Source organism: Stenotrophomonas sp. STEN018 (assembly GCF_056760235.1).
In genome coordinates this window covers 1-57,671 of record NZ_JBRREK010000029.1, presented here as the reverse complement: position 1 = coordinate 57,671, position 57,671 = coordinate 1, and the positions used below count along the sequence as shown (strand labels likewise).

Annotated in this window: 51 protein-coding genes and 2 pseudogenes; 21 read left to right on the top strand and 32 right to left on the bottom strand. The window is 64.2% G+C overall.

Annotation, left to right across the window (positions count from 1 at the left end; all coding sequences use genetic code 11):
• Positions 1–51: 51 nt before the first annotated feature.
• From ACVOMB_RS12560 to grxC, 3 genes are all read right to left on the bottom strand, one after another.
• Entirely contained in the window at positions 52–1,056 is a 1,005-nt protein-coding gene (locus tag ACVOMB_RS12560) for an isocitrate dehydrogenase (protein WP_481531488.1), read from the bottom strand.
• A gap of 131 nt (positions 1,057–1,187) precedes the next feature.
• Entirely contained in the window at positions 1,188–1,580 is a 393-nt protein-coding gene (locus tag ACVOMB_RS12555; protein ID WP_481531487.1) for a carboxymuconolactone decarboxylase family protein, read from the bottom strand.
• On the bottom strand, positions 1,577–1,888 hold the full coding sequence (gene grxC / locus ACVOMB_RS12550; protein ID WP_481531486.1) for a glutaredoxin 3: 312 nt from the start codon (positions 1,886–1,888) through the stop codon (positions 1,577–1,579). Before grxC ends, ACVOMB_RS12555 begins: the two co-directional genes overlap by 4 nt.
• Positions 1,889–2,017: 129 nt before the next feature.
• Here grxC and ACVOMB_RS12545 point away from each other — a divergent pair, with 129 nt between their 5' ends.
• The 9 genes and pseudogenes from ACVOMB_RS12545 (at position 2,018) to lpxH (ending at position 12,560) form a co-directional block, all read left to right on the top strand.
• The gene (locus ACVOMB_RS12545) at positions 2,018–3,673 is read left to right on the top strand and encodes a M48 family metalloprotease (protein WP_481531485.1); all 1,656 of its coding nucleotides are present in this window, start codon (positions 2,018–2,020) and stop codon (positions 3,671–3,673) included.
• Positions 3,674–3,785: 112 nt separating this feature from the next.
• Positions 3,786–4,475, top strand: coding sequence for a phosphate regulon transcriptional regulator PhoB (gene phoB / locus ACVOMB_RS12540; RefSeq protein WP_481531484.1), 690 nt, complete (start codon positions 3,786–3,788; stop codon positions 4,473–4,475).
• A gap of 81 nt (positions 4,476–4,556) precedes the next feature.
• The gene (gene phoR, locus ACVOMB_RS12535; protein ID WP_481531483.1) at positions 4,557–5,897 is read left to right on the top strand and encodes a phosphate regulon sensor histidine kinase PhoR; all 1,341 of its coding nucleotides are present in this window, start codon (positions 4,557–4,559) and stop codon (positions 5,895–5,897) included.
• The gene (gene ppk1 / locus ACVOMB_RS12530) at positions 5,894–7,981 is read left to right on the top strand and encodes a polyphosphate kinase 1 (protein WP_481531482.1); all 2,088 of its coding nucleotides are present in this window, start codon (positions 5,894–5,896) and stop codon (positions 7,979–7,981) included. The genes phoR and ppk1 overlap by 4 nt, the downstream gene beginning before the upstream one ends.
• A gap of 59 nt (positions 7,982–8,040) precedes the next feature.
• Positions 8,041–9,567 carry an exopolyphosphatase gene (ppx, locus tag ACVOMB_RS12525; RefSeq protein ID WP_481531481.1) on the top strand — a complete coding sequence of 509 codons (1,527 nt, stop codon included), beginning with the start codon at positions 8,041–8,043 and terminating at the stop codon, positions 9,565–9,567.
• A gap of 222 nt (positions 9,568–9,789) precedes the next feature.
• A pseudogene (locus ACVOMB_RS12520) lies at positions 9,790–9,990 on the top strand (hypothetical protein); the annotation flags it as partial.
• 146 nt (positions 9,991–10,136) lie between these two features.
• A complete protein-coding gene (locus tag ACVOMB_RS12515) occupies positions 10,137–11,276 on the top strand; it encodes a glycosyltransferase family 4 protein (RefSeq protein WP_481531480.1) in 1,140 nt (379 codons plus the stop codon).
• A complete protein-coding gene (locus tag ACVOMB_RS12510; protein WP_481531479.1) occupies positions 11,257–11,799 on the top strand; it encodes a phosphatase PAP2 family protein in 543 nt (180 codons plus the stop codon). Before ACVOMB_RS12515 ends, ACVOMB_RS12510 begins: the two co-directional genes overlap by 20 nt.
• A 20-nt stretch (positions 11,800–11,819) precedes the next feature.
• The gene (gene lpxH, locus ACVOMB_RS12505) at positions 11,820–12,560 is read left to right on the top strand and encodes a UDP-2,3-diacylglucosamine diphosphatase (protein WP_481531478.1); all 741 of its coding nucleotides are present in this window, start codon (positions 11,820–11,822) and stop codon (positions 12,558–12,560) included.
• Between the two features lie 20 nt (positions 12,561–12,580).
• Here the strand turns inward: lpxH and ACVOMB_RS12500 are convergent, their stop codons facing one another.
• The 8 genes from ACVOMB_RS12500 to ACVOMB_RS12465 form a co-directional block, all read right to left on the bottom strand.
• A complete protein-coding gene (locus ACVOMB_RS12500; protein ID WP_481531477.1) occupies positions 12,581–12,808 on the bottom strand; it encodes a hypothetical protein in 228 nt (75 codons plus the stop codon).
• Positions 12,809–12,848: 40 nt separating this feature from the next.
• Positions 12,849–13,304, bottom strand: a complete 456-nt coding sequence (locus ACVOMB_RS12495; protein ID WP_481531476.1) for a COG3650 family protein — start codon at positions 13,302–13,304, stop codon at positions 12,849–12,851.
• Positions 13,305–13,574: 270 nt separating this feature from the next.
• Positions 13,575–14,345 carry a ferritin-like domain-containing protein gene (locus tag ACVOMB_RS12490; protein ID WP_481531495.1) on the bottom strand — a complete coding sequence of 257 codons (771 nt, stop codon included), beginning with the start codon at positions 14,343–14,345 and terminating at the stop codon, positions 13,575–13,577.
• Between the two features lie 193 nt (positions 14,346–14,538).
• The gene (purF, locus tag ACVOMB_RS12485) at positions 14,539–16,005 is read right to left on the bottom strand and encodes an amidophosphoribosyltransferase (RefSeq protein WP_481531475.1); all 1,467 of its coding nucleotides are present in this window, start codon (positions 16,003–16,005) and stop codon (positions 14,539–14,541) included.
• A gap of 29 nt (positions 16,006–16,034) precedes the next feature.
• Positions 16,035–16,769 carry a CvpA family protein gene (locus tag ACVOMB_RS12480; RefSeq protein WP_481531474.1) on the bottom strand — a complete coding sequence of 245 codons (735 nt, stop codon included), beginning with the start codon at positions 16,767–16,769 and terminating at the stop codon, positions 16,035–16,037.
• Between the two features lie 60 nt (positions 16,770–16,829).
• Complete coding sequence (locus tag ACVOMB_RS12475; RefSeq protein ID WP_481531473.1) at positions 16,830–17,855, bottom strand: SPOR domain-containing protein; 1,026 nt, start codon at positions 17,853–17,855, stop codon at positions 16,830–16,832.
• Positions 17,856–17,921: 66 nt separating this feature from the next.
• Entirely contained in the window at positions 17,922–19,196 is a 1,275-nt protein-coding gene (folC, locus tag ACVOMB_RS12470; RefSeq protein WP_481531472.1) for a bifunctional tetrahydrofolate synthase/dihydrofolate synthase, read from the bottom strand.
• A gap of 403 nt (positions 19,197–19,599) precedes the next feature.
• Positions 19,600–20,244, bottom strand: a complete 645-nt coding sequence (locus ACVOMB_RS12465) for a histidine phosphatase family protein (protein ID WP_481518037.1) — start codon at positions 20,242–20,244, stop codon at positions 19,600–19,602.
• Between the two features lie 298 nt (positions 20,245–20,542).
• On the opposite strand from ACVOMB_RS12465, the gene ACVOMB_RS12460 reads away from it, so the two are divergent.
• Positions 20,543–21,415 carry a type II toxin-antitoxin system RelE/ParE family toxin gene (locus ACVOMB_RS12460; protein WP_481531471.1) on the top strand — a complete coding sequence of 291 codons (873 nt, stop codon included), beginning with the start codon at positions 20,543–20,545 and terminating at the stop codon, positions 21,413–21,415.
• A 348-nt stretch (positions 21,416–21,763) separates the two neighbouring features.
• Here the strand turns inward: ACVOMB_RS12460 and ACVOMB_RS12455 are convergent, their stop codons facing one another.
• The gene (locus ACVOMB_RS12455; protein WP_481531470.1) at positions 21,764–23,929 is read right to left on the bottom strand and encodes a S46 family peptidase; all 2,166 of its coding nucleotides are present in this window, start codon (positions 23,927–23,929) and stop codon (positions 21,764–21,766) included.
• Between the two features lie 135 nt (positions 23,930–24,064).
• Between ACVOMB_RS12455 and tdh the strand changes: the two genes are divergently transcribed.
• The gene (gene tdh / locus ACVOMB_RS12450) at positions 24,065–25,099 is read left to right on the top strand and encodes an L-threonine 3-dehydrogenase (protein WP_481531469.1); all 1,035 of its coding nucleotides are present in this window, start codon (positions 24,065–24,067) and stop codon (positions 25,097–25,099) included.
• A gap of 224 nt (positions 25,100–25,323) precedes the next feature.
• Here the strand turns inward: tdh and ACVOMB_RS12445 are convergent, their stop codons facing one another.
• From ACVOMB_RS12445 to ACVOMB_RS12420, 6 genes and pseudogenes are all read right to left on the bottom strand, one after another.
• Positions 25,324–26,073 carry a TorF family putative porin gene (locus ACVOMB_RS12445; RefSeq protein ID WP_481531468.1) on the bottom strand — a complete coding sequence of 250 codons (750 nt, stop codon included), beginning with the start codon at positions 26,071–26,073 and terminating at the stop codon, positions 25,324–25,326.
• Positions 26,074–26,193: 120 nt separating this feature from the next.
• A complete protein-coding gene (locus tag ACVOMB_RS12440; protein WP_481531467.1) occupies positions 26,194–27,237 on the bottom strand; it encodes a sulfate/molybdate ABC transporter ATP-binding protein in 1,044 nt (347 codons plus the stop codon).
• A 7-nt stretch (positions 27,238–27,244) separates the two neighbouring features.
• Positions 27,245–28,114: pseudogene (gene cysW / locus ACVOMB_RS12435) on the bottom strand (sulfate ABC transporter permease subunit CysW); the annotation flags it as partial.
• A 68-nt stretch (positions 28,115–28,182) separates the two neighbouring features.
• Positions 28,183–29,007 carry a sulfate ABC transporter permease subunit CysT gene (cysT, locus tag ACVOMB_RS12430; protein ID WP_481531466.1) on the bottom strand — a complete coding sequence of 275 codons (825 nt, stop codon included), beginning with the start codon at positions 29,005–29,007 and terminating at the stop codon, positions 28,183–28,185.
• A 36-nt stretch (positions 29,008–29,043) separates the two neighbouring features.
• Positions 29,044–30,066: a sulfate ABC transporter substrate-binding protein gene (locus ACVOMB_RS12425; protein WP_481531465.1), complete on the bottom strand. Its 1,023-nt coding sequence runs from the start codon at positions 30,064–30,066 to the stop codon at positions 29,044–29,046.
• Positions 30,067–30,078: 12 nt separating this feature from the next.
• Positions 30,079–31,506: an OprO/OprP family phosphate-selective porin gene (locus tag ACVOMB_RS12420; RefSeq protein ID WP_481531464.1), complete on the bottom strand. Its 1,428-nt coding sequence runs from the start codon at positions 31,504–31,506 to the stop codon at positions 30,079–30,081.
• A 161-nt stretch (positions 31,507–31,667) separates the two neighbouring features.
• Between ACVOMB_RS12420 and kbl the strand changes: the two genes are divergently transcribed.
• Positions 31,668–32,882 (top strand): glycine C-acetyltransferase, encoded by a 1,215-nt coding sequence (gene kbl, locus ACVOMB_RS12415; RefSeq protein ID WP_481531463.1) that lies wholly within the window; start codon positions 31,668–31,670, stop codon positions 32,880–32,882.
• 350 nt (positions 32,883–33,232) lie between these two features.
• Here kbl and ACVOMB_RS12410 read toward each other — a convergent pair whose 3' ends face one another.
• From ACVOMB_RS12410 to ACVOMB_RS12395, 4 genes are all read right to left on the bottom strand, one after another.
• Complete coding sequence (locus ACVOMB_RS12410; protein ID WP_481531462.1) at positions 33,233–33,529, bottom strand: hypothetical protein; 297 nt, start codon at positions 33,527–33,529, stop codon at positions 33,233–33,235.
• An 80-nt stretch (positions 33,530–33,609) separates the two neighbouring features.
• Positions 33,610–34,470 (bottom strand): pseudouridine synthase, encoded by an 861-nt coding sequence (locus ACVOMB_RS12405; protein WP_481531461.1) that lies wholly within the window; start codon positions 34,468–34,470, stop codon positions 33,610–33,612.
• Positions 34,471–34,496: 26 nt separating this feature from the next.
• Complete coding sequence (locus ACVOMB_RS12400) at positions 34,497–34,994, bottom strand: hypothetical protein (protein WP_481531460.1); 498 nt, start codon at positions 34,992–34,994, stop codon at positions 34,497–34,499.
• A gap of 201 nt (positions 34,995–35,195) precedes the next feature.
• The gene (locus ACVOMB_RS12395; RefSeq protein WP_481531459.1) at positions 35,196–36,299 is read right to left on the bottom strand and encodes an OmpA family protein; all 1,104 of its coding nucleotides are present in this window, start codon (positions 36,297–36,299) and stop codon (positions 35,196–35,198) included.
• Between the two features lie 383 nt (positions 36,300–36,682).
• On the opposite strand from ACVOMB_RS12395, the gene ACVOMB_RS12390 reads away from it, so the two are divergent.
• From ACVOMB_RS12390 to ACVOMB_RS12370, 5 genes are all read left to right on the top strand, one after another.
• The gene (locus ACVOMB_RS12390) at positions 36,683–37,708 is read left to right on the top strand and encodes a zinc-binding alcohol dehydrogenase family protein (protein WP_481531458.1); all 1,026 of its coding nucleotides are present in this window, start codon (positions 36,683–36,685) and stop codon (positions 37,706–37,708) included.
• A 92-nt stretch (positions 37,709–37,800) separates the two neighbouring features.
• Entirely contained in the window at positions 37,801–38,418 is a 618-nt protein-coding gene (gene yczE / locus ACVOMB_RS12385) for a membrane protein YczE (protein WP_481531457.1), read from the top strand.
• Positions 38,419–38,520: 102 nt separating this feature from the next.
• Positions 38,521–40,551 (top strand): 2,4-dienoyl-CoA reductase FMN-binding domain-containing protein, encoded by a 2,031-nt coding sequence (locus tag ACVOMB_RS12380; protein ID WP_481531456.1) that lies wholly within the window; start codon positions 38,521–38,523, stop codon positions 40,549–40,551.
• 492 nt (positions 40,552–41,043) lie between these two features.
• Complete coding sequence (locus ACVOMB_RS12375) at positions 41,044–41,502, top strand: cell wall hydrolase (protein ID WP_057629626.1); 459 nt, start codon at positions 41,044–41,046, stop codon at positions 41,500–41,502.
• 103 nt (positions 41,503–41,605) lie between these two features.
• Positions 41,606–42,223: a glutathione S-transferase N-terminal domain-containing protein gene (locus ACVOMB_RS12370; protein WP_481531455.1), complete on the top strand. Its 618-nt coding sequence runs from the start codon at positions 41,606–41,608 to the stop codon at positions 42,221–42,223.
• A gap of 79 nt (positions 42,224–42,302) precedes the next feature.
• Here ACVOMB_RS12370 and msrA read toward each other — a convergent pair whose 3' ends face one another.
• From msrA to msrB, 3 genes are read right to left on the bottom strand one after another with little or no spacing between them, the layout of a single operon-like run.
• Positions 42,303–43,037 (bottom strand): peptide-methionine (S)-S-oxide reductase MsrA, encoded by a 735-nt coding sequence (gene msrA, locus ACVOMB_RS12365; protein ID WP_481531454.1) that lies wholly within the window; start codon positions 43,035–43,037, stop codon positions 42,303–42,305.
• A gap of 16 nt (positions 43,038–43,053) precedes the next feature.
• Positions 43,054–44,808, bottom strand: coding sequence for a cytochrome c biogenesis protein DipZ (locus ACVOMB_RS12360; RefSeq protein ID WP_481531453.1), 1,755 nt, complete (start codon positions 44,806–44,808; stop codon positions 43,054–43,056).
• 33 nt (positions 44,809–44,841) lie between these two features.
• Complete coding sequence (gene msrB, locus ACVOMB_RS12355; protein WP_481531452.1) at positions 44,842–45,345, bottom strand: peptide-methionine (R)-S-oxide reductase MsrB; 504 nt, start codon at positions 45,343–45,345, stop codon at positions 44,842–44,844.
• 144 nt (positions 45,346–45,489) lie between these two features.
• Between msrB and ACVOMB_RS12350 the strand changes: the two genes are divergently transcribed.
• Positions 45,490–46,206, top strand: a complete 717-nt coding sequence (locus ACVOMB_RS12350) for a response regulator transcription factor (protein WP_481531451.1) — start codon at positions 45,490–45,492, stop codon at positions 46,204–46,206.
• Positions 46,203–47,675: a sensor histidine kinase gene (locus tag ACVOMB_RS12345; protein WP_481531450.1), complete on the top strand. Its 1,473-nt coding sequence runs from the start codon at positions 46,203–46,205 to the stop codon at positions 47,673–47,675. Before ACVOMB_RS12350 ends, ACVOMB_RS12345 begins: the two co-directional genes overlap by 4 nt.
• 36 nt (positions 47,676–47,711) lie before the next feature.
• Here ACVOMB_RS12345 and ACVOMB_RS12340 read toward each other — a convergent pair whose 3' ends face one another.
• The 6 genes from ACVOMB_RS12340 to ACVOMB_RS12315 form a co-directional block, all read right to left on the bottom strand.
• The gene (locus ACVOMB_RS12340; protein ID WP_481531449.1) at positions 47,712–48,773 is read right to left on the bottom strand and encodes a suppressor of fused domain protein; all 1,062 of its coding nucleotides are present in this window, start codon (positions 48,771–48,773) and stop codon (positions 47,712–47,714) included.
• Between the two features lie 101 nt (positions 48,774–48,874).
• Positions 48,875–49,354: a hypothetical protein gene (locus ACVOMB_RS12335; protein ID WP_481531448.1), complete on the bottom strand. Its 480-nt coding sequence runs from the start codon at positions 49,352–49,354 to the stop codon at positions 48,875–48,877.
• 143 nt (positions 49,355–49,497) lie between these two features.
• Positions 49,498–51,450, bottom strand: coding sequence for a propionate--CoA ligase (gene prpE / locus ACVOMB_RS12330; RefSeq protein WP_481531494.1), 1,953 nt, complete (start codon positions 51,448–51,450; stop codon positions 49,498–49,500).
• Between the two features lie 193 nt (positions 51,451–51,643).
• Entirely contained in the window at positions 51,644–52,267 is a 624-nt protein-coding gene (locus ACVOMB_RS12325; protein ID WP_481531447.1) for an RluA family pseudouridine synthase, read from the bottom strand.
• A 470-nt stretch (positions 52,268–52,737) separates the two neighbouring features.
• Entirely contained in the window at positions 52,738–53,721 is a 984-nt protein-coding gene (locus ACVOMB_RS12320; protein ID WP_346500456.1) for a malate dehydrogenase, read from the bottom strand.
• Between the two features lie 112 nt (positions 53,722–53,833).
• Positions 53,834–54,328, bottom strand: coding sequence for a peptidylprolyl isomerase (locus tag ACVOMB_RS12315; RefSeq protein ID WP_057629615.1), 495 nt, complete (start codon positions 54,326–54,328; stop codon positions 53,834–53,836).
• Between the two features lie 212 nt (positions 54,329–54,540).
• Here ACVOMB_RS12315 and typA point away from each other — a divergent pair, with 212 nt between their 5' ends.
• Together typA and ACVOMB_RS12305 are read left to right on the top strand one after the other, a co-directional pair.
• Positions 54,541–56,385, top strand: a complete 1,845-nt coding sequence (typA, locus tag ACVOMB_RS12310) for a translational GTPase TypA (RefSeq protein ID WP_481531446.1) — start codon at positions 54,541–54,543, stop codon at positions 56,383–56,385.
• Between the two features lie 4 nt (positions 56,386–56,389).
• Positions 56,390–56,866: a DUF2127 domain-containing protein gene (locus ACVOMB_RS12305; RefSeq protein ID WP_481531445.1), complete on the top strand. Its 477-nt coding sequence runs from the start codon at positions 56,390–56,392 to the stop codon at positions 56,864–56,866.
• 203 nt (positions 56,867–57,069) lie between these two features.
• Here the strand turns inward: ACVOMB_RS12305 and ACVOMB_RS12300 are convergent, their stop codons facing one another.
• Positions 57,070–57,513, bottom strand: a complete 444-nt coding sequence (locus ACVOMB_RS12300) for an REP-associated tyrosine transposase (protein ID WP_481531444.1) — start codon at positions 57,511–57,513, stop codon at positions 57,070–57,072.
• Positions 57,514–57,671 lie beyond the last annotated feature (158 nt).

Here is a 57,671-nt window from a genome sequence, read left to right as displayed (position 1 = left end):
CGGAGCGCTTTCGCGCTCCGTTTTCTGTACCAGCAACTACCGCAGCTGCAATCAGATGCGGCTGGCGATGGCCTGGGCGAAGCCCATGGTGGTGCCGGTGCCACCCAGGTCGCCGGTCAGCGAATCCTTGGCTTCCATCGTGGCAACGATGGCCTTGCGCAGGCGCTCGGCGTTTTCCGGCTGGCCGACGTGGTCCAGCATCTGTGCAGCGCCCAGCAGCAGCGCGACCGGGTTGGCCTTGCCCTGACCAGCGATGTCCGGCGCGGTGCCGTGCACGGCTTCGAAGATGGCCGCGTCAACGCCGATGTTGGCACCCGGGGCCAGGCCCAGGCCGCCGACCAGACCAGCACACAGGTCGGAGATGATGTCGCCGAACAGGTTGGTGGTGACGATGATGTCGAACTGTTCCGGACGCATCACCAGCTGCATGCAGGCGTTGTCGACGATCATTTCCTGGAACTCGATTTCCGGGTACTTGGCGGCGACTTCGCGCGCCACGTCCAGGAACAGGCCCGAGGTCGACTTGATGATGTTGGCCTTGTGCACGGCGGTGACCTTCTTGCGGCCGGTGCTCTTGGCCAGCTCGAAGGCGTAACGCACGATGCGCTCGGAGCCCTTGCGGGTGATGCGGGTGCCGGAGAACGCGGTCTCGCCGTCGGCTGACACTTCCTGGCCTTCGGCCAGGTAGGCACCTTCGGTGTTCTCGCGCACCGTGATCATGTTGATGTTCTCGTAGCGCGACTTGGTGTTCGGGAACGAGATGGCCGGGCGCACGTTGGCATACAGGTCGAACTGGCGACGCAGGGCAACGTTGATCGAGCTGAAACCGCCACCGACCGGCGTGGTCAGTGGGCTCTTCAGGGCGACCTTGTTCTTCTTGATCGATTCCAGGGTGGAAGCCGGGATCAGCTCACCGTGCTTTTCCAGCGCGGCCAGGCCGGCGTCGGCGAACTCATAGCTCAGGCCAGCGCCCAGCTTGTCCAGCACGAACAGGGTGGCGTCCATGATTTCCGGGCCGATGCCATCGCCGCGGATGACGGTGATTGTCTGCGTCATTTCTAGGTATTCCGAACAGGGAGGAGGAATGCGCCATCCGGCTGCCCGGAACCCGGCGCGATTGAAAAGGTTTCAACTGTCAATTATGCCTGATCAGCCGCGCCAGCCCCAACTGGACGAAGGTCTGGGGTTCAGCTGTGCTCGTGCCCGGCCGGTACGGCGGCCGCCCCGCTCTCCAGCTGGTCGAGGAAATCCACCGCCCGCCGCAGGTGCGGGATGACGATGGAACCGCCCACCACCAGGCCCACCGAGAAGGTTTCGAAGAACTCCTCGCGACTGACCCCGGCGTCCTTGCACTGGGCCACGTGGTAGCTGATGCAGTCATCGCAGCGCAGCACCATCGAGGCCACCAGGCCCAGCAGCTCCTTGGTCTTCACGTCCAGCGCGCCGGCCTGGTAGGTCTGGGTGTCGAGCGCGAAAAAGCGCCGCACCACCTGGTTGGGTTCAGCCAGGATGCGCTGGTTCATGCGCTGGCGGAATTCGGTGAATTCGGCCAGGCGGTCCTTTTCGCTGTCGGCGCTCATGCGCCCTGCCCGGCCAACAGCGGCTCCAGCTTGCCTTCGCGGTGCAGCGCGATCATGTCGTCGTAGCCGCCCACATGGACCTCACCGACGAAAATCTGCGGCACGCTGGTGCGCTTGGTCAGCGTCATCATCTTCTCGCGCGCGGCCGGGTCCAGGTCGATCCGGACCTCGGTCCAGGATTGGTTCTTGCTCTTCAGGAAATTCTTGGCCGCTACGCAGTAGGGGCAGACGGCGGTGGAGTAAATGGTGATCTCCGGTGCACCGGCGCTGGATGAGGTTGTCACAACGAAACTCCTGGGTGGAAACATTGTCTATATATGGTACCGGTCGCGCGGATTTTCGATGCCACCGGCAGAACACAGCGGGTTAACCTGTGCTTCACACCCGCGCCCCGCTTCCCCGTCATCCTCCGCCCTGCCACTACCCGGAGTCACCGCTTGCGCAACCTGCTGCTTGCCACCGCCATAACCCTGGCCCTGGCCACCCCGCTGTCCCATGCCGATGAAAGCAAACTGCCCGACATCGGCTCGTCGGCCGGCGAGCTGCTGACCCCGGCACGGCAGGCGGAGTACGGCGGCATGATGCTGCGCGAACTGCGCAACTATGGCTACCTGCTGGACGACCCGCTGGTGAACGACTGGCTCACCACCATGGGCACCCGGCTCGGCTCCAACAGCGCCCAGCCGCAGCAGAAGTACACGTTCTTCATGATGAAGGACCGGCAGATCAATGCGTTTGCCACATTGGGCGGCTACATCGGCATGAACGCCGGCCTGGTACTCACCGCCGAGCGCGAGGACGAAGTGGCCGCAGTGCTGTCGCATGAGATCTCGCACGTCACCCAGCAGCACGTGCTGCGCGGGGTGGAACGTGCACAGCGCGACCAGATCCCGATCCTGCTCGGCATGCTCGCCGCGGTGATCGCCGCGCAGCAGGCCGGCGGCAACTCCTCCGGCGACGCGACCATGGCCGCGATCACCTCGGGCATGGGGCTGATGCAGCAGCGCCAGATCAACTTCACCCGCTCCAACGAATCGGAGGCCGACCGCCTTGGCATCCGCACCCTGGCCCGCAGCGGCTATGACGTGGATGCGATGGCCGGCTTCTTCGAACGCATGTCGGCGGCGATGCGCGGCAACGAAGGCGGCTATTCCACGCCGGACTTCCTGCGCACCCACCCGGTCAACATCACCCGCATCAGCGAGGCCAAGGCGCGCGCCGAGCAGATGAAAAAGGACACCGTCCTGCTGACCACACAGACGCCGACCGGGGTTCTGCAGGAGCGGGTCAATCCATCAGCACCCGACACCAGCAGCAGCCCGTTGAGCGGCGGCAACCCGCTGCTGCCAGCCGGCCTGCAGCTGTCGCTGCCCGACAACAGCCTGCCACGCGGCCCCAGCGGCCTGTTCGACTGGGCCCGCGAGCGCCTGCGCGTGCTCAGCGCACCTACCCCGTCGGAACTGGTACGCGAGTACGAAGGCCTCAAGCGCAGCCAGAAGAACGGGCTCACCGATGCGCAACGCTACGGCGTGGCCATCGCCCGGCTGCGTGACGGTGGCGCCAGCGGCGTTGCCCAGGCCCTGCCCGAACTGCAGCAGTTGCTGCAGGAATACCCGGACAACCTATGGGTCAACCTGGCCGTGGGCGAGGCCGAATCGCGCAGCGGTCGCCACGATGACGCCAACAAGCGTTTCGACGCCCTGCTCAAGCGCCTGCCACAGAGCCGCCCGGTGGCCCTGACCTATGCGCAGGTGCTGAATGAACAAGGTGGCGTCGCCGCCGGCCAGCGCGCGCAGGCCATGCTACGGCCGCTGCTGGCCCGCTCCAGCGACGACCCGGTGTTCCAGGCCACTTTCGCCCGCGCCAGCGAGCTGGCTGGCGACAGCAGCCGCGCCAGCGAGGCCTATGCCGAAGCCGCGTATTTGAATGGCCGGCCGGAGCAGGCGCTGATCCAGTTCCAGGCCCTGCTCAAGCAACCCGGGCTGGACTACGTGAGCCGCGCACGGGTGGATGCCCGCATCGAGTCGATCATGCCGACCGTACTGGAAATGCGCCGGCTCGGCGTGCACGACCCGGAAATGTCACGAAAGTGAACCTGCCTGCGACAAATTGCCGGGTTTACCCTCCATCCATGTCACAAACCCGTCATCAAACCGTAGTCTACTGAGCACATCCCTTATTGATGGGCATTCCGGTAGGCGCCACGTGCAGAAACGTATCCTGATTGTCGATGACGAACCCGCGATCCGTGACATGGTCGCCTTCGCCCTGCGCAAGGGTGAGTACGACCCGGTCCATGCCGGCGACGCACTCGAAGCGCAGACCGCCATTGCCGACCGGGTACCGGACATGATCCTGCTGGATTGGATGCTGCCGGGTACCAGCGGCCTGGAACTTGCCCGCCGCTGGCGCAAGGAAGTCCTCACCCGCGATGTGCCGATCATCATGCTCACCGCGCGCGGCGAAGAGAACGACCGCGTCGGCGGCCTGGAAGCCGGCGTCGACGACTACGTGGTCAAGCCGTTCTCGGCGCGCGAATTGCTGGCACGTATCCGCGCCGTGATGCGCCGCACCCGCGACGATGACGAAGACGGCAGCGTCGGCGTTGGCAACATCCGCATCGATGGTGCCGCCCACCGCGTATTTGCTGGCGATGTGCCGGTGCCGATCGGACCCACCGAATACCGTCTGCTGCACTTCTTCATGACCCATCCGGAGCGCGTCTACACCCGCTCGCAGTTGTTGGACCATGTATGGGGCGGCAGCGTGTATGTGGAGGAGCGCACCATCGACGTGCATATCCGCCGCCTGCGCAAGACCTTGGAACCGTTCGCTGCCGAGAACATGGTGCAGACCGTGCGCGGTGCCGGCTACCGCTTCTCCGCAGCCACCTGAGCCGCTGCGGCCAGCCGGCCGCAACGGATGCTATAACCCGGCGTAAGCCCGACGGATCCACCGCGTACCACCGAGAGTGCAATGCCCCGCCAATTCCGATCTGCCTGGTTGAAGACGCTGGCCACCGTGGCCACGTTGTTGTTGCTGGCATGGGGCCTGGGTGCATTGCTGGGCCATCCGGCCCTGATCGTGGCGATCACCGCGCTGGCGATGCTGACCTGGCACTACTGGCGTCTGCGCCAGCTGCTGCTGCGGCTGACCGCACGCCAGCGCTGGGACAGCCCGCAAGGCGTCGGCGTCTGGAATGAACTGGACCGCCTGCTATCACGCAACCAGCAGGAAATGCGCGCGCGCAAGCGACGCCTGGTCGAGATGCTGCGCAGCTACCGCGCTGCTGCCGCTGCGCTGCCCGATGCGGTGGTGGTCGTGGACCGCAATACCCAACGCGTGCAGTGGTTCAACGAAGCCGCCACCGCCCTGCTCGGCCTGCAGCATCCGGCCGACATGGAAGCCGCGCTGGTGCCACGCCTGCAGCCGCTGCCGCTGGCCCATTGGCTGGCCGGTGGCCGCAACGCCGAACCCATCCTGGATGCCAACTCACCAGTCGATCCAGCGATCCGCCTGCATATGCGCTTGATCCCGTATTCGGATCATCACTGGCTGCTGGTCGCGCGCGATGTGACCAAACTGCTGCATCTGGAACAGGTACGCCGCGACTTCGTCGCCAATGTCTCGCATGAGCTGCGCACGCCGCTGACCGTGGTGCATGGCTACCTGGACATGATGGACCCGGAAGACTTCCCCGATACCGGACCAATGCTGTCGGAGATGCGCAAGCAATCGCAGCGCATGGCGCAGCTGGTCGAAGACCTGCTGACCCTGTCGCGACTGGAATCGCAACAGCAGGCCGAGCTGGAAACGGTGGGCATGACCTCGATGCTGGCCTCGCTACGCCGCGAAGCCGAGGCACACAGCCAGGGCCGCCACACCATTACGGTCGAAGACCAGGCCGGCGTGGATCTGGCCGGCTCCAACAAGGAGCTGCACAGCGCCTTCTCCAATCTACTGACCAACGCCGTGCGCTACACCCCGGCCGGCGGTCGTATCACCCTGACCTTCAGCCGCGAAGGCAATGGTGCGGTGCTGGCTGTCACCGACACCGGCTACGGCATCCCCGCCAATCACCTGCCGCGATTGACCGAACGCTTCTACCGCGTCTCCAGCAGCCGTTCGCGCGAAAGCGGCGGCACCGGGCTGGGCCTGTCCATCGTCAAACACATTCTTGGCCTGCACCAGGCACGCCTGGAAATCCGCAGCGAAGTTGGCCAGGGCAGCACCTTTGCCTGTCACTTCGACGCCGAGCATGTACGCCCGCGCAATGCATCCCCCTCGCCTTTGTCCATGGAAGACTTTCCGGCATGACTCCTCCCCCCCCGCCCCCCGCCACTCCCGCCGTCAGCACCGATCCCCTGCGTGATCCGTCGCTATACATCAACCGGGAACTGTCACAGCTGGATTTCAATTTCCGCGTGCTGGCCCAGGCGATGGATGAGCAGGTGCCGCTGCTGGAGCGGCTGCGCTTCCTGTGCATCTCCTGCACCAACCTGGATGAGTTCTTCGAAATCCGTGCCGCGGCGGTACGCCACGCACAGGAATTCGGCCTGCCGCCGGCCCCGGACGGGATGAGCCCGCAGGCCATCCTCAACGCCATCCACGACCGCGCCGCCGAGCTGGTGGACCAGCAATACCGCTGCTGGAACCAGGTGCTGCGCCCGGCCTTGGGCGAGGCCGGCGTCGGCATCCTTGCCAACAAGACCTGGACCCCGCGCCAGCGCCGCTGGCTGCGCGCCTACTTCCGCAACGAGATCATGCCGGTGCTGTCGCCGCTCGGCCTGGACCCGTCGCACCCGTTCCCGAAGATCCTCAACAAGTCGCTGAATATCGTGGTCGTGCTGAAGGGCACCGATGCCTTCGGCCGCGCCGGCCATCTGGCGCTGGTGCGTGCACCGCGTTCGCTGCCACGCATCATCCAACTGCCCGAGTCGCTGGGCGGCCCGCAGAACTTCGTATTGCTGTCGGCGGTGTTGTCGGCCTTCGTCGATGAACTGTTCCCGGGCATGGATGTGCAGGGCGCCTACCAGTTCCGTGTCACCCGCAACTCCGAGTTGGTGGTAGACGAGGAAGAAGTGGAGAACCTGGCGCTGGCGCTGCGCGATGAGCTGGTCGACCGCGGCTATCGTCCTGCCGTGCGGCTGGAGATCGCCCACGACTGTCCGAAACCCATCATGCAGACCTTGCTGCAGAATTTCGGCCTGTCCGAAAACGCGGCGTATCGCATCGATGGCCCGGTCAACCTCAACCGTGTGATCCAGGTGTATGACCTGCTGCAGCGCGCGGACCTGAAGTACCCACCGATGACCCCGCGCGTATTCAAGTCGCCCGAGGGCATCTTCGAGACCGCCGCACAGGGTGACGTACTGCTGCATCATCCGTTTGATTCCTTCAGCACCGTGCTGGAGCTGATCCGCGAAGCCGCGGTCGATCCCAATGTGCTGGCGATCAAGCAGACCCTGTACCGCACCGGCAAGGACTCCGGCATTGTCGAAGCGCTGATCCTGGCCGCACGCAACGGCAAGGACGTCACCGTCGTGGTCGAGCTGCGTGCGCGCTTCGACGAGGAAGCCAACCTTGGCCTGGCCGATCGTCTGCAGGATGCCGGCGTGCAGGTCGTCTACGGCGTGGTCGGTTTCAAGACCCACGCCAAGATGCTGCTGATCGTGCGCCGCGAGGGCCGCAAGCTGCGCCGCTACGTGCATCTGGGCACCGGCAACTACCACAGCGGCACCGCCCGCGCGTATACCGACCTGAGCCTGATCACCGCCGATGCCGACATCGGCAACGATGTGCACCTGCTGTTCCAGCAGCTGTCCGGGCTTGCGCCGAAGATGAAGCTCAAGTGCCTGCTGCAATCGCCGTTCACCCTGCATGCCGGCCTGATCAAGCGCATCGAGCGCGAGACCAAGCTTGCCCTGGACGGCAAGCCGGCGCGCATCATCGCCAAGATGAACGCGCTCAACGAGGCGCAGGTGATCCGCGCCCTGTACGCCGCCTCGCAGGCCGGCGTACAGATCGACCTGATCGTGCGTGGTGCCTGCACCCTGCGCCCGGGCGTGGAGGGCGTGTCGGACAACATCCGCGTGCGTTCGATCGTCGGCCGCTTCCTCGAACACAGCCGGGTCTACTGGTTCGGCAACAACGGCGCGCCCGAGTTGTACTGCGCCAGCGCCGATTGGCTGGAGCGCAACCTGCTGCGCCGGGTGGAAACCTGCTTCCCGATCCTGGACACCGACCTGGCCCGGCGCATCTACCGCGAAGTGCTGCAGAACTACCTGGATGACAATCTCAATGCCTGGGATCTGCAGGAAGACGGCCGCTACATCAAGAGCACACCCGCGCCCGGCCAGCCGCCGCATTCAGCGCAGCAGGCCTTGATGGAGGGTCTGTAGGAGCGAAGATTACCGGGGCAAGGTGACGCCGAACCCCGGGCTTCGGCTACCATTCCGCCATGCCCCAGTCCTCCCTGACCCCACCGCCCCTGCAGGACGGCGACCTGCTGGCCGCCATCGATCTGGGCTCCAACAGTTTCCACATGGTCATCGCGCGCTACCTGCTCGGGCAGCTGCGGGTGGTGGATCGCCTGCGCGAAACCGTACGCATGGCCGACGGCCTGGATGGCAAGGGCGGCCTCTCGCCTGAAGCCCGCCAGCGCGCGCTGGAATGCCTGGCCCGCTTCGGCCAGCGCATCCGCAATATTCCGCCGTACCGCGTGCGTGCACTGGCCACCAATACCGTGCGCCAGCTGCGCTCGCCGCTGTCGTTCCTGATGCCAGCCGAAACCGCGCTCGGGCATGCCATCGAAGTGGTCAGCGGCCGCGAAGAAGCGCGTCTGATCTATCTCGGTGTCGCCCATGCGCAGCCGCCCAAACCCGACCAGCACCGGCTGGTGATCGACATCGGCGGCGGCTCCACCGAATTCATCATCGGCCGCGGCATGCAGACGCTGGAACGCGAAAGCCTGCAGGCCGGCTGTATTGCCAGTACCCGGCGTTTCTTCCCCGGCGGCAAGCTGAGCAAGAAGCGCTGGAAGGATGCGCTGACCGAGATCGGCGCCGAATTCCAGCCCTTCGCCAACAAGTACAAGGCATTGGGCTGGCAGGAAGCGCTGGGCTCGTCCGGCACCCACAAGGCGATCAGCGAGATCTGCGCGGCGATGAAGCTGAGCAAGGGCGCGATCACCGCCGAGGCATTGCCGCAACTGCGCGAAGAGCTGCTGCGCGCCAAGAACATCAACGAGATTGTGCTACCAACGTTGTCCAACGAGCGCCGCCCGATCATCGCCGGTGGCGTACTGGTGCTGGAAGCCGCGTTCCAGGCCTTGGGCCTGCAGAAGCTGCTGGTCAGCAAGGCAGCGATGCGCGAAGGCATCCTCTACGACATCATGGGCCGCGCCAACGACAACGATCCGCGCGACGAATCGGTGGCCGCGCTGACCCAGCGCTACGCCATCGACGAAGCCCAGGCGCGGCGCGTGGAAGCCACTGCACAGCGGTTGTTCGAGCAGGTCTCCGACGCATGGAAACTGGATGTCGATGATGCGCGCATGCTGGGGTGGGCCGCACGCCTGCACGAACTGGGTTTGATGATCGCGCACAGCGGTTATCACACCCACGGCAGCTACGTGATCGAGCATTCGGATATCGCTGGTTTCTCGCGTCAGGAGCAGCAGATGCTGGCCGCGCTTATCCGCACCCATCGTCGCGGCATTCCCAAGAGCGCGTTCGAGGCCCTGCCGGAGCGCCTGTTGCTGCCGGCCAAACGCACGGCGGCAATACTGCGACTGGCGGTACTGCTGCACCGCGCGCACGAATCCGATCCGATCCCGACACTGGAGTTGTCAGTAGACGGCAACACCTTGTCGCTGATCCTGGCCAAGGACTTCATCGACGCCCGCCCGCTGCTGCGCGCGGACCTGGTGGGTGAGGCCGAAGGCATGACCGGGCTGGGGATCAGCTTCCGGCCATTTGTGGCCTAAACAGCAGCATCCAAAGACAGCCGCGCAGACTAGTCTCTGCGGCAAATCGCCAGCAATTTTTCAGATAAATCTCAATAACGTAACGCCTCTCTCAGGTTTCCAACCGGCTAATCTCCTAAGACCACGTTTACATCTGGTGGTTTCTGGGAAAGGCCTAGGCTGCGCATCGCAGCAGCTCTTTCCTTTTGAACTTTGTCAGCCCCAAAAGAGAGAGAGAACTGCAACGAGCGTGGCGCGGTGACATTCCACGATGTGCAGGTGCGCTACAAGCTGCCGTGGGACGCCACCGTTTCGGTCGGTGCCAACAACGTGTTCGAAAAGTACGGTCCGGTGATGTACAGCAAGCCGAACTCGGCCTTCTCGTATTACGGCGGCTACGACATTGGTCGTCTCGTGTACATGAAGTACCAGCAGCGTTTCTGATCCCTGCATCGCAGGTAAACAGCAACAGGAACCACGGCCCTTCGGGGCCGTGGTTTTTTCCGTTGTCCCGGTAACAAAGTCGTCAGCTGGAAGTAACAATCGCTTCATTGGCCGCGCGCATCCTCGCCTAAAACCGGGAGCCAGCCATGCGCTTTGCGATCGTCACCGAGACCTATCCGCCGGAGATCAATGGCGTTGCCTTGACCGTGCAAGGACTGGAACATGGCCTGCGCAACCGCGGCCATGACGTCGATGTAGTCCGCCCGCGCCAGCAACAGGACAGCACCGGCGCCGCCCACGAAGTACTGGTGCGTGGCGCCGGCCTGCCGCGCTACCCAGGCCTGCGCTTCGGCCTGCCGGCACCTTTGCGGCTGGCCCGGCAATGGCAGCAACAACGCCCGGATGCGATCTACGTGGCCACGGAAGGCCCGCTGGGCTGGTCGGCAATGCGTACCGCGCGGCGGCTGGGTATCCCGGTTGCCTCGGGTCTGCACACGCGTTTTGATGAGTATCTGCCCGACTATGGCGCTGCCTGGTTGCAAGGCACCGCACTGCGCTGGATGCGCCGCTTCCACAATCAAGCAGAAGCCACCTTGGTCCCCACCCGCGAGTTGCAGCAGTTTCTGCTGGACAATGGATTTTCCCGCGCGCGCCTACTCGCGCGCGCGGTAGATGGCAGTCAGTTCGATCCGAACAAACGCGATGCCGCCCTGCGTGCTGACTGGGGCATCGAAGGCGAAGGCTTCGCGGTGGTCTATGTAGGTCGCATCGCGGCGGAAAAAAACCTGGGCCTTGCGATCAAGGCATTCCGCCGCATCCAGCAGCAACGGCCGAAAGCACGCTTTGTCTGGGTCGGAGATGGCCCGATGCGCGAGAAGCTGGCCGAGCAGAACCCGGACTTCATCTTCTGCGGCGTGCAGCGCGGCGAAGCGCTGGCCAGGCACTTCGCCAGCGGTGATCTGTTCCTGTTTGCCAGCCGCAGCGAAACCTTTGGCAACGTCACCCTGGAAGCCATGGCCAGCGGTGTTGCGACGGTAGCCTTCAACTACGGCGCCGCCCGCGAACATCTGCAGAGTGGACACAGCGGCGTTGCCGTGGACAACGATGAGAACTTCATCGCCGCCGCCGTGCAGTTGGCCAACGATGACGAGATGCGCACCACCCTCGGTGCAAACGCCAGCCGCGCGATGCAGCGCCTGCATCCGGAACAGGTGGTCGCCGAATTTGAAGCGCTGCTCAGCGAACTGGCCTCCCGGAGACGCTGCCATGCCATTGCTGCCGCCTGAAGGAATCGCCGCGCGCGAGGCACGCTGGTGCCGTCGCGCAAACCGTTACGGCCGCCGCCGCGGCATCCGGCGCGTGTTCTCGGTGCTGAGCCGCCTCGGCGATGGCGTGTTCTGGTACATGTTGATGGGCGCGCTGGTACTGGCCGATGGCCTGGATGGCCTGCAGGCCTCCGCGCATATGGCCGCCACTGGGGTGCTGGCGCTGACCCTGTACAAGTTGCTCAAACGCTGGACCCGGCGTCCACGGCCGTTTGCCGCCGACCTGCGCATCCGTGCCTGGGTGGCGCCGCTGGATGAATACAGCTTTCCCTCCGGCCACACCCTGCACGCGGTGTCCTTCACCGTGGTGGCGCTGGCCTATTACCCTTGGTTGGCCCCGCTGTTGCTGCCCTTCACCATCGGCGTAGCGCTGTCGCGGGTGGTGCTGGGCCTGCATTACCCCAGCGATGTGTTGGCCGCCACCGCCATCGGTGTGCTGCTGGGCGCGGGCTCGCTGCAGTTGCTGCCGCTGCTCGCTGGCTGATCAGGCTCTACAATGCGGGCATGACAACGCTGTTCATCTCCGACCTGCATCTGGACCCCAGCCGTCCAGCCATCACCGAACTGTTCCTCGATTTCCTGCGCGGTGAAGCGCGGCAGGCCGAGGCGCTGTACATTCTGGGCGATCTGTTCGAAGCCTGGATCGGCGACGACACGCCGTCCAGCGCCGCCGACGCGGTCGCCCTTGCACTGCGCGAAGTCAGCGATGCCGGCGTGCCGGTGTACTTCATCCGTGGCAACCGCGACTTCCTGCTCGGCAACGACTACGCCGCCCGCGCCGGCATGCGCATCCTGCCGGATCCGTCGGTGATCCAGCTCTACGGCAAGCCAGTACTGCTACAGCACGGTGATCTGCTGTGCACCGATGATGTTGCCTATCAGGCCTTCCGCGCACAGACCCGCAATCCGGCCTTCATTGCCCAGTTCCTGTCGCAGTCACTGGAAGCACGCGTCGCCTTCGCACAGAAGGCCCGCGCCGCCAGCCAGGCACATCAATCGGAAATGAAGCAGGACGACAAGGCGACGTTTGAAACCGTCACCGACGTAGCGCCTGCCGAGGTGGTTGCCACCTTCCAGCGTTACGGCGTGAGCACGATGATCCACGGCCACACCCATCGCCCGGCGATCCACACCGTGAATGCAGGGGAGCACAGCTTCACCCGCATCGTGTTGGGTGACTGGTATGAGCAGGGTTCGGTGCTGCGTGTGGATGCGGATGGCTATCGGCTGGAAGCGTTGAGCTGACCGCAGTTGTGGGAGCGGCGTCAGCCGCGAAGCTGGTACAAAAAGAACCGCCAGATATGGCTGCAGTTGCAGACCTGTTTGGCGGTTTTTGCATTTGTGGCTTCGCGGCTCACGCCGCTCCTACAAGGCTCGACCATATGTTTTACGGGATCGGTGTGAGCCGCGAAGCTGACATAAAAAAACCGCCAGATGTGGCTGCAATCGCAACCCTGTCTGGCGGTTCTTGCTTTCATGGCTTCGCGGCTCACGCTGCTCCCACAAATTTGAAGGTCGGAGCAGAAGCTTGGATCAGGGAGCTTCCACCGGTACCGACGGGTCGCGCGCGCAACCCTTGAAGGTGTCCTTGCCCAGCACGAATTCGGCGGTGAACGGGTGTTTCAGGTCTGACATGCCGTCCGAGCACTCGGCGCGCTGCAAACTCAGCCGGAATGCATCCTTGCCCTCGCCGCCCTGCACTACCAGCAAGCCGTCCTGCAGCGTGCGGCTGCCTTCGAAATGCTGCGGGCTGGCCTGGGTTTCCGGGGTGCTGTAGTCGAGCTTGGCACCGTCCACGCGCACACCCCAGAACGGCTCGGTGCCCGAGGCCTGCACGATGACCGGGAACTCATCCTTGGCGCCGGCTTCAGCCGCGGCGGCAGGTGCAACCGGTGCAGGTGCAGCGGCACCGGCATCAGTAGCGGGCTTGGGCCCGTTGCATGCCGAGAGCGCCAACACCATCGCGGCCACGGTAAAAATCTGCTTCATCGTTCTCTCCTTGATTACGTGGTTGCCGATCGAAAAAACGCTGATGTGCGGCTCAGCCAGATAGATGATGAGCCTGCCATTGCGTCACCTCGAGGCAGGCGCAGGGCACAACAGTGCGCCACGTGCCGGACCTGATGGTGGAACGCAGGCAAGCCGGCAGTCAATCAGACACGGCCCGAATTGCGGCCATCGTTCATCCGTTGCGGCACTCAAGATCGGCGGGAACGCTCGCCATCGGCATGATTGAAGGCACGTTGCCGCGTGCAGGCCTCAACCGGCCTGCTCAACCAGATAGACCAGTTCTTCTTCATCGAAACCTGCCAACAACCGCGCTTCCAGATTGAACGGCCCGCGCAGGTAGCCGCCAGCGTATTCGCCCAGCAGCTCTTTGAAACGTTTGCGCGGCTCGACACCCACGCGCGCGCAATACCAGTGGTACCAGCGCGTGCCAGCAGCTACGTGGGCCACCTCTTCACGCAGGATCACTTCCAGCACGTCGGCGGTCGTGGCATCACCCAGCGAGCGCAGCTTGCTGATCATCGCCGGCGTCACATCCAGCCCGCGCGCTTCCAGCACGCGCGGCACCAAGGCCATACGCGCCAGACCATCGTGCGCGGTTTTCTCGCACATTTCCCACAAGCCGTTGTGCGCGGGGAAATCTGCATAGTCGTGGCCATGAGCCAGTAGACGATCACGCAACAGTACGAAGTGGCGCGACTCATCATCGGCGCAGCTGACCCAATCAGCATAGAAGCTGCCCGGCAGGCCACGGAAGCGATAGACCGCGTCCCAGGCCAGGTCGATGGCATTGAGCTCGATATGGGCGATGGCGTGGATGAAGGCGGCACGTCCATCCACTGATCCCAGGCCACGGCGCGGCAGATCGCGCGGATGCACCAGCACCAGTTGCGGCGGGCGGCCTGGCGCGCGGATTGATTCAGGTTCTGGCGCTTCTGCCGGCAGCTTCAATGTACCAGCGCGGTAGCGCGCGGCGTAGTGCTGGGTGAGCGCGACCTTCTCAAGCGGATCGGCGGCGGCCATACAGATGCAGGCGGCGTCGAGCAGGGAGAAGTCTGCTGCTTCGGGCGGTGGCAGGAAGATTGTGCCTGCAGCTGCGGTCTGTGCTTGTTGCGGGTTCATGGGTGCTCACGGATTGCCGCTTCGTTCTGCCCTCACCCCAACCCCTCTCCCGCATGCGGGAGAGGGGCTTTGAGCGCGCCCCTTCGGGGGTAGATCACGCGCGGCGCTGGGTCTTGGCTTCGTCCGAACGCAGCTGTTGGATGCGCTCGAAGTAACCCGGCTCAATGCCGGTGACGTATTCGCCATTGAAGCAGGACGAATCGAATTCCTTCAGCTCCGGGTTGCCTTCGCGCACTGCAACTTCCAGATCTTCCAGATCCTGGTAGACCAGCCAATCGCAGCCCAGGTGCTTTTCGATTTCCTCGACACTGCGGTTGTGCGCGACCAGTTCTTCGGCCGCCGGCATGTCGATGCCGTAGATGTTCGGGTAACGCACCGGCGGCGCGGCGCTGGCCAGATAGACCTTGCGCGCACCGGCATCACGCGCCATCTGCACGATCTGCTGGCTGGTGGTGCCACGCACGATCGAGTCATCGACCAGCAGCACCACGCGGTTGCGGAATTCCAGATGGATGGGATTGAGCTTGCGACGCACGGACTTCACCCGCTCACCCTGGCCCGGCATGATGAAGGTGCGGCCGACGTAGCGGTTTTTGACGAAGCCTTCGCGGTACTTCACGCCGAGCACGTTGGACATTTCCAGCGCGGCATCGCGCGAGGTGTCCGGGATCGGAATGATGGTGTCGATGTCATGGTCCGGACGCAGGCGCAGGATCTTCTCGCCCAGCTTCTGGCCCATGCGCATGCGCGCCTTGTGCACCGAGACGTTGTCCATCATCGAATCCGGGCGTGCGAAGTACACGTACTCGAAGATGCACGGGGTCGGCTGGGTGCTGGTGGCGCAGACTTCGGTGAACAGTTCGCCGCGCTCGGTGATGACCACCGCTTCGCCCGGTGCGACATCGCGCATGCGCTCGAAGCCGAGCACGTCCAGCGCCACCGATTCGGAAGCCACCGCATACTCGATGCCTTCGGCATGCATGCGCTTGCCCAGCACCAGCGGACGGATGCCGTGCGGGTCGCGGAAGGCAACCAGGCCCAGGCCCAGCACCACACTGACCACCGCATAGCCGCCCTTGCAGCGACGGTGCACACCGGCCACGGCGCGGATCGCCGCTTCCGGGGTCAGCATGCGCTGTGCGTCCAGCTCATACGCGAATACGTTCAACAGCACTTCGCTGTCCGAATCGGTATTGATGTTGCGGCGGTCTGCCTCGAATACCTGGCGACGCAGCGCCTCGGTATTGATCAGGTTGCCGTTGTGCGCCAGCGCGATGCCATAAGGCGAGTTGACGTAGAACGGCTGCGCCTCGTCGGTGCCTTCCGAGCCTGCGGTCGGGTAGCGCACATGGGCGATGCCGATGCGACCCTGCAGCAATTCCATGCGGCGCTCGTCGAATACATCACGGACCAGGCCGTTGGCCTTTTCCACGCGTAGGCGAGTGCCGTCAGCGGTAGCGATACCGGCCGCATCCTGGCCACGGTGTTGGAGGACGGTCAGGCCGTCATAAAGCTGCCCGGCGACGTTTTGGTTGCCGACGATTCCGACGATGCCACACATGTTGCGCGATCTCCGCTGGGCGATGCCCGTTAACGTGAAGGTGGCCGTGCCTGGCCCTGAGGCTCAACCCGTATCGGCTTGAGTTGACCCGGGCGCACCTGCGCCGGATCGATGTTGGAGGGCAACGCCCCCGCCGGGTCAGCTCGGCTTTCCTCTGCGCTGCGCTGGCGGGGATCAAAACGCGTCCCTGCCAACGGCACCGGTAGCAAGCCACTGCCCGCATCTGCTTCGTTCGGTCCGCCATTATCGCCTGCCAACACCGACTTACCCAAGTCCATCAGCGCCATTGCCGGCGATTCAGGTGGCTGCGGCAGCTTTTCGCGTGCCCAGTCAGCCATCGGCTGCAGCCAAGGCACCACGCTGGACTGACGCCAGCCCGGTTCCTCATCCATCGAGGTGAAGCCCAGCAGCAGTACCGCCAACACCGCCAGCAGCACCCCGCGCACCGCGCCCAAGGCCAGACCGAGCAGCCGATCCGGCCATTTCAGCAGTACCGTGGCATCGACCACGCCGCGCAGCAGGCGCCCGACCAGCGTCGCTGCCAGCAGCACACCGATGAATACCAGCAGATAGCCGCCGGCATAGTCGCCAGCGCTGGGCTGGCCTTGATCGGCCAGCAGCAAGGCAGCGCGCGCGCCGTAGTAAAAGGCGGCCGCGCCTGCCAACAGCCAGTTCACTACGCCCAGCACGGTCGCCAGCAGCCCGCGCATCAGCCCGAACAGGGCCGACACGCCGATCAGCGCCAACAACACCAGATCAATCACCGCGCGCCCCGCAGGTGCAGCACAGGATTGCGCGACTGATCAGAGGTACGCAGTGCGGCATCAAGGATGCGGGCGGACCATGCCGGCGATGCCGACCTTGGCCGCGACCTGCGCCTTGAGCTGTTCAGCCTGTTCACGGCTGGCCACCGGCCCGATGCGGACACGGTTGAGCACGCCGTTATCGGTACGCACCTGCTCGACAAAGGCACTGAAGCCGGCGGCACGTGCGCGGTCACGCAATGCATTGGCATCGGCGGCCTGGCCAAAGGCACCCAGCTGCACGGCAAAACCTACACCGCTGGCAGCTGGCGCGGCCGGGGTGGTGACTGCCGGCTTGGCCGGGGTTGCCGCGACCGGCTTGGCCGGTTCAGGCTTCGGTGCTTCCGGCTTGGCGGCCGGCTTGGGTTCGGGCTTGGGCGCCGCCACGACCGGCTTGGCCGGCTCCGGCGGCAAGGCCTCGGTGCGGACCGGCGCGGTGTTTGCTGCAGCGGTAGCGGTGCTGCTGGCAGCCGGCGTGGCGGTAGCGGTCGGTGCCGGGACTGCATTTTCGGCAGTGGCGTTGAGCACCACCACCTGCGCATTCACGTCGTTACGGACCTTGCCCGCTTCCAGCCGCACCAGTTCAGCCTGGGCACGATCGGCATACGGACCGATGCGCACGCGCCAAGCCGGGCGGCCATTGATGGTGTCGGCCTGGCGGAAGCCCGGCAGATTGGATTTCTTCAGGTGCGCGATCACCGCGTCGGCATCGACCTCGCTGCCATAGGCACCAAAATTGACCGCGTAGTTGCCGGCGGCAGTCGACGGCGGCAGGCCATTGGCCGGCTGCTCGACAGCGGCAGCCACGCCGGTTTCCGGCTGTGCAGCGGGCATGCCCAAGGCGCCACCCGCAGGTGCGCCCGGCGCAACCAGCGGCAGCTCGCGGGTTTCAAACTGGCCTTCGGCCGGCGCCACAGGCGCGCTCAACGGCACGTCCTGTACACCACTGTCCGGCGCAGGCCCTTTGACCAGCATCGGCAGGAAGATCACGGCAAGCGCCACCAGAACGATGGCACCAATCAGTCGCTGTTTCAGAGGAGTTTCCACAATTGGCGTATGCGCGGCGCGGCGGAGTGCCCCGGTGATTATATGCGGGGCACGCGCAGCAGCGTCTTAGTCAGCTGAACGGAGTAGTGGCAGTGCTTCGGCCACTGTATGGAAGGAACCAAACACCAGCACCCGGTCGCCTTGCTGGGCCTGGCCCAATGCGGCGTCCAGTGCTTCGGCGACGCCTTCGGACAAGCGGGCCCCGGCGGCAGCGGTCTGCGCCAGCCGCTCACGCAGCTGCGCGGCGGTTTGCCCACGTGCACCTTCCAGCCCGGCCAGGAACCAGCCATCGACCTGGGCCTGCAGGGCTACGACCACACCCGCAGCGTCCTTGTCGGCCAGCGCGGCATAGACTGCGAACGTGCGGCCCTGCACTGGCTCGGCCTTCAATGCTGCAGCCAAAGCGCCAGCGGCCTGCGGGTTGTGGCCCACATCCAGCAGCACTTCAATGCCGTCTCGCTCAAAACGCTGCAGGCGCCCGACTACCTGCGCGTCAGCTACGCCCTGCGCCCACGCAGCGCGCGGCACAGGCTTGTCCAAGGCGCGCAACGCAGCCACCGCGGTAGCGGCGTTGTTGCGCTGGATCGGCGCCCACAAAGCGGGCTGCGGCAGTTCCAGACGGAACGACACATCACGCCAACGCCACAGTTCGGCATCGATATCCTCGGCAAAGAAATCGCTGCCGAAGCGAATTGCATTGGCACCAAGCACATAGGCGCGGCGCAACACGCTGGACGGCGGATCGACCTCGCCAAGAATCAGCGGCTTCCAGCCGCGGATGATGCCGGCCTTCTCTTCGCCGATGACTTCGCGGTCATTGCCCAGCCAATCGGCGTGGTCGATATCGACAGTGGTGATCACCGCCACATCTGCGTCGATGATGTTGACCGCGTCCAGACGCCCGCCGAGGCCGACTTCCAGCACCGCCAGATCCAATCCGGCCTGCTGGAACAGCCACAGCGCGCACAAGGTGCCGTATTCGAAATAGGTCAGCGCGGTGTCGCCACGGGCGTCTTCGACCGCGTTGAAGCCGGCTACCAGGCTGGCGTCATCCACGTCCTTGCCGTCGATACGCACGCGCTCGTTGTAGCGCAGCAGGTGCGGCGAGGTGTAGGCACCCACCTTCCACTCTGCGGCACGGGCGATGGACTCGATGAAAGCGACGGTCGAACCCTTGCCATTGGTGCCGCCAACCACGATGCAATGCTCGGCCGGCCGCCCCAACTGCAGGCGCTGGGCGACTTCGCGCACGCGCTCCAAGCCCATTGCGATGGCTTGTGGGTGCTGCTGTTCGATATGGGCGAGCCACTGTTCAAGCGTGGCGGGACGAGCGGAGGACATGCGTAAAGATTCTCTGGATCATGGGCCGGCACTGAAAGCCGGCTGCGCGTTGCGCGCGGGAATGGTGCCCATGATACAGCGGCAGCCGCACCCGGCCGCCAAGCTTCCCGGCATGTCAGGCTGGGACTGTGTGTAGTGCCGAGCCATGCTCGGCAGGAGCTTCCCCTGCAAGCCATCGGCCCCCAGCCAATTTGTGGGAGCGGCGTAAGCCGCGAAGCCACTGCAAAATCAGAAGCGGTAAAGCCAACCCCGCCCCAGCCCTCCCCTTCGCTATGCGAAAGGGAGGGAGCAACCGCGGCAAAAGGCGGCGGCGTAGTGCCGAGCCATGCTCGGCAGGGGCTTCACCGGTAGAGCCTCAGCCGAGCATGGCTTGGCACTACCAAAAGCGGATTACCTCGTCCGATTACAGCGCGCGGTGCTTGGCTTCACCAAAGAACGGGGTGTGGTGGGCACAGTCGTTCAGGCGCACCACTTCCAGGTGCTCGACGTCTGGGCCTTCCAGCAGGTTCAGCGTGGTCGGGGCCTGGCGGAAGCTCCACAGCTTGGAAATCGGCAGACCGAGGATCTTGCACAGAATGACGCGGTTGACCGCGTCATGCGCGACCACCAGCAAGGTATCGTCTTCACCCAGCCCTTCGGCGGCGGCGGTCAGACCACGCCAGCTGCGGTCCAGCACTTGGCGCAGTGATTCGCCGCCGGGCATCAGCACGGTGTCGGGTTCCTCGCGCCAGGCGCGCAGGCGTGCCGGGTCTTTTTCGTCGATCTCGCTGGCGAGCAGGCCTTCCCACTCGCCATGGGCGATCTCCTGCAGATCCGGCTCGGTCAGCAACATGGCTTCGCGCGCACTGCCCAATGCAGCCTTGGCGGTAGCCTGCGCACGGCTCAGCGGCGAGGCCACGGCGCGGGTGATCTGCACATCAGCCAACCGCTCACCCAAGGCTTTTGCCTGGGCCTCACCCACCGGCGAGAGAGGAATGTCGATCTGGCCCTGATAGCGGCCTTCGGCGTTCCACGGCGTTTCGCCGTGACGGGCAAGCAGGATGCGCATGCAGCTGTTTCCATTGTGGTGGGAGTCCCCGCCAGCTGTCCGCGGCGGGAGGGGCATCATAGCCCGGCCGTGCGCCGATACCGCCCACGGTTACCTTCGATACGGATCCAGCGCCGGCAACTGAACCAACTGTGCCCGCAATTTGCCGCAGCTGCCTGACCTAACCGCAGCAGTAACGGGCAACAGCACTGACGGCACGGTTGTGTGCCGGGCACAGGCGTTACCATGCCGGTTCCCTATCGGTGGCACGGCGTGACTTCCGCACGAGGGCAGCAACCTCAAGGCCCCAGAACGCGGCATGACCAGCACTCCCAGTTCTCCCAAGCAGTTCAAATTCAAGCTCTGGCATGAACGCCGCGACCGCTGGGCCGCGGTGCTGATAACGGCCGTGCTACATGTGCTGATGCTGTTGCTGCTGATGTACTCCAACCCACCAGTGGTTTCCTCGCCGCAGGGCTCATCGGGCGGCGGCCGGACCAAGGTCGATTTCGTCGGCGAGGCACCGCCGTCCACGCAGCCAAGCAAGGTGCCGCCGCAGGACAAACCCGACAAGACCACGCGCTCCAAGCCCAAGCCAACCACGCATAGACGCAGCGAGGACCGCAAGCCAGTGCCGGAGGCGCGCTACATCGAGCCGCCGAGCGAGCCGGAGCAGGAAGAAACCAAGACCCAGGACCAGGCCCAGACTCCAGCCGCACCCGCAGCTGCAGCCAGCCCGTCGGAAACCGTGCCGCGGCGTCCGCAGACCTGGACCGGGCGCCCGCCCGGTTCGCTGGACAGGACCACCGCGCAGGACGATTACGGTCGCTCGGCTGGCCAAGGCAATGACAGCGGCAAACGCGTCGACCGCAGCGCCGGAGCACCGGCCATGGAAGTCGGCGGCTACCAGATCGTCTACGACCTGCTCAGCGAGGAAAAGCTGCGCGCATGGATGGACAGTGCCAAGGAAGTGGATGGCAAGAAGGAACTGTCGATCCCGCTGCCCGGCACCACCTACCTGATGGTCTGCCCGGCCGAGGTTGCGCTGCGTCGTGGCTCCAGCAAATGCCGCATGCTTCAGGCCGGCTCGCCCGAGCTGCAGGACATCGGCGATGCCCGCCAGTTCGTCATCGTGATGTATGTCTACCGCTACGGCGAACTGCTGTGGCGAGGGCCCGGCCCGTACCGCTGAGCTGATGCGTGGTGGGGGGGGGGGGCGCGGGGGCCCGCGGCCCGGGCGCCGCCCCCCAGCCCGCCGGCGGGCGCGCGCAAGCGGGACCGAGGGCGGGGGGGGGGGGGGGGGCCCCGCCCGGCCGCGGGGGGTGGTGGGGGGCCCCCCCCCCCGGCCCCCCCCTCCCCCCCCGGCCCCCCCCCCCCCGCCCCCGCCCCCCCCACTACAGTCGCGAAGGCATGGCTGAGTCGGCGGCGAAGAGCCAACCCCTCCCCAGCCCTCCCCTTCGCTACGCGAAAGGGAGGGAGCAAAAACAAAAGCCCGGACGGTTTCCCGTCCGGGCTTCTATTTGAACCACGCAACTCGAGCTTACTTCGAGGCGGCGTCCATTTCCTTCAGCAGCTGCGGCGCTGGTGCCACTTCCTGCATGATCCAGCGCATGTAACGCTCGTCCACCGAGATCATGCGGGTCATAACCGGGTCGAACACCCAGTTGCTGGCGACCGATTCCCAGATGCCGTCGAACGCCAGACCAACCAGGCGACCGTGTGCATCCAGCACCGGCGAGCCGGAATTGCCGCCGGTGATGTCCAGGTCGGACAGGAAGTTCACCGGCACGCTGCCGATACGCTTGTCTTCAAAGCCGCCATAGCGCTTGGCCTTGACCGCATCGATCAGCGCCTGCGGCGAGTCGAACGGGTCCTTTCCGGTTTCCTTGGCGACGATGCCTTCCAGGTCGGTGAAGGCCGGCTGCACCTTGCCGTCCAGGCCGGTGTAACCCTTCACGTTGCCGAAGGTGATGCGCAGCGACAGGTTGGCGTCCGGGTAAACGAACTCACCCTTGGTCTTCTTGTAGTCAGCAATGGCCTGCAGGAACAGCGGGCGTGCGACCAGCTCTTCGCCCGTGCGCAGCTTGCGCTGGTGCTCCAGTTCCAGCAGCGCCGGCATCACTGCCACCGCGTACTGGATGGCCGGATCCTTGCTGGCTTCGAATGCAGCCTTGTCGGCGCCGAACCACTTCAGGCGCTCGTCCAGGCTGCCCAGCTTGGAGCCGTCCAGACGCGCGACGGTTGCATCAACCGCCTTGGCATCAACGCCGCCAATCCACTTGTCGAAGGCCGACAGGTGCTGGCCCGCCGGCAGCTGCACGTACTGCTGCAGCCAGTACTGCTGGAACTGACGATCCATGGCCGGCACGTAGCGGCGGTCCATCTGCTTCAGGCCGCCTTCGATGGTCGGCAGATCGCGTTCCTGGTAACCCTCTTCGCGCTGCGCGTCCGGCTTGGCCTTCTCGATCGCCAGGCGGTACAGGCGCACGGCGGTGCCGAGGGTGCCGGTGCGGTTGAGCATTGCCAGGTTCAGGTCACGCGCCTGATTGGCACGCGACTGCTGGCCCAGCGTCTGCAGCTGTGCGAACGCATCCAGCGCCGGCTTGCCGGCAGCGCCCTGGCCACGCAGCCATTCCAGCACCGCGGTTTCTGCGGCCTGCTTCTGGCCCAGCACGTTGTTGCGCTTGAAGCCGTCCAGCTGACCGTCGTAGTTCTTGCTGGTGTTGTTCCAGCTGGCCATGTTGGACGCGTACTTGACCGCGATGTCCTGGTTGTCCTTGCTGGCCGCTTCGACCATCGCGATCTGGTCCTTGTAGGCCTTGGCGATCGACGGGTAGGTCCAGGTGGCGGTGTTCTCGAATTCGCTGACCAGCGCATAGCGGTCGGTGCGGCCCGGGTAACCGGCCACCATCACGAAATCGCCCTCGCCCAGCGGCTGGTTGGCCAGCTTCAACCAATGCTTGGGCTGGTACGGCACGTTGTCGGCGGCGAATGCAGCCGGCTTGCCGTCCTTGCCGACGTAGGCGCGGTAGAACGAGAAATCGCCGGTGTGGCGCGGCCACATCCAGTTGTCGACGTCACCGCCGAACTTGCCGACGCTGCCCGGGGGCGCATAGGCCAGGCGCACGTCCTTGATTTCCATGTTCTTGAACAGGCGGTAGGTGTTGCCGCCGGAGAAGCTGTACAGGGTGCAGCTGTAGGCGTCGTCGGTTTCGCAGGCGGCGATGGCCTGCTTCTCGAAGGCTTCCAGCGCCTGGGTGCGCTTGAGCGGGTCGTTGCCGGCGCCAGCGATGGCGGCCTTGACCTGGGTGGTGACGTCGGTGATGTCGTCCAGCACGTAGATGCGGGCGTTCGGGCCAGCGCTCAGTTCGTCCTTCAGGGTCGGCGCGTTGAAGCCGTCCTTGATCAGGTTCTTCTCGGCGGTGGAGTTCAGCTGGATCGAGCCGTAAGCGCAATGGTGGTTGGTCACCACCAGACCCTGCGGCGAAACGAAGCTGGCAGTGCAGCCACCCAGCGCAACCACCGCGCCCATCGGGTCGCCGGTCAGGTTGGCCAGCTGCTGCGGGTCCAGCTTCAGACCCGCCTGCTTCAGCGGGCCGGCAATTTCAGGCAGCTGCTGCGGCACCCACATGCCTTCGGCAGCCTGCGCGGTTTGGGCCAGGCCCAGGCCCGCAATGATGGAAAACGCAAGAAAATTCAGGCGCATATGGCAATACCGAAAGTTTGGAACGGCCGATTGTAGCGGCTGCAACTGTCCACCGCCCCTGTCATCGGTCAGTACCGGGCGGTTACGGCTGAAAGCTTATAATCGCCCTCTTTCCCCACACTGCGGTCTCCTGCAATGGCACAGACGATGAAGGCGCTGGTGAAGCGCGAAGCGACCAAGGGCATCTGGATGGAAGAGGTGCCGGTGCCTACGCCGGGCCCGAACCAGGTGCTGATCAAGCTGGAAAAGACTGCCATCTGTGGCACCGACCTGCACATCTACCTGTGGGACGAGTGGAGCCAGCGCACCATCAAGCCGGGCCTGACCATCGGCCACGAGTTTGTCGGCCGCATCGCCGAGATCGGCCCGGGCGTGACCGGCTATGAAGTCGGCCAGCGCGTGTCGGCCGAGGGCCACATCGTCTGCGGCCACTGCCGCAACTGCCGTGGCGGCCGCCAGCACCTGTGCCCGAACACCGTCGGCATCGGCGTCAATGTCAACGGCGCCTTCGCCGAATACATGGTCATGCCCGCAACCAACCTGTGGCCGATCCCGGACCAGATCCCATCCGAGCTGGCTGCGTTCTTCGATCCCTACGGCAACGCCGCGCATTGCGCGCTGGAGTTCGACGTGATCGGCGAAGACGTGCTGATCACCGGCGCAGGCCCGATCGGCATCATTGCTGCCGGCATCTGCAAGCACATCGGTGCACGCAATGTGGTGGTCACCGACGTCAATGATTTCCGCCTGAAGCTGGCCGCCGACATGGGCGCCACGCGCGTGGTGAACGTCGCCAACCAGTCGCTGAAGGACGTGATGGCCGAACTGCACATGGAGGGCTTCGACGTAGGCCTGGAAATGAGCGGCAACCCGCGCGCCTTCAACGACATGCTCGACTGCATGTACCACGGCGGCAAGATCGCCATGCTCGGCATCATGCCGCGCGGTGCCGGTTGCGACTGGGACAAGATCATCTTCAAGGGCCTGACCGTGCAGGGCATCTACGGCCGCAAGATGTACGAGACCTGGTACAAGATGACCCAGCTGGTGCTGGGCGGTTTCCCGCTGGGTAAGGTGATGACCCACCAGTTGCCGGTGGACCGTTTCCAGGAAGGTTTCGACCTGATGGAACAGGGCAAGGCCGGCAAGGTCGTGCTGAGCTGGAATTGATCACCGACAGGTGACAAGCGAAAGGCGCCGTAAGGCGCCTTTCGCCTATATGCGGACAGCGGGGTTTGTGGGAGCGGCGTAAGCCGCGAAGCTGGGCGCAATGAAGTGCCCGGCATGTTGGCCACCTGATAGACCATCAGCCTCGCGGCTTACGCCGCTCCCACAAAAAAAAGGGCAAAGAAAAGGCGCCCTTCGGCGCCTCTTCTTTTTTCATCACATTTGGATCAGGGCACGTCGACCGACACGCTGAACACCACGCCTGGCTTGTAGGTATCCGAGCCGCGACGCAGGTCGGCAGCATCCGAACCGAAGGTGTCGTAGTAACCCAGGGTTGCGGTGGCCGGGCCGAAACCCTTGGACACTGACACCGAGCCATCGAAGTAATCCGAACGACGCGGCCATTCGTTGGCCTTTTCCTTGATGCTGGTATAGCCAGCCGAAGCACCCACCGAGAAACCGTTGCCAATCTCGTAGCTGGCATCCACAGCAGCATAGATCTGCTCGGCGCCGCTATTGCTGTAGTCGTCGGCGTAACCCAGCAGGCCACTGACGACCACCGGGCCCTTCCAGGTCACCTTGGCCAGGTATTCGTTGTAATCGATGTCACCGTAGCCGCTGGAAGCGCTGGTGTAGGTGTAGCGGTTAACGCCCAGGTCCAGGTTCCAGCTGTCGGACAGGTCCTTGCTCCAGCCGATGTTGTAATCGACTTCGAAGTTCGGGCCGCCTTCGCCGAAATCAACATTCGAGCCCCACACGGTGGCATACAGGCCGAACGGTGCGGTGTAGGTGGCACCTGCCTGGAAAGCCGGCTCATTGTCGGTCTGCGACACGCCACGGAACACGTAGTCGGTGGTCACGCCAAAGCTGGCGCTGAACGGAGAGGTGGACTCCTCACTCTCCTGGGCACTGACGGCAAACGGAACGGACAACAGGGCGGCGCAGGCCACGGCGACAAGACGCTTGTTGTGCATCATGCAGATCTCTCCAGGAAGTGGGGGTACCGGGATAGGACAAATCCCGATTCACAAATATTTAACCGCAATTATATTGCGATGCAACATCTATTTCACCCCAACCACCCAGCCCTGCCCTATTCAGCCCGCAGCTGCCGGAAAGACCCCGTAACGACGGGCCCCGAGTCGGATTGACTGACCCGCCGCATAAGCCGGCGAGCCGGCTGGCAATTCCACTTCCAACTCGGTGGTTGCGCCAGCCAGGCGCGCGCGCAGACGCTGGCGCGGACCACTGCGCTGCACCAGCCCGACCGTGGCCTGCCAGTGGCCATCGGCCTCGACCACCAGATCCTCGGGCCGCACAAATACTTCCAACGCCTCGCCCTCCGGCACTGAGCTGGTGCGCGGCCACTGTGCCCCGGCCACTTCCAGCGTCTGGCCCTGCGCGCGTGCTGGCAGCCGGTTGGCCTCACCGACAAAGCCATAGACGAACGGTGACGCAGGCTGATCGTAAACCTCGCCCGGTGTACCCACCTGTTCGATGCGGCCACGGTTGAGGATGGCGACACGATCGGCCAGCTCCAGTGCCTCTTCCTGATCGTGGGTGACGAATACCGTGGTCAGCCCGGTGCGGTCGTGCAGTTCACGCAACCAACGGCGCAGGTCACGCCGCACCTGCGCATCCAGCGCGCCGAACGGCTCATCCAGCAGCAGTACGCGCGGCTCGATGGCCAGCGCGCGGGCCAGCGCCACCCGCTGCCGTTGACCACCGGACAGCTGCGCCGGGTAGCGCCCGCCCAGCCCATCGAGTTGTACCAGCGCCAGCAACTCATCAACCTTGGCGTCGATGCGTGCCTTCGGCCAACGCTCGGCGCCGCGCCGCACTTCCAGCCCGAAGGCGATATTGCGGCGCACGTCCAGGTGCTTGAACAAGGCGTAATGCTGGAACACGAAGCCGGCACGGCGTGCCTGCACGCTCAAACCGGTGGCGTCCTCACCATCGAACAGAATCTCACCACGCTCGGGATGTTCCAAGCCGGCCAGTGCGCGCAGCAACGTTGTTTTCCCAGAGCCCGATGGACCCAGCAGCGCCAGCAGCTCACCACTGCGGATATCCAGACTGACGCCATCCAGCGCCGGGAACGTGCCGTACTGCTTGCCCAGGTTGTGTATGCGGATGTTCATTACGACCTCAATGACGATGGGCGGCGGCCAGCGATTGACCGTGGCGCCACTCCAGGAAAGATTTCACCACCAGCGTCAGCAAGGCGGTGGCGGCCAGCAGCGAGGCGCAGGCAAAGGCGGCGCTGTAGGCGTATTCGTTGTAGAGAATTTCAACGTGCAACGGCAGCGTATTGGTGCGACCGCGGATATGCCCGGACACCACCGACACCGCACCAAACTCACCCATCGCCCGCGCGCTGCACAACAGCACGCCGTACAGCAGGCCCCAGCGGATGTTCGGCAAGGTCACCTTCCAGAACATCTGCCAGGCATTGGCACCCAGGGTCAGCGCTGCCAGTTCTTCATCACTGCCCTGCTGCTCCATCAAGGGCATCAGTTCGCGGGCAATGAAGGGAAAGGTCACGAACACCGTGGCCAGTACGATGCCGGGTATCGCAAACACGATGCGTGGCAGCTGCAGCAGGGTTTCGCCCAGCACCGGCAGGTGCAGGCGTAGTCCGTCCTCGATCATCGGCCAGAACCAACCATCGCGGCCGAACAACAGGATGAAGACCAGACCCGCCACCACCGGCGATACCGAGAACGGCAGATCGATCAGGGTCACCAGCCAGCGTTTGCCCGGGAAGCTGTGCTTGCTCACCACCCAGGCTGCGGCGACGCCGAAGAGCAGGTTTAAGGGCACGACTATTGCCGTCACCAATAGCGTGAGGCGAATCGCCGACAAGGCATCCGGATCACGGACCGCATTCCAGAACGCCAGCACACCACCACGCAACGCCTCGACGAACACCAGCACCAGCGGCAGCAGCAGAAACGACAGTAGAAAACCCAACGCACCAAGAATCAGCAGCACCTGTACCCAACGCGGCTCGCTGGTCACCTGCTGCGGCTTGGCCACACGCTCACTACGGTCCATGCTCACCGACAACTCCGACAACAACTCATTCATCGCGCGCCCCTGCGTTGCAGCCGCGCCTGCAAGGTATTGACCAGCAGCAGCAGCACGAACGACAGCAACAACATCGCACCGGCAATCGCGGTGGCACCGGCGTAATCAAATTCTTCCAGACGGATGGTGATCAGCAGCGGCGCGATCTCGGTGACGCTGGGCATGTTGCCGGCGATGAAGATCACCGAACCGTACTCACCCACACCACGCGCGAACGCCAATGCAAAGCCGGTCAGCATCGCCGGCCACAGGCTCGGCAGCACTACCCGCACGATGGTCTGAAAACGCGTCGCCCCGAGTGTGGCCGAGGCCTCCTCGAACTCGCGCTCGGCTTCGGCCAATACCGGCTGCACGATGCGCACCACGAATGGCAGGCCGACAAACACCAACGCCACCACGATGCCCAGCGGCGTGTATGCCACCTTGATGCCCAACGGCTCCAGCCATTGTCCTATCCAGCCCTGCCCGCCATACAGCGCAGTCAAGGCGATGCCGGCCACGGCGGTGGGCAAGGCAAACGGCAGATCGATCATCGCGTCGAACAGGCGCCGGCCGGGGAAGTTGTAGCGCACGAACACCCACGCTACCCACGTACCCATCACCGTATTGAACGCGGCCGCCGCAAACGCGGTGCCGAAGCTCAAGCGCAGCGCGGCCAGTACGCGCGGCTCGGTCCATATCTGCCAGATGCCGCCCAGTCCCAACCCTGCCGCTTTCAGGAATACGCCCAGCAGTGGGATCAGGACGATCAGCCCCAACCAGAACAAGGTGATGCCCATACCAAGACCAAAGCCGGGGAGTACCCGGCGTTGGCTTCGCACACGTGTTTGCAGTGTTTGCGCAGTTGCTGACACGGTCTACTTGCTCGCTTGGATCTGATCGAAGACGCCGCCATCGGCGAAGTGCTCGGCCTGCGCCCTGCCCCACGAACCAAAGGCACTGCGGATGGTGACCAACTGCACCTGCGGGAAGCGGGCAACGTCGGCCGGTGCCGCGTATTGCGGCGAGCGCGGACGGTAGTAATGACGCGCGGCGATGCGCTGGCCTTCCGGCGAGTACAGGTATTGCAGATAGGCCTGGGCGACATCGCGGGTGCCGTGACGGTCGACGTTGCGATCCAGCAGCGCTACCGACGGTTCGGCAAGGATCGACAGCTTGGGCACCACGATCTCGAACTTGTCCGGACCCAGTTCCTCCTGGGCGAGGAAGGCTTCGTTTTCCCAGGCCAACAACACATCACCAATACCGCGTTGGACAAAAGTCGTCGTGGCGCCGCGCGCACCGGTATCAAGCACCGGCACATTGCGGAACAGCGCGCGCATATAGTTCAGGATCTTGTCGCGGTCACCCTTGAAGATGTGATCAGCGTAGGCCCAGGCGGCCAGATAGTTCCAACGCGCACCGCCGGAGGTTTTCGGGTTCGGCGTCACCACCGATACGCCGCTGCGCAGCAGGTCCGGCCAATCGCGGATGCCCTTGGGGTTGCCCTTGCGCACCAGGAAGACAATCGTCGAGGTGTAGGGCGCGCTGTTTTCCGGCAGGCGGCTTTCCCAGTTGGCCGGCAGCAGCTTGGCCTTGTCGGCGATGGCGTCCACGTCATAGGCCAGCGCCAGGGTGACGACGTCGGCTTCAATGCCGTCGATCACCGTGCGCGCCTGCTTGCCGGAGCCGCCGTGCGAGGTTTCGATGGTGACGTTGTCGCCCTTGGTTTCCTTCCAGTGCTTGGCGAAGGCGGCGTTGAAGTCGCGGTACAGCTCGCGGGTCGGGTCATAGGAAACATTGAGCAACTGCACATCACGCGCAAATGCGGCGCCGGCGCTCAAGGTCAGGGCGAACGCCAGTGCTGCTGTGGCAAGGCGGGCTATATAGGAATGCGTCATCAGGGCTCTCCGTCAGAAGGAAACTTGCAGGCGCGAGAAAACAGCTTTTTCATCAGGCAACTTCGCGCCAGCGGAAGCCGCATCAAAACTGCTGTGCAGATAGTTGGTCGCCAGCTTGAGGTTGGCGGTCAGGTACCAGTTGGCACCCACCGTCCACGAACGGACCTGCGAGGCCGACACGGTTGGATCGGCATAGAACGGGAACGCCGCATCATCGATCTGCAGTTCACCGTAGCGCGCAGTCAGCTCCACCGCGCCATGTCCACCGTTGGCGCCGAACGGGCGCGACGGCGTGACCCCGCGATAGCTGGCATCCTCACCGGTCAGCACATAGCTGGCAGTGGCCTGCCAGGCGCGGTTGTCCAAGCGCTTGCGGATGCCATTGCGTGCAACCTCCTGTTCCGAAGCGATGTACTCGGCCTGCAGGCCCAGTCCATTGCGGTAGAACCAGCCCTGCGGCGACCAGCGGCGGTGTTCGCCATCAGCAACCACTGCACTGCGATAAGCAAAGAACGTGGCCTGGCCCGGCGTGCGATAGCGCGGCAGGAAGTTGTTGCCGCTGCCATGCTTTTCGCCAGTGCTTGCACCAAGGCCGAAGCCCAGACCTGCCCATGCGCTGTCGCTGCCCTTCAGCGGCTCGAAGAACACGCGTCCTGCATATTCGAAGTCGTCATCCGGATTGCTGGTGATCGCATCGCGACCATCAACGGTGCCGTTGAACACGCCCAGCGCATAGCTGAACTTGCCCTTGGCCACTTCGCCCTGCAGCTGCACGCCGAGGTCGCGGTTCGGCGCCAATTCGCTGGCCAGCGCGCGTTCGACATCGACCAAGGCCGAGGACGACTGCAGACGTTCCAGACCGACCGGCGAGGTGAACTTACCCACCCGCACCGTATAGGCAGGATCGAAACGCAGATCGGCATAGGCATCGACGATGCTGGCACTATCACCGGCGAACTCCGGAGTGAAGCGATAGGCGACCAGCTTGCCCAGCGAGCCCTCCAAGGTGGGTCGTGCGGTGCGCAGCAGGAAGGTGTCGTTCTGGTTGGCATCGCCGCCCACGAACACGCGGGCATCACCTTGCAGCAGACCGCGCAGCTTCAACTCGTAATTGCCATCGCCGGATTTGAACGAGGCACCCTTCTGGTCGATGGCAATCTTCGGTGCGCTCTTGGCGGCGGCAACCCGCTCTTCTTCCGCCAGCTCAAGGCGGCGCTCGAGGATGCGCAGGCGCTGGTCCAGATCGGCCAGGCCTACGCCTTCGCTTGCCCCATCGCTGACGCCGGCCAGCCGCTCCAACCGCTGCAGGCGCTCCTGCAACTGCTCCACGGTGAGTTGCTGCGCCTGCGCCGATGACCCCGCCCCACACGCCGCCAGGGCCAGGCTGAGGGACAACAGCTTCCTGGATGGCAGGGTGAATGGGGGGCGTGTGAAGGTCATCGGCGTCTCCTGGTGGGTGGGTGTGCAGTCGATGCTGCGGGTGCACACCCATTACCGAGAAATGACTTAGGCCGCCGCGCTTATAGCCTTTGTGCATGACGACAACGCCGGGACACGGGGAAGGCTAAAATTGGCGTTCCACTTGACCGCAAGACCCTGCCATGACCGAAACCGCGAACATCTCCCCGCTGACCCGGCACTACGCCGAGGAACTGGACGCCATCCGCGCGCAGGGGCTGTTCAAGTCCGAACGCATCATCACCAGCCCGCAGTCAGCCGAGATCACCCTCGACGACGGCCGCACGGTGCTGAACTTCTGTGCCAACAACTACCTTGGCCTGGCCGATCACCCGGACCTGATCCAGGCCGCCAAGGACGCACTGGACAGCCACGGCTTCGGCATGGCCTCGGTGCGCTTCATCTGCGGCACCCAGGACCTGCACAAGCAATTGGAGAAGCAGATTGCCGAGTTCTTCGGCAAGGACGACACCATCCTCTACGCCGCCTGCTTCGATGCCAACGGCGGCCTGTTCGAGCCGCTGCTGGGCGAGAACGACGCGATCATTTCCGACGCGCTGAACCACGCCTCCATCATCGATGGCGTGCGCCTGTGCAAGGCCAAGCGCTTCCGCTACGCCAACTGCGACATGGCCGATCTGGAAGCACAGCTGCAAGCCGCTGATGCGGCTGGCTGCAAGACCAAACTGATTACCACCGACGGCGTTTTCTCGATGGACGGCTTCATCGCCCCGCTCGATGAGATCACCGCGCTGGCCAAGAAGTACGGCGCGCTGGTGCATATCGACGAATGCCACGCCACCGGCTTCCTCGGCGCCACTGGCCGCGGTTCGGCCGAAGTGAAGGGTGCGCTCGACAAGATCGACATCATCACCGGCACCCTGGGCAAGGCCATGGGTGGCGCACTGGGCGGCTTCACCTGCGCCAGCGCCGAGGTCGTCGAACTGCTGCGTCAGCGTTCGCGCCCCTACCTATTCTCCAACTCGCTGCCGCCACATGTGGTTGCTGCCGGCATCAAGGCGTTCGAGATGTTGGCTGCCGCCGATGACCTGCGTGAAACGCTGCGCGAGAACACCGCTTACTTCCGCGAGAAGATGACCGCCGCCGGTTTCGACGTAAAGCCGGGCGTGCACCCGATCAGCCCGGTGATGCTGTACGACGCACCGCTGGCGCAGAAGTTCGCCCAGCGCCTTCTGGAAGAAGGCATCTATGCGATCGGCTTCTTCTTCCCGGTGGTACCCAAGGGCCAGGCCCGCATCCGCACCCAGATCAGCGCCGCGCACAGCCGCGCGCACCTGGACCGCGCGATCGATGCCTTCACCCGGATTGGTCTGGAGCTGGGCGTGATCAAGGGCTGAGTGCTGCTGCCCTTGGTTTGAAACAAAACAGGCGCCCAAGGGCGCCTGTTTTTTTCTGTCCCGTAGTGCCGAGCCATGCTCGGCAGGGGCCTTACCGGTTTTCCCTGTAGTGCCGAGCCATGCTCGGCAGGGGCCTTACCGGTTTTCCCCGTAGTGGGGGGGGGGGGGGGGGGGGGGGGGGGGGGGGGGGCGGGGGGGCGGCGCCGGCGGAGGGGGGGGGGGAGGGGGAGGGTGTGTTGTGGGGGGGGGGGGGGGGGGGGGGCCCGCCCGCTCCCCCCCCCCCCCCCCCCCGCCGCCCGCCCCGCCCCCCCCCCCCCCCCCCCCCCCCCCCCCCCCCCCCCCCACTACAGTCAGTTCTTCTTTTTGGCAGGCGCGGCGGGCGCCGGTACGGCTGCGCCCTTGGCGACGCGGATGCCATTGGCCTTCATCCAGGCATCGAACTGATCGGCGCTCATCTTCTGCTCGCCCTGCTGCATCATGAAACGGTAATTGCCCAGTGCGTCCTTCTCGGCCAGCGGTGCTTCCACCCGCACTTCGATCGGCTTGTCGTTCTTTGCAGTCTTCTTGCCCGAAGAAGCACAACCGGCCAACACCGCAACCGAAGCCGCCATGAGAACGATGCCAGAGACGCGAGAGAGAGCTTGCATGGCAATAACCTCAAGGAATTAGAGTCGCAGTCTAATCCACCATCTTAGCTAGTGCAGCTATTTACCTGAATTTATTGAAATTAGTCACTCGCGCTGACATGCGCGATTTTGCTGGCAGCCTGCAGCGCATTCAGCTCGGCCTGGCTCAACTCCCGCCATTGGCCCTTGCCCAGCTCGCCCAACTGTACCGGCCCTATCGCAACCCGCATCAAGCGCAGCACTTCCAGCCCCAAGGCCTTGAGCAGACGCCGGATGTGGCGATTGCGGCCTTCATCCAGAACCACCTCCAGCCACGCGGTACGTTCGCCATGCCGCAGCAACTGTACCGAATGCGCCGCCAGGCGTTCACCTTCGTCGTCGATGCCCGCCTGCATGCGCTCGAGCAGCGCTGCATCGGGCACAAGATCCACCTGTACCCGGTAGGTTTTCAATGGGCCAGTGCTGGGCTCGGTGAGACGTGCCGCCCACTCCGGATCATTGCTGAAGAACAGCAGGCCTTCACTGGCCTTGTCCAAGCGCCCCACCGGCGCCATCCACGGCAGACCGGCACCTTCAAAGCACCGGTAGACGGTGTCGCGGCCCTGCTCGTCCTGCACCGTGGTGACCAGACCACGCGGCTTGTTCAAAGCCAGGTAGAGGCGCTTCGGCGCTGCCAGCGGCAAGCCGTCCAGCAACACCTGCTGGCGACCGGCAACCACCGGAAACTCCGGGTCACGCACCACCTTGCCATCCACACTGACGCGACCATCGAGCACCCGCCTTGCCGCCTCGGTGCGCGAGCACACGCCAGCCTTGGACAGCACCCGCGCCAGACCATGCCGAACCCCGGCCGGGGCGGCCTTGCCAGCGCGCGCAGCGTTGCGGGGCGCAGGCGAAAGCAAACGCCCGCCGGGCATTGCGCGGCGGGCGTGCGGGGGATACGGAGGCTTGGACGACGACATCGGGGCTGCGAGCGGCTGTTGCCGCCTTACTTGACCTCGGCAGCAGGCTGCGCGGCAGCCGGTGCTGCAGCCGGATCGGCCGCAACCGGACGCGCCTTGACCACGCGCACACCGCGCGCCTTCATCCAGGCATCGAACTCTTCGGCGGTCATCCGCTTGCCGTTCTGGCTCATATCAAAACGCCACGGCGTGTTGTCGAACTCGGTCTGCGGCTTGTAAGCAGCCGGATCGTTGGCGTTGATTGCCGGACGCGCCGGAATGGCGTTGGCGACGTTGTTGCAGCTCTCAACGCGCAGGCGCATCAGCACGCGATCCAGCGACTGCTCATCACCACCGGACGAGCTCAATACGCCCGACGGCATGCCCAGCTGGCCCGGGCGCACATACAGCTCCGAGGCCACCGGTGCGATCAGCGAGGTCGCCAGCGGCGCCGGCGTCACTGAACTGGCCGAACAATCCACGGCTGCATGGGCGGCAGGCACAAATGCCAGGGCGACAAGACCAGCCAGAGCGATACGCAGCATTGAATTTCCATTCGGCAAGTTAACGCGGCGAGTGTAGGCAGCGCCCGCAGCGCTTTCAACCGTTAAATGCGCACAAACTGCGATTACCCGCCGGCGTCACACAAATTGCGCTCCGAAAAAGTCGCCGACGCAAAAACAAACAAGGCCCGGCAGATGCCGGGCCTTGTTCTCAAACTGTAGTACTTGAACCGAAGCGTCCGATTAGTTCTGGACGTTCAGCTCGGTACGACGGTTCTTTGCGCGACCTTCCGGGTTGTCCGAACCATCAGCATTGGTGTTCGGAGCAATCGGACGGCTCTCGCCGTAGCCGATCGGGCCCTGCAGGCGCGACGCCGACACACCATTGGTGGTCAGGTAGTCGTACACAGCCTTGGCGCGACGCTCGGACAGCTTCTGGTTGTAAGCGTCGGTACCCTTGGAATCGGTGTGACCGGCAACTTCAACGCGCAGATCCGGGTAACGCTTCAGGATCTCGGTGGCTTCGCTCAGGATCGAAACAGCGTCCGGACGCAGGGTGGCCTTATCGAAATCGAAGTTGACGCCCTTCAGATCGATCGAGACCGGCACCGGGCAACCGTCCGGACCAATGGTCTGGCCAGGCTGCGAGTTCGGGCACTTGTCGTCGCAGTTGTTGACGCCGTCACCGTCGTCATCCAGGTCTGCGCAGCTCGGAGCAACCGGAGCCGGTGCCGGAGCAACAGCAGCGGTCGGAGCCGGGCCGAGCGGGATCACGACGCCAACCGAAGCCAGCACGTCACCGAACCAATCCTGGTTCTTGTGGCCGCCAACGGTCGGAGCAATGCTCTGGTCGTCGAAGTCAGCGCGGTAAGCCAGTTCAGCACGCACAGCGACGCGCTTTTCGAACGTGGTCTGCAGACCAACGCCGACCTTGGCAGCCAGATTGCCGTCCTTACGGTCGTTCAGCACGGCACCGGTCAGGTACTCTTCTTCCGACTTCTGGTAGCCCAGGCCTGCGAGCAGGTACGGGTTCCAGCCACGGCCTTCCTGGATGAAGTGGCGACGCAGGTCCAGCGAAACGCCGTACTGCGACCAGTTCTGGTCCTGGTTGTTGTCGAAGTTCGGGTTCTGATAGTTCAGTTCACCGTCCAGCGACCAGTTCGGGCTGATGAACTTGCCCAGACCCAGCGTAACGAACGGGGCATCATTGGTGCCACGGTCCTTGTCCTGGAAGTTGAAGCCGGCCGAACCGGTCAGGTACCAGCGGTCGTCAAATTCCTGAGCCGAAGCGGCCTGGGCGAAAGCCAGACCGCCGAGCAGCGCGGCAGTAAGGATCTTCTTGTTCATGAAATACAGCTCCTTGTTTCGGGGGTATGAAACCGGTAGAGGCATGGTCCAGCACAGCGATAATCATTCGTCGCGTTCAGAGACGGCCGTTTCCTCACGCCATCGCGGTGCACATTATGCGCTTGGCCGTGAAGACGATGTTAACAGGCTCGTAACAAATGGAGCGACCACCAGACCTCTACGTGTCCGGCTTGGCGCAACGTATACAGCTTGATCAAAGGACGCAAGAGTCAGCTATGGCAAGGCTTCCGGGGAAAATGCTGCGGCGCAGCTGATTTCATATGACAAACCCTTTATTAACGGGGCTTGCGCCGCCGGTTACCGCCAGCTGAATCGTTTGCTCGGTATGATGATTTTGCTCCCCCGCTACGGAACTTTTCCGCATGAAAGCAATCGGCCTTACCCGCTATCTCTCCATTGATGATCCGGACGCGCTGCTGGACCTGACCCTGCCGTCCCCCGCTGACCCGCATGGTCAGGACCTGCTTATTCAGGTTCGAGCTGTTTCGGTTAATCCGGTGGACACCAAACTGCGCGGCGCCAAACCAGGCGAGGAGAATCCACCACGGGTACTGGGCTTTGATGCCGCCGGCACCGTGGTCGCGATAGGCCCGGAAGTCACCGCGTTTGAAATTGGCGATGAGGTTTATTACGCCGGTGACGTCACCCGTCCGGGCTGCAACGCACAGCTGCAGTTGGTGGACGAGCGCCTGGTCGGACGCAAGCCAACCACGCTGGATTTCGCCGAAGCAGCAGCACTGCCACTGACCACACTTACTGCATGGGAACTGCTGTTCCAGCGCATGCCCTATCAACTGGATGGGCGCCGCAATGTCGGCAAGATCTTGTTGGTGATTGGCGGTGCCGGCGGTGTGGGCTCGATGGCGATTCAGCTTGGCCGTCATGCTGGTTTCACCGTTGTAGCCACCGCCTCCCGCCCGCAAAGCGTGCAATGGTGCCAGCAGATGGGGGCGACGCACGTAATCGATCATCGTCAGCCATTGGCAGCGCAACTGCAGGCACTGGGCATCAGCAGCGTGGATGCGGCACTCAACCTGGCCAATACAGATCTGTACTGGCAACAGCTGGGCGAACTGCTGGCGCCGCAAGGCCATGTCGGGCTCATCGTCGAGCCTGCCGGCGAGTTGCGTATCGGTGATCCCTATAAAGCAAAGTGCATCGGTATCCACTGGGAATTCATGTTTGCCCGCGCCCGCTTCCGCACTGCCGACATGATCGAGCAGCACCGCATCCTGACCCGCGCCGCCAGCCTGATCGACGCAGGCGAACTGCGCACCACCCTCAGTCAGCGCCTGGGCACGATCAACGCAGAGAACCTGCGCCAGGCCCACCGCCAGCTGGAAGCCGGCAGCACCATCGGCAAGCTGGCGCTGGAAGGCTGGGACTGAGCTGCACGCCACAGCACGTTGCGCCACCCAGAGGTGGCGCAACGCCTCTATCTATATGTCTGCGCAGCAGGCAGCACCTTGATCTCCCGACCATGCCTTCCCTGATACTTGTCTCGCGCCTGCTGCAACTGCTGCTGGGCCTGTTCCTGTTTGGTATCGCCTCTTCCTTGATGATCCGCGCCGGCATCGGCATCGCACCCTGGGACGTATTGAGCCAGGGCATCGCGCTGCGCAGCGGCTGGGGCTTCGGCCTGATCACCAACCTCGTTGGCGTCTGCGTACTACTCATGTGGCTGCCGCTACGGCAGAAACCCGGACTGGGCACCGTACTCAACGTGCTGTTGATCGGCCCCAGCGCGCAGCTGGGCCTGAATCTGCTGCCGGCAGCGCAGGGCCTGTTGTGGCAACTGCTGCTGTTCGCCGCAGGCCTGGTATTGCTGGCCGTGGCCACCGGGCTCTACATCGGTGCACGCTTTGGGCCCGGTCCACGCGATGGCCTGATGACCGGGTTGCACGCCCGCACCGGCTGGGCGATCTGGAAGGTGCGCACCTTGATTGAAGCCTGCGCACTGGCAGTGGGCTGGTGGCTGGGCGGCAATGTTGGCTGGGGCACCTTGGCGTTCGCCCTGCTGATCGGGCCGCTTTGCGGCATCACCCTGCCCTTGTTTGACCGACAGCCGCGACCGATAGCCACCGCGCCCGCGCCTTGATAAGGCAGTTGCGCACTCAACAAGGCCGGTGCGGACGGCAAGGATTGAGGCCAGGCCGATTGCCAGTCAGAATGGGCCATTCCATACGCAAGCGTATCCAGCATGACGCCAGCCAACGACACCGCCTATCCGCACCTGTTCGCCCCGCTGGATCTGGGCTTCACCCAGCTGCGCAACCGCATCCTGATGGGTTCGATGCATACCGGGTTGGAGGACCATGCCCGCGACTTCCCCAAGCTGGCTGCCTACTTTGGCGAGCGCGCCGCTGGTGGCGCGGCATTGCTGGTCACCGGCGGCTTCGCCCCCAACGTGGTCGGCTGGCTGGCGCCGTTCGGCAGCAAGCTGTCCTGGCCGTGGGAAGTCAGCCGCCATCGTCAGGTGACTGCGGCTGTCCACGGCCATGGCGCCAAGATCTGCCTGCAGCTGCTGCATGCCGGCCGCTACGGCTATCACCCCTTGCAGGTGGCACCGTCCAAGCGCAAGGCACCGATCAACCCGTTCACTCCGCGCGCGCTGTCTGCCGGCGGCGTCGAGCGGCATATCGCCGACTACGCCCGCGCCGCCAAATACGCACGTGATGCCGGCTACGACGGCGTCGAGGTGATGGGCTCGGAAGGCTATCTGATCAACGAGTTCATCGCCCCCCGCACCAACGGCCGTCACGACGCCTGGGGCGGCGACCCAGCCAAGCGCATGCGCTTTGCGGTCGAGATCGTGCGCCGCATCCGCGAGGCCTGTGGCCCGGACTTCATCATCATCTACCGGCTGTCCTTGGTTGACTTGGTCGAGGATGGCAGCAACTGGCAGGAGATCGTGCAGCAGGCCAAGGCCATCGAAGCGGCCGGTGCGACCCTGCTCAACTCCGGCATCGGCTGGCACGAAGCCCGCATTCCAACCATCGCCACCTCGGTGCCGCGTGCGGCGTTTGCCGGAGTCACCGCCAAGCTCAAACCGCATGTCGGCATTCCTTTGATCGCCACCAACCGCATCAACATGCCGGAGGTGGCCGAAGGCATCCTCGCAGGCGGCGGTGCCGACATGGTGTCGCTGGCACGGCCACTGCTGGCCGACCCCGAGTGGCCGGCCAAGGCCAAGGCCGGCAAGCCCGAAGCGATCAATACCTGCATCGCCTGCAACCAGGCCTGCCTGGATCATGTGTTCCAGCAGAAGCGCGCCAGCTGCCTGGTCAACCCGCGCGCTGCGCATGAAACCGAGCTGGTCTACCTGCCGACCAGCGCGCCCAAACGCGTCGCGGTGGTCGGCGCCGGTCCGGCCGGGCTGGCCTGCGCCACCGTCGCCGCCAGCCGCGGCCACAAGGTGACCCTGTTTGATGCGGCCGAGGAGATCGGTGGCCAGTTCAATGTGGCCAAGCGCATCCCCGGCAAGGAGGAGTTCCACGAAACCCTGCGCTACTTCCGCCACCAGCTGGCCGAGACCGGGGTCGAGGTACGTTTGAACACCCGCGTCGATGCTGACGCACTCAACGACTTCGACGAGGTGGTGATCGCCACCGGCATCAGCCCGCGCAAGGTCAATTTCCCCGGCGCCGAGCATCCAATGGTGGTCAGCTATCTGGATGTGCTGCTGGGCCGGGTCAAGGCCGCCGACAAGGTGGCCATCATCGGTGCCGGTGGCATCGGCTTCGATGTCGGCGAGTTCCTGGTCCATGAAGGCCCGTCACCGGCGCTGGATCCGGCCCGCTGGATGGCCGAATGGGGCGTGGACGCCAGCTTCGAGAGCCGCGGCGCGCTGGCCAAGCCACAGCCGGAAGCCCCGGCCCGCAAGGCCTGGCTGCTGCAACGCAGCCCCGGCAAGCCCGGCGCCAAGCTTGGCAAGACCACCGGCTGGATCCACCGCGCCACGCTGAAGGCCAAGGGCGTGAAGATGCTCGGCGGTGTCGAGTATCTGGGCGTGGATGATGCCGGCCTGCGCATCCGCGTCGACGGTCAGGAGCAGTTGCTGGACGTCGGCACCGTGGTGATCTGTGCCGGTCAGGAGCCGCGCCGCGAGCTGGCCGATGCCCTGCAGGCCGCCGGCCGCAGCGTGCACATCATTGGTGGCGCAGATGTTGCCGCCGAACTGGATGCCAAGCGGGCAATCGACCAGGGCAGCCGTCTGGCCGCGGCGCTCTGATTTGGCAGCAAATCGATTCAACTCGTTCACACCCGGGCACTGCCAATGGGCCCGGGTTGCCCGCCCCACCCGAACTGCCTGCCAGCATGCGGGCAAACGCACAGGACCGGTAAACATCCGAAAAAGGCCGGGAAATCAGAAAAAACGCGATGTGCATCTCTTTTTCCTGGGGCACCCAGATCGCTTGCAGTGGCCTTTCCAGACCACCGAAACGAAGCTGAATGCGCAGCCTCGAACCAGATTTGACCTTGCCAACAAACCTGAATGTCAACAAGCGCCGTTCAGGATGAGTTTGGGATTGCCCCCCTACCTTGCGCCAACTTCCGCTCACCCACCAGTTCTGGTGAGCAGGCGCAGCCCTCCCCAATCTGATTGAGGGCTGCCCACGGGGCGGCCCCGATGCCAGGCCGCCTCCCCATAACGCCAAGTCGTCGCTGTCAGGTTCCCAGTTGGGAGCAGGCAGGCTGCGGCCCATACGGAGCAAGGAGATTTATGAAACTGGCTTGGATTCTTTGGTTGTCGCAGATGTTGCCGCAGCCAGCAGCCGATTCGTTGTGCTTGAGCACCACCGTCTATCTGGAAGCCCGCGACCAGACCCTTCGCGGCCAGCAGGCCGTGGCCGAAGTCGCCCTGCGGCGGCTGGACAGCGGTCTGTGGGGTGACTCGATGTGCCAGGTGGTGACCGCGCGTAAGCAGTTCGCCCCGACCCTGGTCGCCCCCGGCACCCAGCTGCGCAACAACGATGCCTGGGCTGAAGCCGTGGACGTGGCCTTTGCCGCCGAGCGTAACTGGGCCCTGCCCAATGGCCAGCGCAAGGAGATCGTGCCGGGCGCCAGCCACTTCGCCGCGCATGCCATTGCCAGCCCGAGCTGGCGCAATGCCTACCAGGTGGCCACCATCGGCGGGCACACCTTCTACAAGGTGCAATCGCTGAAGCCGCGCGCTTCCTGAGCAGGCTGAACGCGTAACGCACTGTCTGTGCCAATCATGGACACACTGCGTTACGCGCTTGTGGCGATAATGCCCGGGTCTTTCAACTCCCGAGGTAGCTCTGATGAAGCTCTATACCAAGCCCGGCGCATGTTCGCTGGCTGACCATATCGCGTTGATCTGGTCGGGCCTGCCGTTCGAGCTGCAGATCGTGGACTACGCCACGATGAAGTCGCCCGAGTACCTGAAGATGAACCCGGCCGGCGCCGTGCCGATGCTGGAAGACGGCGGCTGGATCCTGACCCAGAACGCGGCCATCCTGCATTACATCTGCGACAAGGCCCCGGCTGCCGGTCTGGACGGCGGCAGCGACCCGCGTACGCGTGCCGAGGTCAACCGCTGGCTGTCCTTCGTCAACGCCGACCTGCACCCGACCTACTACCCGATCTTCGGCTCGACCAAGTACCTGGAAGACGAGGCGGTCATCGCCCGCACCCAGGAAAACTCGCGGCAGAAGCTCAGTGCCCTGTACCAGCGCATCAATGACCGTCTGGCCGACGTCGACTGGCTGGGCGGCACCCCGCGTGCCTCGATCGCCGATGCCTACACCTACGTGACCCTGCGCTGGGCACGTGGCCTGAAGCTCGATCTGGCCGGCATGGACGCACTGGACCGCTTCGAGCAGCGCATGCTGGCCGATCCGGCCGTGCAGGCCGCACTCAAGGCCGAAGGCCTGAGCTGATTCAAGGCATACGATCTGAACAAACACGGGCCGCCGGTTGCATGACCGGCGGCCCGTTGCGTTTGTGGCGTTCCCGCTGCTATCGCGCCGACAAGCTCATCACCAGCCGCGGCCGTTCGCGATACAGCGCCGGATATTGCTGCTTCAACGCGGCGACCTTTGGAAGGTCATTGATGCGGATGTAAGCCGCCTCCGGATGCAGCGTCAGATAGTTCTGGTGATAGCCCTCGGCCGCATGAAACACCTTGCCGCCGTCCACCTGGGTGACCAGCGGCGCGGTGAACACCGCACTGCGCTGCAGCTGCGCGATATAGGCGCGGGCCGCATCACGCTGGGCGGCATCATCTGCATAGATGGCCGAACGGTACTGGCTGCCATGGTCCGGCCCCTGCCGGTTGAGCTGGGTCGGATCGTGCACCACCGAGAAGAACACCTGCATCAACTGCCCGTAACTGACCTGTGAGGGGTCGTAGCTGACCTGCACGGCTTCGGCGTGGCCGCTGCCGCCACTGCTCACCCGCGTATACGTGGCATCGGCAGCGCTGCCACCGATGTAGCCGGATACCGCATTGTCCACGCCGGTGATGTGCTGGAACACGCCCTGCACGCCCCAGAAACAGCCGCCGGCAAACACCACCCGCGCCTGTTTGACACCGTTCTGGTGCAGATCAGCAGCGCCAGTAGGCGCTGGCAACTTGACCAACACCGGCGCTGCCTGCACGGTGCGATCCAGAGTGAACACTGCAGCCAGCAACAGTCCAGCAACCAGCGCCGCGATGCTGCCGGCGACAAGCTTGTCCGTGGCGATTTTCATCACGTGTTCCCTCCAATCAACCGAAAGTGAAGGCGTAGGCGCGCACGCCCGGATCGAGGAACTCGATCTCGAATGTGCGTTCGCGCACCTCGCCGTTCTGGCGGATCAACTGATACAGGCGGTTCTGATCCACCTTGCCCTCGCCCTGCGCTGATACATCACTACCGGCCGCTGCCTGCGGTGGCTGGCCATCGATGCGCACACGGAAACGCACCGGCCGCATCGGGTCCTGCGGCGCCAGCACCAGATGCAGGTCACGGGCATGGAAGCGGAATGCGATGCGCCCGCCCGCCTGCTGCAACTGCGCATCTTCCTCGCCGACGATCCAGCGCCCGCCCAGTGCCCATTGATTGAGCTGCAGCTGCATCGGCACGGCGTAATCGCTGACCTGCCCAGCCTGCATGCCGCCCGGCGAGGCGAAGTGCTCGGCACGGCCATGGCCGATATAGGTTTCCGGCGACTTCAAACTGCTCATGTCCGCCTGCCGCTCAACGCCGCTGGCCGCCATGCGCATTGCTGGTGCCGCGTCGCCCGGCAAGCTGTTGCCAGCCTCGCGCAGCAGCTGACGGATGATCTGCTCGGACTGCTCGTAATTGCCTTCACCAAAGTGATGGGCACGGATGCGTCCCTGTGCATCGATGAAGTAATGCGCCGGCCAGTACTTGTTGTTGAAGCCGCGCCAGATCGCGAAATCATTGTCGATGGCGACCGGGTACGTGACCTTCAGATCAGCAACCGCGCGCTGCACATTGCGAAGGTCGCGCTCAAAGGCGAACTCCGGCGCATGTACGCCGATCACCACCAGTCCATGATCCTTGTAGCGCTCGGCCCAGTCGCGTACATACGGCATCGCACGCAGGCAGTTGATGCAGGAGTAGGTCCAGAAATCGACCAGCACCACCTTGCCGCGCAGCTGCTGCGCATCCAGCGGCGGGCTGTTGAGCCAACCGGTAGCACCGGCCAGTGATGGCAGCTCACCTTCCACCGGCAGGCTGGCATCGCCCTTGGCGTCGCCCGCCATCATCATCATTGCCGGACCTGCTGCCGGCTGTTGCGTAGGCAGCGCATCCAGCAGCTTCTGCTCCAGCCTGGCCGTGCTGACCGTCGACAGCCGCGTCAGCAGGCCGGTATCCCAACCCATCGCGATTGCCAGCACCGCCAGCAAGGCAGCAATGCCCAGCCCGCGGCGGATCCATTCGCCCACCCCCAGCCGCCGCTTCAAGGCGCTGAACACGCGCCCGCCTATCCACACCGCCAACGCCAGCGAAGTCGCTGCGCCCAGCGCATAGGCCAGCAGCAAGCCGGTCGTACCGACATTGGCTCCCTGCAGCGCCGCGCCGGTCAGGATCAGGCCAAGGATGGGGCCTGCGCACGGCGCCCATAGCAGGCCGGTGGCCACGCCGATCAGCAGGGAGCTGAGCACGCCCCCCTGCCCCGCATCGGCGGCTGCGCCCAGGCGCACGCCCAGGCGCTGCAGCGGCGCCAACAAGCGATCCGCCAATGCCGGCCACAGCAGCGCGACGGCGAACAACGCCATCACCACCAGCGCGATCCAGCGCCCGATCTGGTTGGCCTGCACCACCCACTGACTGCCCACCGCGGCCAGACTGGCGACCACTGCGAACATCAGCGCCATGCCCACCAACAGCGGCAGCCCGCTACGCAGGAACGGCCGGTCAGCGCGCGCGAATACGAAGGGCAGCACCGGCAGGATGCAGGGGCTGAGCAGGGTAAGTACGCCGCCGAGATAGGCAAGTACCAACAGGAACATGGAAGCATCCTTCTTGAAAGTGAAAGGCGGCGCTCAGGCCGCGACGAACTGCAGGGCCACGCCGTTCATGCAGTAACGCAGGCCGGTCGGGCGGGGGCCGTCTTCGAATACATGGCCCAGGTGGCCGCCACAGCGCCGGCAATGCACCGCTACCCGGGTCATGCCGAAGGTGGTGTCGCGGTCCTCGCCTACCGCGCCGTGCAACGGCGCCCAGAAGCTGGGCCAGCCGGTACCGCTGTCGAACTTGGTGGCCGAGGAGAACAGCGGCAGCGCGCAGCCAACGCAATTGAAGGTGCCGCGCCGGTGCTCGTTGTTGAGCGGGCTGGTGAAGGCCCGCTCGGTGCCCTGCTGGCGCAGCACCGTGTACTGCGCGGGGCTGAGCAGCTGCCGCCATTGGGCATCGCTGTGCATCACTTCGAACACGGCACTGCGTGCAGGTGCTGCCGGCGCCGGGCCATTGCAGGCAGTCAGGCCCAACACACCAGCGGCGGCGGCCATACCGCCGATACCAAGCAGCTTGCGACGGGTGAGCGACATGGGCGTTCTCCAGCCAGGGACGATGTGGCCATGCTGCGCCCGGGCAGGTCAACGAATCCTCACGCAGAGTTAAATTCTTCGTGACACATCGGCGCGCCTGTCCAAGCACAATGCCAGCCACCCCTACAGCGGCCGCAGGCGTCGATGAGCAGCAAACGCATCCTGATCGTCGAAGACGATGTCCATATCGCCAACCTGCTGCGCATGCATCTACGTGACGAAGGCTATGACGTCACCCATGCGGCCAGCGGCGATGAAGGCGTGCGCCTGCTGGAAAGCGGGCAATGGGACGCGCTGGTGCTGGACCTGATGCTGCCCGGCGTGGATGGTCTGGAAATCTGCCGCCGCGCCCGCGCGATGACCCGCTACACCCCGATCATCATCACCAGTGCGCGCGCCAGCGAACTGCACCGCATCCTCGGTCTGGAACTGGGTGCCGACGACTACCTGACCAAGCCATTCTCGATGCTGGAGCTGGTCGCGCGGGTGAAGGCCCTGCTGCGTCGAGTCGAGGCGATGGCACAGAACGCACGCATCGATGCCGGCGCAATCGAGGTTGCGGGCCTGCGCATCGATCCGGTCGCGCGCACCGCACAGGTTGAAACGCGCCCGCTGGAACTCACCCCGCGCGAATTCGACCTGCTGTATTTCTTCGCCCGCCATCCGGACCAGGTTTACTCGCGGATGGAGCTGCTCAACCAGGTCTGGGGCCATCAACACGATGGCTACGAACACACCGTCAACACCCACATCAATCGGCTGCGCAACAAGATCGAGCACGACCCGGCAGCGCCGAAACGCATTCTTACGGTGTGGGGGCGTGGCTACAAACTGGCGGCCGACGACGGGAGCACGGCATGAACCGGCTGACGCTTTCGCAGCGATTGACGCTGGTGTTCTGTGCGCTGCTGTTGATCTGCTGCGGCGCGCTGGCGTGGATACAGATGCGCAGCAACCGCATGCACGAGCAGGAAACCGTGCAGCGTCTGTCACGCGGCCTGGCCGAGCACATCGCCCGTAGCGGCGAGCTGATGGATGCACGCGGTATCCGCGACGGCGAAGTGCGTGCACTGTTCGGCAAGCTGATGTCGGTCAATCCCAGCGTCGAGGTCTATCTACTCGACGACGAGGGCCGCATCCTCGGCCATGATGCGCCGGAAGGCCATCTAAAACGTAATCGCGTCGATCTGGCGCCGGTGCAGGCGCTACTCAACGGCGGAAAGCTGCCGATCTTCGGCGACGACCCGCGCAGCAGCAGCGGCCGCAAGGTATTCAATGCCGCGCCACTACGGGTGCAGGGTCGTCAGGTCGGCTACATCTACGTGGTGCTGGTCGGCGAGCAGCGCGAAGCACTGGCCGCGGACATCGCCGCAAACGCCAACCTGCGTACCACGCTGTGGTCGTTGGCAATCGTGGCGGTTATCGGCTTACTGGCCGGGGTGGTCGCGTTCCGCTGGGTGACCCGGCCGCTTCGTCAATTGACCCGTCGCATCCAGTTCTTCGATGTCGACAGCGCTGACCCGCGCCTGCCCTTGCCACCCACACCACTACGTGCCGGTGAGCGTGATGAGCTGAGCATCCTGCAACACAGCTTTGCCCATCTAAGCCAACGCGTGGGCGAGCAATGGCAGCAACTGCGGCAGCAGGATCTGCAGCGCCGCGAACTGGTCGCCAATCTGTCGCATGACCTGCGCACGCCGCTGTCGTCATTGCATGGCTACCTGGAAACCCTCGCGCTCAAAGATGCCAGCCTCAGCACCGAGGAGCGCCAGCGCTATCTGGCCATCGCCCTGTCACAGAGCCACAAGGTTGGTCGGCTTGCGCAGGCTTTGTTCGAGCTGGCGCGCCTGGAACACGGCGGCGTGGTGCTGGAACTGCAGGCGTTCTCGTTGCCGGATCTTGTCCAGGACGTCTTCCAGAAATTCGAACTGGCCGCGCAATCACGCCAGCAGCGGCTTGAAGCAGTGATTCCCGCCGGCCTGCCGCCGGTGGAAGCTGACCTCGGCCTGATCGAGCGGGTGCTGACCAACCTGCTCGACAACGCGATCCGGCATACGCCGGCAGGCGGGCGCATCACGGTGACGTTGCGCGCACTCGATGGCGATGTGCAGGTCAGTGTCTCCGACACCGGCCCGGGTATTCCAGCAGCGCGCCGCGATCAACTGTTCAGCACACTACCGGCGCTGGGCAGCCAGCGCCCGGACAGTGGCGGTCTGGGCCTGTTGATCGTGCACCGCATCCTGCAGCTGCACCATCGCCAGATCCGCCTGCTCGACAGCGACGAAGGCGCAGCCTTCGAGTTCTCCTTGCCCACTGCGCGTCACCGATAACCACGCTGCGCAATGAGAGCCGCAGCGGCCGCGGGGTCAACCGATCTCGCGGATCACGCCACCTTGTCCATCGCGCAGCAAGGTCGGCCTTATCTCGATCTGCAGCTTGCCACCCGGCAGCGGGTACAAGCCGCGTTCGGCACGCACGCTGTCCAGCATTGCCTGCAGGCTGGCATCGGACAGCACACAGCGCGCGCTGTCGTCATCGCTCTGCAAGTCATCCGCCAAACCCGGCTCGAAACGCCACTGACGTTCCTTGCCGAGTATCACCAACGGCTTGTCATGCCGCAGGCGCAGCGGCAGCAGCTCAAGCACGCTGGCAACCTGCCCCGCGCCCAGCACCAACGTGGTGGTTGCGTCTTCAACTGACCACTCCAACGTATCCACGAACAACATGCCGGTACTGGAGCCCTCACGCTGGCTGCCGGCTTCCAGCTGCGCGGCAATCCCCGGATCAGCCAGCAGGGAATCGCGCTCCAGCTCGGTGATCCATAGCGGCATTGCCTGCTCCATGACAGCCAATGCGCCGAGCGTGGACCAGCGTTTGATCGCCGCCACCTCGTCGTCGGTCACCCCCACCAGCTGCAGGAAGTTCAGACGACCGTTGGCGGTGTCGATAGCCGGCAGCTGTGGATCGGCGACAAAGGCAAGGTGCCGCAGCTTGGTATCGGTATCCAGCGCGATTGGGCCATTGGCATCGAGATGATGCCCGGCCTCGAATACATTGCCGCTGCTGAAGACGTAGCGCGCAAGGTTCTGCATCAGGTTCATCGGCCACGCCGGTGGTTCACTGTGTTTGCTGTCACCTGCCTGTGCAGCAAGACGGAACGTCAGCTCGAAACCAAAACCACTTTCCTGCGGGTCATCGCTCTGCTTGTCGTACAGCTCGGAAAAGCCGTAGCTGACGTAATGCCAATGCGGACGCGGCGACTCGCTCCAATAGACGCTGATGCCGTCCAGCGGATCGTTGCCACCCAGCGTATGCGACAGCAGCGTGCCGAAGTGCCGCGGCTCCTGCCCAGGGTATAGCGCGGCCATTGCCGCGTTGATCGCATCCCAACCCGCAGTACTGATTTCGCCGCTGTTTTCCTGTGCCATGCAGGGCACTCCCATGATCAACCTGCCACCATGATAGTGCCCACGCATGGCGGTGGCGGCCCATTGCTACAGCCGCGCCGCAAACCTCAGCCAATAAACCCTCAACCAACAACCAGGGCGCGCGTCTCCTCCAACCAGCGGCTGGCAAATGCCGGGCTCTTGGCCTTGCCCAGCGCCTTGGCCAGCTCCGGCCACAACTGCTCCAGGCTTACCGCGGTCTTGCTGCGATCGATCTTCAGCTGGATCAGATAGCCCTTCAGGCCCAGATGCTTGCGCACCGACTCGGCCATCCAGTCGCGCAGCTGCTGGTAACGCAGCGGATCGTCACCGAGCTGGGTAGTCATTGGCAGCACCGGTGCTTTTTCAGCACTGCCGGCGACCGCGTCGATCAGCTGCAATGCCGCCAGTTGCGTCAATACGTCATCCGGCGCGCGCAGGCCCTGCGCCATCTGTTGCAACTCGCGCTCATCGCGCTGCCCGTCGACCAGCAACAGCACCGAACGTAATCCCGGCGCCAGCTTCAAGCCACGGTTCTCGATCTCCAGACGGCCAGCGGCCGTCTTGGCATAGATGAATGCCATTCCCCCCCTCCCTCTTTTGTGCATCGCAATACGGTACGCGCGCATCTTTCAGGAGCCCCCGCTCCCGAACATGCCAAGCATCTGCCCGCGTACCGCCCCCTTGCGATCACCACCGCACAGCGGCTTTTCAGCCCAGCTGCACGCTATTTCCCCAGCGCGCGGCGGATTTCCTCCAGTGCGCCCGGGTCGTCGAGTGTCGACAGATCGCCCGGGTCACGCCGTTCCGCCAGTGCCTGCAATGAACGCCTCAGCAGCTTACCCGAACGGGTCTTGGGAAGCGCATTGACGATATGTACCTGCGCCGGCCGCGCCACCGCGCCCAGCGAAGCTGTGACCTGCTGCATCATTTCCGCAGCCAGCTGCTCGCCATCGTCGTTGGGCTTGGCTTGCTTCAAGGTGACGAAGACCAGCGGCACCTGCCCCTTCAGTTCATCATGCACACCGATCACAGCCGCCTCGGCAACGCGCGGATGCGCGGAGATGGCCTCCTCGATCTCGCGCGTACCCAGCCGGTGCCCGGCGACGTTGATCACGTCATCGGTGCGGCCAAGGATGAAGGTGTAGCCGTCTTCGTCGCGGATGGCCCAGTCCAGCGAGCTGTACAGCAACTCCTTGAAGTGACCGAAGTAGCTTTTCAGGAAACGCTCGTCGTCGTTCCAGATCGTGCTCATGCAGCCCGGCGGCAACGGCGGCTGGATCACCAGCACGCCTTTCTGCCCGGGTGGCACTTCCGCGCCGCTCTGCTCATCGATGATCTTCATTTTGTAGCCAAGATTTGGAAAGCCCGGTGAACCGAACTTCACCGGCTTCATATCCAGACCTGGCAACAAGGTCAATGCCGGCCAACCGGTTTCGGTCTGCCAATAATTGTCGATGACCGGTTTGTGCAGCGCGCCGGTGATCCACTTCGCCGTCGGCTCATCCAACGGCTCGCCGGCCAGGAACAGGTACTTCAGCTCGGACAGATCATGCCGATCGATGAAATCCACGTCATGCTTCTTCAACACGCGGATCGCGGTTGGTGAGGAGAACATCGTGCGCACGCCGTACTGCTCGCACAGCGCCCACCAGATGCCGGCATCGGGATTGATCGGCAGGCCTTCGTACAACAGCGAGGTGCAGCCACCAATCAACGGGCCATAGACGTTATAGGAATGGCCAACCGCCCAGCCGACATCGGAGGTTGAGAACATCACCTGCCCCGGCGCGCAATCAAACACTGTGCGCATCGACTGCGCCATTGCCACTGCGTAACCACCCACATCGCGTTGCACACCCTTGGGCTTGCCGGTGGTCCCGGAGGTATACAGCAGATAGCTTGGTTCGTTGGACTCCAGCCATTGCACCGGCACCTCGACATCACCGACCTGCGCACGCAGCGCAGCGTAGTCTTCGTCACGACCGGGGATACGCGGTTCGGCCGCATCCAGACCACGTGAGACGATCAATACTTTCGGTGGCGGGGCAGTGGCTTCGGCGCATGCCGCATCCACCATCGCCTTGTACGGAATCACCTTGCCACCGCGCATGCCGGCATCGGCGGCGATCAGCAGTTTGGGTTTTGCATCGTCGATGCGCAGTGCCAGGTTATGCGCGGCAAAGCCACCGAAGACAACGGAATGCACTGCGCCAATCCGCGCGCAGGCCAGCATCGCGAACACCGCCTCGGCCATGTTCGGCATGTAGATGACGACGCGATCACCGCGGCCGACATCGAGCTTGAGCAGCACCGCAGCGAAGGCATTCACTTCGCGATGGAGATCGCGGTAAGTGAGCTCGCGGGTGACATTGGTTTCGGTGGAGATGGCGACCAACGCAAGCTGGTCGGCGCGCTCGGCCAGATGCCGGTCCACCGCGTTGTAGCAGAGGTTGGTTTCACCACCGACGAACCAGCGCCGGAACGGCGGATTGGAGTAATCCAGGATCTGTTGCGGCGGGCGATGCCAATGGATCGCCTTGGCTTCTTCGGCCCAGAAAGCTTCCGGCTCCTCAATGGAACGGCGGTAGATCTGCTCGTACTGCACGACACCCTCCGGTAACTGCCTGGCTGTGTGCCGAGCATAGTCCGCAGGATGGGTTGGACTCCTTGCGACGATGGTCTTAAGACCAAAGGCTTGGAGGCGGAAATTTCGGGACTACGGGCCTTGGGCGACGAGCTAGAAGCTTGCCCTCACCCCAACCCCTCTCCCGCGCGCGGGAGAGGGGCTCGGATCGCGTCGGCTGCAAGTCTCCCGTTTACGGGAGAGGGGTTGGGGTGAGGGGAAGCTTCTAACAAGAACAGCCTCAGCCTTAGAAAGGGCACTCCGAAACAAACTCCAGCGCCACCCCAGTCAGCGGATGCACAAACCCCAAGCGCCGCGCATGCAGGCATACCCGCAACGCAGGCCGCGCGTCATACATCACATCGCCCACGATCGGATGGCCAATGCTGGCCAGGTGCAGCCGCAATTGATGGCTGCGCCCGGTCACCGGCTCCAGCGCAAGCCGCGTGGTCTGCGCAGCCGCATCGCGCGCTACTACCCGCCAACGCGTCAACGACGGCTTACCCAGTTCAAAGTTCACCATCTGTTTCGGCCGGTTCGGCCAATCACAGATCAGCGGCAGATCAATCTCGCCCGATTCGCCCTCGACCAATCCCTGCACCAGCGCCTCGTAGCGTTTGCTGACCTGGCGCTGCTCAAACAGCTTGGACAAGGCAATCTGCATCGCCTTGCCACGTGCATACAGCATCAAGCCCGAGGTCACCTGGTCCAGCCGATGCACGGTCAGCGCATCCGGGAATTCCAGCTGCAAACGCGAGACAACGCAGTCCTGGTTTTCCGCCAGACGCCCAGGCACGGACAGCAGCCCGGCCGGCTTCTCCGCCACCAGCAGCGCCTCATCGATGTAGTGCAAAGCGATCTTGTCAGTCATATCAAAAAGCAAAATGTAGTGTCGAGCCATGCTCGGCAGAGGCCTTACCAGGCATGCGTCAGAAACATCGCCGAACCGCGAGCCATGGCCGCATCAGCCGGCAAAAAGCTTACCCCTCCCCAGCCCTCCCCTTCGCTCCGCGAAAGGGAGGGAGCGTAGTGCCGAGCCATGCTCGGCAGAGGCCTTACCAGGCATGTGTCAGAAACATCGCCGAATCGCGAGCCATGGCCGCATCAGCCGGCAAAAAGCTTACCCCTCCCCAACCCTCCCCTTCGCTCCGCGAAAGGGAGGGAGCGTAGTGCCGAGCCATGCTCGGCAAAGGCCGCAGCCCTGTAGTGCCGAGCCATGCTCGGCAGAGGCTTCACTCGTAGAGCCCCAGCCGAGCATGGCTCGGCACTACAACAAACAACAAATAAAAAACGGGGAAGCCGAAGCTTCCCCGTTCCTTGCATCACGTCAACCGCCAGCCGTTACAGCAGGTCGGCAACGCCAGCGCGCTCTTCTTCCAGCTCGCCCAGGGTGATGTCGATGTACTTCTTGGAGAAGTCGTCGATCGGCAGATCCTTGACGATGGTGTACTCGCCGTTCTCGGTGGTTACCGGGAAGCCGAACACGACGCCTTCCGGAATGCCGTAGGAACCATCGGACGGCACGCCCATGGTCACCCACTTGCCGTTGCTGCCCAGCACCCAGTCATGCACGTGGTCGATGGCGGCGTTGGCAGCCGAAGCGGCCGAGGACAGGCCACGGGCGGCGATGATCGCTGCGCCGCGCTTGCCGACGGTCGGGATGAAGGTGTTGGCGTTCCATTCCTGATCGTTGATCAGCTCGCCGACCTTGGCACCGCCGGTGGTGGCGAAGCGGTAGTCCGGGTACATGGTCGGGCTGTGGTTGCCCCACACGGTGAAGTGCTCGAAGCTCTCCACGGTCTTGCCGGTCTTGGCGGCCAGCTGGCTCAGGGCGCGGTTGTGGTCCAGGCGCAGCATGGCGGTGAAGTTGCGCGGGTTCAGGTCCGGCGCCGACTTCATTGCGATGTAGGCATTGGTGTTGGCCGGGTTACCGACCACCAGTACCTTCACATCACGCTTGGCAACGGCGTTCAGCGCCTTGCCCTGCACGGTGAAGATCTTGGCGTTCTCGAGCAGCAGGTCCTTGCGCTCCATGCCCGGGCCGCGCGGACGCGCGCCAACCAGCAGGGCCACGTCGACGTCCTTGAAGGCCACCAGCGGGTCAGCGGTGGTCACCACGCCAGCCAGCAGCGGGAATGCGCAGTCTTCCAGTTCCATGACCACACCCTGCAGGGCGGCCTGGGCCTTTTCGTTGTCGATTTCGAGCAGCTGCAGGATGACCGGCTGATCCTTGCCCAGCATTTCGCCAGAAGCGATGCGGAACAGCAGTGCATAACCGATATTGCCGGCAGCGCCGGTTACGGCAACACGAACGGGTGCTTTCATGGGGGTTTCCTCTGCTAAGAAGCGGTTGTGGGGGTAAGGCCGGGCAGGCGCAGGCGCGCTGGCCAGGCTGGAATCAGAAACGGCCACCTTGTCAGGTGGCCGTCGGCGTCAATCAGGCGGCGAGGATCTTGTTCCACTCGGCGACGCGGTCGGCCTTGGCGGCCAGCACGGCGTCGGTATCGCCTTCCAGGGTGATCTTGTTGATCGCATCGCCCTGCTGGATCGCGTCAACCACGTCCAGGCCTTCGAGCACCTTGCCAAACACGGTGTGCTTGCCATCGAGCCAGTCGGTCTTGATGTGGGTGATGAAGAACTGGCTGCCGTTGGTGTTCGGACCGGCATTGGCCATGGACAGCACGCCGCGCTCGTGGCGCACGCCGTTCTTGGTCTCGTCTTCAAAACGGTAGCCCGGGCCGCCACGGCCGGAGCCTTCCGGGCAGCCGCCCTGGACCATGAAATCAGCGATCACACGGTGGAACGCCAGGCCGTCATAGAAGCCATGCTTCACCAGGTTGACGAAGTTGGCCACGGTCAGCGGTGCCTTGTCGGCATACAGCTCGACCTTGATCGGGCCGCGGGAGGTGTCGAAATTGGCGATCAGCGACATGGAAATCCTTAGTAAAGAAGACGACTCTCAATAGCCAGCTAGTTTACACCCGGCTCCGCCCGTGCTGCTGCTCCTCCGCAGCAGCTTGAACCGCGGAAGGCTGAATGGGCAATCAGACGAGTCTGAACGGCAGTTTTCGCACAACGGCCACATAGCGCTATAATGCTGGACTCATTTTCCCCATTTCACGGCACCGGCTGGCCGTCTTTCGCATGTCCATCGAAAATCTTCGCAACATCGCCATCGTCGCCCACGTCGATCATGGCAAGACCACCCTCGTCGACCAGCTGCTCAAGCAGTCCGGCACCCTGTCCGAGCGCACGGTACTTGCCGAGCGCGTGATGGACAGCAACGACCAGGAAAAGGAACGCGGCATCACCATCCTGGCCAAGAACACGGCCATTACCTGGGAAGACAAGAAGACCGGCATCAAAAACCGGATCAACATCGTCGACACCCCGGGACACGCCGACTTCGGCGGCGAGGTGGAGCGCGTGCTGTCGATGGTCGACACCGTGCTGATCCTGGTCGACGCGATGGACGGCCCGATGCCGCAGACCCGCTTCGTCACCCAGAAGGCCTTCGCGATGGGCTTCAAGCCGATCGTCGTGGTCAACAAGGTTGACCGCCCGGGCTCGCGTCCGGAGTGGGTGATCGACCAGGTGTTCGACCTGTTCGACAAGCTCGGCGCCACCAATGAGCAGCTCGACTTCCCGATCGTCTACGCCTCGGCCCTGAACGGCTATGCCGGCCTGGAAGACACCGTGCGTGACGGCGACATGACCGCGCTGTACGAAGCCATCATGCAGCACGCGCCGAAGCCGGAAGTCGACCCGGAAGGCCCGTTCCAGATGCGCATCAGCCAGCTGGACTACAACAACTTCGTCGGCGTCATCGGCATCGGCCGCATCCAGCGTGGCACCCTGAAGAAGGGCATGCAGGTTGCAGTGATCGACCGTGAAGGCAAGAAGCGCAACGGCAAGGTCGGCCAGGTACTGGGCTTCCTGGGCCTGGAGCGCATCGAGCAGGACACCGCCGAAGCCGGCGATATCGTTGCCATCTCCGGCATCCCGGAACTGACCATCTCCGACACCCTGTGCCACCCGGAAACCCCGGAAGCACTGCCGGCGCTGACCGTTGACGAGCCGACCATCTCGATGACCTTCCAGGTCAACAACTCGCCGTTCGCAGGCAGCAAGGACCTGTCCGGCGGCAAGTTCCTGACCAGCCGCCAGCTCAAGGACCGTCTGGACCGCGAGCAGGTCCACAACGTGGCCCTGAAGGTGGAACAGCTGGAAGACGCCGACAAGTTCCTGGTCTCCGGCCGTGGCGAGCTGCACCTGTCGGTGCTGATCGAAACCATGCGTCGTGAAGGCTACGAGCTGGCCGTGTCGCGCCCGGAAGTCATCATCAAGCAGATCGACGGCCAGGCCATGGAGCCGATCGAGCAGCTGGTGGTGGACATCGAAGAAATCCATCAGGGCGGCGTGATGGAAAAGCTGGGCTCCCGCAAGGGCCTGCTGAAGAACATGGAATCGGACGGCAAGGGTCGCGTGCGCCTTGAGTACCAGATCCCGGCCCGCGGCCTGATCGGCTTCCAGAACGAGTTCAAGACCCTGACCCAGGGTTCTGGCCTGCTGTTCCACGTGTTCGACCACTACGGCCCGAAGGAACAGGGCGCCATCGCCAAGCGCCAGAACGGCGTGATGATCGCCAATGCTGCAGGTGCCACCCCGGCCTACTCGCTTGGACCGTTGCAGGAACGCGGCAAGCTGTTCGCCGCCGAAGGCGACAACGTGTATGAAGGCCAGCTGGTCGGCATCCACTCCAAGGACAACGACCTGACCGTCAACGCCATCAAGACCAAGCCGCTGACCAACATGCGCGCTTCGGGCAAGGATGACGCGATCCAGCTGACCCCGGCGATCAAGTACTCGCTGGAACAGGCACTGGACTTCATCGAGGACGACGAGCTGGTCGAGATCACGCCGAAGGAAATCCGCCTGCGCAAGAAGGGTTTGACCGAAAGCGAGCGCAAGAAGTCTTCGCGCGGCTGATGCGTTGACCAGCAACACGCCCTACAACCCGGATCCGCATGCGCATCCGGGACTGGCAGCCATCGCGCTGCTGGAAGCGGGAAAGGCCGTACTGGCCTTTCTCGCTGCGGCTGGCCTGGAAATCTCCGGGCCGGCTCCGCTTCGCAACATCATCAATGCCTTGATCCACCGCGCAGGTGGTGACCCCGAGAACGGCGCGTTCTCGTCGCTGCTGGGCATGATCACCCCCGACACCGTTCACCTCGGCGCCGCTGTACTGGTCGGCTACGGGCTGCTGCGCGTGCTGGAAGCGTGGGGTTTGTGGCGCGCCAAGGCCTGGGCCTCATGGCTGGGCTGCATCTCCGCCGCGCTCTACCTGCCGCTGGACTTCTACGCCATCGTCAAACACCCCGGCTGGGCCTCGTGGCTACTGCTGGCGGTCAACATACTGGTCGTCTGGGTATTGGCCCGCGACCTGGGCAAGCGTCACCGCAAGCGCTGACGCTTCACCTGTAGTGCCGAGCCATGCTCGGCATGAGGCTTGCCCAGCAATCCCGAACACCTCACCTGTAGTGCCGAGCCACGCTCGGCAAGAGGCTTGCCCAGCAACCTCGAACGCCTCACCTGTAGTGCCGAGCCATGCTCGGCATTTCGCATTATCGGTAACGCCTCTGCCGAGCATGGCTCGGCACTACATTCAGAGCATCAGAGCTGCCAGCCCCATCTGCACCACGCATACGGATAATCCTGCGGGCGCTCGCAGAGCCCGGCTCGCACCGGGTTATGCAGCAGGTAGTTGGCGACGCCCCGCAGCGACTCATCACGCCTGATTGCATGATCGTGATAGCCGGTCTGCCAGATTGATCCTGCACCGCCGATGGCCCTTGCTGAGCGCGATTTCAGGCGCTGCAAGCATGCCCCCAGTGATCCGGATTGAAGCTGTAGCAGCAAATGCAGGTGATTGGGCATCACCACCCAGGCAAGGCTGTGGGTGATGCCAGCGAGTTCGCAATGATGGAGCGCTTCGATCACCTGCTCAGCGTTCTTCGGCCGAGCAAACAGCGGTACGCGCCCGGCAGTTACCGTGGTGATTGAATAGATGCTGTTGGGCAGCGATACGCGCCCGAGGCGCAATTTTGGACTGGACATCGCTGCAGCCTGAGGCCGGCGATCTAGTAGGTCCGTCAGGGATTCAAGGCTACACCTGTAGTGGGGGGGGGGGGGGGGGGGGGGGGGGGGGGGGGGGGGGGGGCAGGAGGGGCGGGGGGGGGCCGCGGGGGGGGGGGGGGGGGGGGGGGCGGGGGCGG

Coding starts and splice junctions, on each gene's coding strand:
- ACVOMB_RS12465 (WP_481518037.1), bottom strand. CDS start 20,244: ATGCGCATCCTGCTTGCCCGTCACGGCGAAACGCCGTGGAACGCCGAA.
- ACVOMB_RS12495 (WP_481531476.1), bottom strand. CDS start 13,304: ATGAAGCAGATTTTTACCGTGGCCGCGATGGTGTTGGCGCTCTCGGCA.
- ACVOMB_RS12340 (WP_481531449.1), bottom strand. CDS start 48,773: ATGGCACAGGAAAACAGCGGCGAAATCAGTACTGCGGGTTGGGATGCG.
- kbl (WP_481531463.1), top strand. CDS start 31,668: ATGACCGAAACCGCGAACATCTCCCCGCTGACCCGGCACTACGCCGAG.
- ACVOMB_RS12390 (WP_481531458.1), top strand. CDS start 36,683: ATGAAAGCAATCGGCCTTACCCGCTATCTCTCCATTGATGATCCGGAC.
- ACVOMB_RS12425 (WP_481531465.1), bottom strand. CDS start 30,066: ATGACGCATTCCTATATAGCCCGCCTTGCCACAGCAGCACTGGCGTTC.
- ACVOMB_RS12320 (WP_346500456.1), bottom strand. CDS start 53,721: ATGAAAGCACCCGTTCGTGTTGCCGTAACCGGCGCTGCCGGCAATATC.
- ACVOMB_RS12360 (WP_481531453.1), bottom strand. CDS start 44,808: ATGTTCCTGTTGGTACTTGCCTATCTCGGCGGCGTACTTACCCTGCTC.
- grxC (WP_481531486.1), bottom strand. CDS start 1,888: ATGTTTCCACCCAGGAGTTTCGTTGTGACAACCTCATCCAGCGCCGGT.
- ACVOMB_RS12405 (WP_481531461.1), bottom strand. CDS start 34,470: ATGTCGTCGTCCAAGCCTCCGTATCCCCCGCACGCCCGCCGCGCAATG.
- typA (WP_481531446.1), top strand. CDS start 54,541: ATGTCCATCGAAAATCTTCGCAACATCGCCATCGTCGCCCACGTCGAT.
- ACVOMB_RS12510 (WP_481531479.1), top strand. CDS start 11,257: ATGCCATTGCTGCCGCCTGAAGGAATCGCCGCGCGCGAGGCACGCTGG.
- ACVOMB_RS12370 (WP_481531455.1), top strand. CDS start 41,606: ATGAAGCTCTATACCAAGCCCGGCGCATGTTCGCTGGCTGACCATATC.
- ACVOMB_RS12410 (WP_481531462.1), bottom strand. CDS start 33,529: ATGCAAGCTCTCTCTCGCGTCTCTGGCATCGTTCTCATGGCGGCTTCG.
- ACVOMB_RS12460 (WP_481531471.1), top strand. CDS start 20,543: ATGACCAGCACTCCCAGTTCTCCCAAGCAGTTCAAATTCAAGCTCTGG.
- lpxH (WP_481531478.1), top strand. CDS start 11,820: ATGACAACGCTGTTCATCTCCGACCTGCATCTGGACCCCAGCCGTCCA.
- folC (WP_481531472.1), bottom strand. CDS start 19,196: ATGTCCTCCGCTCGTCCCGCCACGCTTGAACAGTGGCTCGCCCATATC.
- ACVOMB_RS12490 (WP_481531495.1), bottom strand. CDS start 14,345: ATGGCCGCCGCCGATCCGCTTGAGAAGGTCGCGCTCACCCAGCACTAC.
- ACVOMB_RS12420 (WP_481531464.1), bottom strand. CDS start 31,506: ATGACCTTCACACGCCCCCCATTCACCCTGCCATCCAGGAAGCTGTTG.
- ppx (WP_481531481.1), top strand. CDS start 8,041: ATGCCCCAGTCCTCCCTGACCCCACCGCCCCTGCAGGACGGCGACCTG.
- phoR (WP_481531483.1), top strand. CDS start 4,557: ATGCCCCGCCAATTCCGATCTGCCTGGTTGAAGACGCTGGCCACCGTG.
- ACVOMB_RS12375 (WP_057629626.1), top strand. CDS start 41,044: ATGAAACTGGCTTGGATTCTTTGGTTGTCGCAGATGTTGCCGCAGCCA.
- ACVOMB_RS12325 (WP_481531447.1), bottom strand. CDS start 52,267: ATGACTGACAAGATCGCTTTGCACTACATCGATGAGGCGCTGCTGGTG.
- ACVOMB_RS12345 (WP_481531450.1), top strand. CDS start 46,203: ATGAACCGGCTGACGCTTTCGCAGCGATTGACGCTGGTGTTCTGTGCG.
- ACVOMB_RS12350 (WP_481531451.1), top strand. CDS start 45,490: ATGAGCAGCAAACGCATCCTGATCGTCGAAGACGATGTCCATATCGCC.
- ACVOMB_RS12455 (WP_481531470.1), bottom strand. CDS start 23,929: ATGCGCCTGAATTTTCTTGCGTTTTCCATCATTGCGGGCCTGGGCCTG.
- ppk1 (WP_481531482.1), top strand. CDS start 5,894: ATGACTCCTCCCCCCCCGCCCCCCGCCACTCCCGCCGTCAGCACCGAT.
- ACVOMB_RS12395 (WP_481531459.1), bottom strand. CDS start 36,299: ATGAACAAGAAGATCCTTACTGCCGCGCTGCTCGGCGGTCTGGCTTTC.
- ACVOMB_RS12300 (WP_481531444.1), bottom strand. CDS start 57,513: ATGTCCAGTCCAAAATTGCGCCTCGGGCGCGTATCGCTGCCCAACAGC.
- msrA (WP_481531454.1), bottom strand. CDS start 43,037: ATGAAAATCGCCACGGACAAGCTTGTCGCCGGCAGCATCGCGGCGCTG.
- ACVOMB_RS12335 (WP_481531448.1), bottom strand. CDS start 49,354: ATGGCATTCATCTATGCCAAGACGGCCGCTGGCCGTCTGGAGATCGAG.
- msrB (WP_481531452.1), bottom strand. CDS start 45,345: ATGTCGCTCACCCGTCGCAAGCTGCTTGGTATCGGCGGTATGGCCGCC.
- ACVOMB_RS12445 (WP_481531468.1), bottom strand. CDS start 26,073: ATGATGCACAACAAGCGTCTTGTCGCCGTGGCCTGCGCCGCCCTGTTG.
- ACVOMB_RS12515 (WP_481531480.1), top strand. CDS start 10,137: ATGCGCTTTGCGATCGTCACCGAGACCTATCCGCCGGAGATCAATGGC.
- ACVOMB_RS12400 (WP_481531460.1), bottom strand. CDS start 34,994: ATGCTGCGTATCGCTCTGGCTGGTCTTGTCGCCCTGGCATTTGTGCCT.
- ACVOMB_RS12380 (WP_481531456.1), top strand. CDS start 38,521: ATGACGCCAGCCAACGACACCGCCTATCCGCACCTGTTCGCCCCGCTG.
- purF (WP_481531475.1), bottom strand. CDS start 16,005: ATGTGTGGCATCGTCGGAATCGTCGGCAACCAAAACGTCGCCGGGCAG.
- ACVOMB_RS12315 (WP_057629615.1), bottom strand. CDS start 54,328: ATGTCGCTGATCGCCAATTTCGACACCTCCCGCGGCCCGATCAAGGTC.
- ACVOMB_RS12560 (WP_481531488.1), bottom strand. CDS start 1,056: ATGACGCAGACAATCACCGTCATCCGCGGCGATGGCATCGGCCCGGAA.
- ACVOMB_RS12440 (WP_481531467.1), bottom strand. CDS start 27,237: ATGAACATCCGCATACACAACCTGGGCAAGCAGTACGGCACGTTCCCG.
- tdh (WP_481531469.1), top strand. CDS start 24,065: ATGGCACAGACGATGAAGGCGCTGGTGAAGCGCGAAGCGACCAAGGGC.
- yczE (WP_481531457.1), top strand. CDS start 37,801: ATGCCTTCCCTGATACTTGTCTCGCGCCTGCTGCAACTGCTGCTGGGC.
- ACVOMB_RS12555 (WP_481531487.1), bottom strand. CDS start 1,580: ATGAGCGCCGACAGCGAAAAGGACCGCCTGGCCGAATTCACCGAATTC.